This is a genomic window from uncultured Salinicola sp. (assembly GCF_937921195.1).
Taxonomy (GTDB): Bacteria; Pseudomonadota; Gammaproteobacteria; order Pseudomonadales; family Halomonadaceae; genus Salinicola.
On the sequence record NZ_CALFQK010000210.1, the window covers coordinates 1 to 55,655 of the forward strand.

Consider the following 55,655-nt stretch of genomic DNA (forward strand, 5'->3'; position numbering starts at 1 on the left):
GGGCCAGACCATCCGGTGAAGGCTGTTCGGCGTATTCGAACCGCACCCCGAACTGCGCGCCGTCGCCCAGCAGATATTGATACTGCGGCAGGTCGGAAGGCGTCGAGATGATCAATATCTCGCGGATCCCTGCCAGCATCAGCACCGAGATCGGGTAGTAGATCATCGGCTTGTCGTACACCGGCAGCAGCTGCTTGGAGATGCCCTGGGTGATCGGATGCAGCCGGGTGCCGGAACCGCCGGCCAGGATGATGCCTTTACGTGCCATGTGAAGCTCCTTTTCGATGCCAAGATCGAGTCAGACATTCAGGATAACGGTATAAAAGCGGCCTTTCCCCGCGGCTCGCTTCTACGAGAAGGCGCATCCGCGCCGTGAGCAGTCGTGCTATGCCGCCTCGAGCAGCTCCGCCAGCGTCAGCCGCAGCTGGGATTCCCAATCCGGCAGCGTGACGCCGAGCGCATGCTCGACTTTCTCCAGCGAGAGGCGTGAATTGAGCGGACGGCGGGCGGGCGTGGGATAGTCCGCGGTCGGGATCGACGCCACCCCGTCCGGCCCCACCCGCAGCGACTCCCCGAGCGCGGACGCGTGTCGGAATATCGCCTGGGCGAAACCGTGCCAGCTGGTCTCGCCTCGCGGCGCGAGGTGGTAGACACCGGGTGCCAGGCGCCCCTCGACTTGCCGTTTCACGGCCAGCAGGGTCATGTCGGCAATCAGCCGGGCCGGCGTCGGCGCACCGATCTGGTCGCCGACGACACTCAGGGCGTCGCGCTCCCGGGCCAGGCGCAGCATGGTCTTCATGAAATTGTTGCCGCGAGCGCTATAGACCCAACTGGTACGGAAGATCAGCGCATCCGCACCGCTGCCCAGCACCGCCTCGTCGCCGGCCAGCTTGCTCTCTCCGTAGGCCGAGAGCGGGCCGGTCCCGCTGGACTCCCGCCAGGCGGTGTCGCCGCCGCCGGGATAGACGTAGTCCGAGGAGTAGTGAACGAGCCTCGCCGAGCGCGCGGCGCAGTACTCGGCCAGCTGGGCCGGCAGCTCGGCGTTGAGCCGGAACGCTTCCCCACGCGCCGTCTCCGCGGCGTCGACCGCGGTCCAGGCAGCGGCATTGGCGATCAGGTCCGGTCGGCTCTCGTCGAGCAGGCGGGCGACGGCATCGGCATCCAGCAGATCGAGGGATCGGCGCCCCGGCGAGACGCACTCGCCAAGCGGCGACAGCGCGCGCTGCAACTCGAAGCCGACCTGGCCGTTGCCGCCCAGAACCAGCGTATTCATGCGGTCGCTCCCAGTCGCTCGCCCTGATAGCTGCCGTTCTGGACCCGACGCCACCAGGTGTCGTTGTCGAGAAACCACTGCACGGTCTTGCGCATGCCGCTCTCGAAGGTCTCGCGGGGGGTCCAGCCCAGTTCCCGCTGGATCTTGGAAGCGTCGATGGCATAGCGCTGGTCGTGTCCCGGTCGGTCGACCACGAAGGTGATCAGGTCACGATAGCGGGCGACTCCCTCCGGCTTGCTGGGGGCGAGCTCCTCGAGCAGCTCGCAGATCGTCTCGACGACCTGGATGTTCTGCTTCTCGTTGTGGCCGCCGATGTTGTAGGTTTCGCCGATCGCCCCTTCGCTGGCGACCTGCACCAGCGCCCGCGCGTGATCCTCGACGAACAGCCAGTCCCTGATCTGCCGGCCGTCGCCGTAGACCGGCAGCGTCTGCCCCGCCAGCGCATTGAGGATCGTCAGCGGGATCAGCTTCTCCGGGAAGTGGAACGGCCCGTAGTTGTTGGAGCAGTTGGTCACCACCGTCGGCAGGCCGAAGGTCCGGTGCCAGGCACGGACTAGGTGATCGGAGCTGGCCTTGCTGGCCGAATAGGGCGAGCTCGGCGCATAGGGCGTGGTCTCGGTGAACAGCTCGTCCACGCCGTGCAGGTCGCCATAGACCTCGTCGGTGGAGATATGATGGAACCGGAACGCCGCGGCCCTGGCCGGGTCGCTCTCCTGCAGCCCTTTCCAGTAGCCCCGCGCCGCCTCCAGCAGCACGTAGGTCCCCACGATGTTGGTCTCGATGAAGTCGGCCGGCCCGTCGATGGAGCGATCCACGTGGCTCTCCGCCGCCAGGTGCATCACCACGTCCGGCCGGTACTCGTTGAAGATCCGGGCCATGGCCGCGCTGTCGCAGATGTCGGCGAGGCGAAACTCGTAGCGTTCGTCGCTGTCGACCCGTGCCAGCGACTCCGGGTTGCCGGCATAGGTCAGCTTGTCGATGTTGATGACGCGATGCGGCGTGTGCTCGATCAGTTCGCGCACCACTGCCGAGCCGATGAAACCGGCGCCACCCGTTACCAGAAATGTCATGCTCATGGTGATTCCCCTCTCGAGCCTATTGCGCCCTGCCTGACGAATGCCGGTGCATCGCCGGTCGATGGTTCAGGCAGCGCTGGTGGGATCGGTCGTGCGATCCATGGTTGGTCGTTGTCTTTCCTTGGGCGGCGCTGGCCGGGGTCGCGGCGACAGCCGGCCCCGGCCACGCCGGTCCGGTCAGTCGCGGTGATCCTTCACGATCAGGATCAGCATGTTGAGGATCAACGTGATGAACAGCGCGATGACCGCGAACACCACCGAGTTGTAGAGGCGCTCGGGCTGTTCGGGGTATTCCGGCATCGTCGGCGTCTGGAGCACGGAGACCTGCTTCAGCTTGCGCGCCGCCTCGATCCGCGTGTTCTCGAGCGCGCCCAGCGCCCCGGAGTAGCTGTCCTGGGCGAACTGCGCCCGCAGCATCAGGGTCTGGTACTCCGAGGAGATGCTGTTGAGCGCGTTGCCGGACTGCCTGGCCAGTCGAGCCTGCTCCTGGGTGATCTGATCGGTCAGCGCCTTGATCTCGCTGTTGATGCGCACGATCTCCGGCGAACGCACGCTCTGGTAGCTGGCCAGTGCGCTCTTGCGCGCCTTGGCGATGGCGAGCTGGCCTTCCAGGCCGGACACCACCGAACTGAGGCTCTCCACCGTGCCCGTCGGCGAGACCAGTCCGTTGGCGTTCTGGTAGTCGAGCAGCGCGTCCCGCGTCTGCTGGAACTTCTCTTCCAGCAACGTCACCTGCTGCTCGAGAAAGCGCACCTGCTCCTCGGCCAGGCGCTGGCCCATCAGGTTCATGTGCCGCTCGCCCTCGTCCAGCAGCAGCTGCGCGATCTTGTTGGCTTCCTCGGGGGTGAAGGCTTCGACATCGACCCGCAGCACGCCGGCGTAGTCGTCCAGCTCCACCGAGATCCGCGACAGGAAGTAGTCGTGCAGCTCCTCCAGCGGTGCGTTCTCGTCGCCCAGCGCGCTGAAGACATCGGCGCCGGAGTTGGCGTAGTGATTGCGGAAATCCGCCTCCTCGATGAGCAGCTTCAACATGTCCACCGAGCGCATGTAGTCGCGCAGCAGCAGCATGTCCGCGAGATTGCTGGTGGCGCCGCCGCTCAGCAGCGAACTCACGCTCAGGGTCGGCGCCGCGAGCTGCGGGCTCTCGAGAACCACGTTGGCGTGGGAGACATAGCGATCGGTCGCCCACAGTGCCCAGTAGAGCGATACCATCACGATCGCGACCAGGCAGACGATCCAGTGAAGCGACTTGCGCAAGCGGGACTTCTTGTTGATAGACGATGAGTTGTTCATGGCCGACCTGTCTTTTTCGTAGTCTTTGTCGTTCGTTTACGAGGCTTGGCTTTCGCCTGCGACTGGAACTGCTGAACGTAACGGCGCGCCTCGTGCATCCGCTCGCGGGACTCCTCCATGCGCCAGCGCAGCGCATCGTCGGGGTTGTTGCGGGCGGGGTCGTCACTGGCTATCTGGTATTCGAGGCGAACCTGCTCGAACTCGAGATTCGCCTGCATCAACTGCTGCTTCGCTTCGGAGAGCGAGGTGGGGATCTTGGGTGGCTCGACCTTCCTGCCATCGGTCGCCTGGTGGTAGGCGCCGATGGCTTCCTCGATATCGTCGTACCACCGCGCCTGGCCCTTCTCCAGCACGATGCCGGCCTCGCAGAACTCGCGCAGGACACCCTCGCCGTGGGAGACCATGATCAGGCTGGCCTTGCCGACTCGCGCCTTGAACGCCTCCTTGGCCTTGGCCTTGAAAGCGCGATCGCCAACGGCGGTCGCCTCGTCGGACAGATAGACATCGAAGTCGAATGCCAGCGACAGGCCGAACGCCAGCCGCGAGCGCATCCCCGACGAGTAGGTCTTGACCGGTTCGTCGAAGGCGTCGCCGATCTCGGCGAAGGCCTCGACCTCCCGCACCACCCGTTCGATCTCCTCATCGGCGCCATGGATCCGGGCCACGAACTTGACGTTCTGGCGACCGGTCATGGAGCCCTGGAAGCCACCCGCCAGGCCGATCGGCCAGGAGACGCGGCTGTTGCGGACGATGTCGCCGCGATCCGGCGAATCCATGCCCCCGATCAGTCTCAGCAGGGTGGACTTCCCGGCACCGTTGCGACCCAGCAGACCGACACTGACCCCAGTGGGAATAGTCAGGTTGATGTCCTTGAGCACCCACTGGCTGCCATGGTGGTTGTGGTAGCGCTTGTAGAGATTGCGAATCTCGATCATGGGGTCCGTCCTCTCACGGTGTCTGAAAAATCAGTGCGCTTTCAGTTGATCGCGAAAGCGCGTGTGAAGGATCAGCCCCAGCGAGATCAGCGCCAGCGCCCAGAACCACAGGTAGGTCATGTCGATGCCGTCGATCGTGTGGTAGCCACTGAAGAAGTTCATCCGCATGCTCTCCAGGCCGTGCACGATCGGGTTCATCAGCAGGTATTCCCGGTACTGGTGCGGCACGTAGAGCACCGGGAAGATGACGCCAGAGAGCAGCAGCAGCGGCAGGTTGAGGATCCGGGCCACCTTGCCGATCTCCGGCACCAGATCGGCGAGCACCGATAGCGTCAGGCCGGTCCCCCAGCCCAGCGCCCACAGCGACATCCAGTCCATCATCGCGCCGAACGGGTAATCCGGCATCAGCTCGAACTTGAGCAGGCTGCCTATCGTGATGAACAGGATGAAGATCAGCGACTTGAGCATGCCTTCGAGAAAGCAGCGCACCAGCACCGGGTCCACCGGCTTGACCTGGCGGTAGGCGAACAGGCCACGATTGGCCTCGATCGCGCCGATGGAGCGCATCATGTTCTCGCGGAACAGCATGAAGCCCATCAGCCCCACCACCATCCAGGCGACGTAGTCGGCGCCGGCGATGTGCCGGCCGGACATGAACAGCCCGCGAACCGAGACCATCACGCCGATGATCGCCAGGGGTTCGAAGATCATCCAGAACCAGCCCATGCGGTCGGCCATGGTGCGGGAGATCGTCTCGCGCATGAACATGGCGAACCAGACGCTTCTGGCCACTCGCCACGAAGAGCGGGAGCCCCCTCGGGGCGACCTTGCAAAGTCAGGTTGGGAAAAGCCCGGTTGCGATGAATCCGGTCGTGAAACATCCATAGCCATGGCGGATTACCCTCGGGAGTACGCGCGCGGCGAGCGCATCAGGCCAACGAACCGGCGGTCGGGGGCGCTCACAGGTCGAGCGCCACGCGAGTCGCCACGGCGACCTGGAACAGGATCTGGGTGATCGCGGAAGCCAGCTCGATGTTGCTGGTCGGCGCGGCGGGCAGCACGATGATCTCGTCGCCGGCGCGCATCCGGGTCTGGTCGGCATGGAGGACCGCACCGTTGCGATGTACCACCAGCACCTGGTCTTCGTCGGCCCTGGGCGTGAAGCCGCCGGCCTGCTGGATGTAGTCCAGCGCGCTCATGCCCTGGGTGTAGACCATCGCCTGGGGGATGATGACCTCGCCGCTCAGCAGGATGGAGTCGGTGTTCTCGGGGATGGTGACGATATCGCCGTCCTGCAGCCGGATATCGGCGACGTTGCCGTCCCTCGCGACCACCAGGCGGCCGGTCGGCTTGACCTGGGAGGCCTTCTGCACGAACCGTTCGATCAACTCCGCCTGACGAACCTGGATCTCGCCCTCCTTGGCCGTGCGGGCCGGATAGCCGAGGTAGGTCGTCTCCAGCCGTCGCAGGCTGTCCTTCAACGACGACGCCTGCTGCTCGGCCACGCTGATCCGGCGGATGGAGACGTCCTGGTAGCTGGTCATGCCCTGGGGCACGCTGACCGCGTTGAGGAACTCGCCCAGTCGGGCATCCCGGGGCAAGGCGTAGCGCGAGGGCCCGTAGTAGCTGCCCTCGACCTGAACCACGATGGTCTCGTCGCGCTGGTCGGCGCTGAACAGCACCTCATCGCCGCGGCGTACCTCGGCGCCGCGGAACTCCGCCAGCGGCAGGTAGCGCGAGATCGGCCCCGACGGGCGGCTGCCGCGCAGCAGCACATGGGAGACGCCGGACTTGAGACGGGCCAGGTTGATCACGTCCTGCCCGGTCAGCGCCTCGCCGACCAGTTCGTAGCGGTAGTTCTTCTGGACGTCGCCGACGACGCTGATGGCGGGCCCGCGCTCCTCGACCACGATGGTGTCGCCATCCCGGAACTGCGGCCGGGCGATATCGCCGTCGATCAGGAAGTGGTAGAGATCGACGACATTGATCACCTGGTTGCCACGCTTGATCACCACCTGGCGATAGCTGCCGAGCGCCTGGTCGATGCCGCCCGCCTGGTCGAGGAAGTAGAGCACCGAGTCGTTGGGCGTCCCGGAGTAGCGCCCCGGATTCATGACGTAGCCGGTGACGAAGACGCCCACCGGCTGCACGCCCTGGAGATTGGTGTAGACGCTGACGTTCTCCGGATAGACCGACTGGATCGCGCCGCGTACCCGGGAATTGAGCTGGGCGTTGGAGATCCCCTGGACCTGCAGCGGCCCGATGCGCGGCAGGAAGATATTGCCCTGGGCATCCACGGCCAGCACGCGGTCGATCTCGACCCCGCCCCAGACCCGGATCGTGATCTGGTCGCCCGGCTTGATCAGGTACTCCGGGTTGAGACCGTCGGCCATCATGCCGCGGAAGCCACCCGTGAACAGGTTCTCGCCGAACGGCGGCAAGGTGTCGGGATCGACCATGGCCTGGGCCCGGGGATCCACCGGCCCGTAGGTGCCGCTATCCCAATCCGCCCGCGGCGGTGTATCGCTCGGATTGGCCTCGTCGGACTGCGACGTCATCGCCTGGGCCTGTTGATCGCTGCCCAGCAGGCCACCGCTGCTCAGTCCGATGTCCTGGGCGTGAGCAAAGTTGGCGTTCAGGCACGCTACCGCCACCAGGCACATGGCCCGGAAAATCACTGATAACCGCTTCATGATGGTTCCCTTCCCTCACGTATTTTTCAGGCCATCGAGTGCCGGGTTTCGCTCATGAGAGCACCGGCAAAATGCCTTTGAAGGCACTTCTCAATTCGGTGGCGACCAGGTCGTTCCGGCATGGGGAACGACGGGTTTAGACGGCTTCGTCGAGATGGCGTCCAGGGTTGACCCGGGCGCGGTTCAACGAATGATTTCCGTCACCAGACGCTGCGCGTACCAGCCTTTTCCCGGCACCAGGCAGCTCACTTCCCCCACCGGAACGCCCGCCGGCGCGACGTTGCGGGCCACATCGAGACGAATGCAGCGCCGCCCGCTGGCCGAGAAGTAACGCTCTCGGGCGTGAACGGAGACGTTCGCTCCCCAGGGCGTCGTCGCCAGCGTCGTGACGCTGCCGGTCGCGGCCCCATCGAGAAACGTCGCCAGCGGGCCGGTGATCGGCGTGGCATCGTTCATCGGCATCACGGCCGCATCGTCGAGGCGTTGTTGGGACGAGGTCGCACATCCCGACATGGCCGCCAGCATCAGCGCCAGCGCCAGCCACCGGGAGATGCCACTGCCCCCTCCGCATTTCCTGATTTCGTTTTTCATCGTGCCCACCCTTCCCTCGCTTTCCCGCGCGTTATCGCCGAGAGCCTTGCCTGTTTTTCGTTGCCGTTGGGTCCGCATGCGGCCCGACGACCCGATCCAAAAGTTGTCAGATGATCCGGTGACGCCGCAGGGCGGCGATGAGTTGGCCCACGGTCTCCTCGAGATCATGGGCGGACGTGTCGATCACGACCTCCGGCGATTCCGGGGCCTCGTACGGAGAGTTGATACCGGTGAACTGCTGGATTTCGCCGTTGCGAGCCTTGCGATAAAGGCCCTTGGGATCGCGCTTTTCGCATACCCAGAGCGGCGTGTTGACGTAGACCTCGATGAACTCGTCGGCCTCGACCATGTTGCGGACGATCTGGCGATCGTTGCGAAACGGCGAGATGAACGAGACCAGGGTGATCACGCCCACATCGACCATCAGCTTCGCCACCTCGCCGACCCGGCGGATGTTCTCCTGGCGATCCAGGTCGCTGAAGCCGAGATCGCGACACAGGCCATGGCGAACGTTGTCCCCGTCCAGCAGGTAGGTGTTGTAGCCCATGCCGAAGAGCTGTCGCTCGAGAGCATCCGCCACGGTGGACTTGCCTGCGCCGGAGAGCCCCGTGAACCAGATGATGCTCGGCTTCTGGCGATTGCGTTCGGCGCGACGGCGCTTGTCGACGGCCATGTCGTGCCAGACGACGTGGCCGACATTCAGCGCGTCGACGACCATGCCGGCGCCCACGGTCAGGTTGCTCAGCTTGTCGATGAAGATGAAACTGCCGGTTTCGGGAGAGCGCTGGTAACTGTCCAGCACCAGCGGCTGGGTCACCTCGATCTGGCACCGGGCGATGCCGTTGAGGGGCAGCGCGTCGGTGGCACTGCGCGCCAGGGTATTGACGTCGACCTGATAGACGATTCGCGTCACCCGGCCGGAGACGACCCGGGTACCGGCCTTGAACTCGTACTCCTGGCCCGGCGACAGCGGCGTCTCGTGCATCCACACCACGTCGGCGGTAAACACGGAACTGGGCTCGATGGCGCTGTTCGCCGCCACCAGCATGTCGCCACGGGAGATGTCGAGCTCGTCCCGGAGCGTGAGCGTCACCGACTGGCCGGAATAGGCAACGCTCAGGTCACCGTCGTTGGTGACGATACGCGCAACGGTCGAACGCTTGCCGGAGGGCTCCACCCGGATCTCGGTTCCCACCTCGACCGCCCCGGCGGCCAGCGTGCCGCTGTAGCCCCGGAAATTGAGATTGGGCCGGTTGACGTACTGCACCGGAAACCGCAGTTCATGGAGGCTCGGCGCCGACAGGATCTCGATCTGCTCGAGCTGCGCCAGCAACGGGGCGCCCTCGTACCAGCGCATGTCGTCGCCACCGGGGTTGACGACATTGGCGCCGTTCAACGCGGAGATGGGCAGGAAGCGTACGTCGCTGACGTTCAACCTGTCGGCGAAGTCGCGATAATCCGCGACGATCTCCTGGAACCGGGCTTCGGAATAGCCCACCAGGTCCATCTTGTTGATCGCGATCACGAAGTGACGGATCCCGAGCAGGTCGCAGATGAAGCTGTGCCGCCGGGTCTGCAGCTGCACCCCGTAGCGCGCGTCGATCAGGATGATCGCCAGATCCGCGGTGGAGGCGCCGGTGGCCATGTTGCGGGTGTACTGCTCGTGGCCCGGCGTGTCGGCGATGATGAACTTGCGCTTGTCGGTGGAGAAGAAGCGGTAGGCGACATCGATGGTGATGCCCTGCTCCCGCTCCGACTGCAGACCGTCGACCAGCAGTGCCAGGTCCACCTGGCTACCCTGGCTGCCGCTCAGCCTGGAGTCGCGCACCACCGCCGCCAGCTGATCCTCGTAGATCGTCCTGGCGTCATGCAGCAACCGGCCTATCAGGGTCGACTTGCCGTCGTCGACACTGCCACAGGTCAGCAGTCGCAGCAGGCCCTTCCCCTCGTGCGTGTTGAGATGACGTTCGACATCGTCGGCGATTCGCACTGTCTGAAGGGGCATCAGAAGTACCCCTCGCGCTTCTTCTTCTCCATCGAGCCGGCGCCATCGTGATCGATGGCACGTCCGAAGCGCTCGCTGGTGCGAGTCAGCAACATCTCCTGGATGATGGCGGGCAAGGTGGTGGCGCGGGACTCGATGGCGCCGGTCAGCGGGTAGCATCCCAGGGTGCGGAAGCGCACCCAGCGCTCCTGGGGCACTTCGCCGGCCGCCAGCGGCAGTCGCTCGTCGTCCACCATCAGCAGCAGGCCCGAACGGAGCACGGTCGGTCGCGGAGCCGCGTAGTAGAGCGGCACGATGGCGATCGACTCGAGATGGATGTACTGCCAGATGTCCAGCTCGGTCCAGTTGGAGAGCGGGAAGACGCGGATCGACTCGCCCTTGTTGACCTTGCCGTTGTAGAGACTCCACAGCTCCGGCCGTTGCCGCTTGGGGTCCCAGCGGTGATGCCGGTCCCGGAACGAGTAGACGCGCTCCTTGGCGCGGGAAGCCTCTTCATCCCGGCGTGCGCCACCGAACGCCGCGTCGAAGCCATGCTTGTCCAGCGCCTGCTTGAGCGCCTGGGTCTTCATGACGTCGGTGTACTTGGCGCTGCCGTGGTCGAAAGGGTTGGTGCCCGCAGCCCGCCCCTCCTCGTTGACGTGCTCGATCAGCTCCATGCCGACCTGGGCCGCGGTGCGATCGCGAAACGCGATCATCTCGCGAAACTTCCAGGTGGTGTTGACGTGCAACAGGGGGAATGGGGGCGTTCCGGGGTAGAACGCCTTCCGCGCCAGATGCAGCATCACCGAGGAGTCCTTGCCGATCGAGTAGAGCATCACCGGATTGCGGAACTCCGCGGCCACCTCCCGAATGATCTGAATCGACTCCGCCTCGAGCTGCTTGAGGTGAGTGTGAGCCGTGACTGTCAGTTCGCGCATAACGTTCCCGTGCACCCGATCGAGAGTAACGAAACAAAAGGTTTCAAACGGATGAAATCGACCGAAGGCCTCTTCAACGCCGTTCCCATTTATTGTTTTCGAGACTCTTTTTCGATCAACAACGGGCTCCGAGTCAAACCTTCAAAACTCGACAGGTAAAGTCGTGTAAAGGTCAGAACCGGGTTTTAGAAAGGCTGCTAAATAAAGTTACAAAACAGGAAGTCACACCAAAATGTGAGCCTCTAATACCAATGGCAAGATTTTGTTTTTAAATGGAATTAATCGAAAAACAGCGTCAATCAGACCGATTCCGATATTCATCATTTCATTCCCATTGCGAAAACTTTTTAAGTTCCTGAACTCGACAAAGATCGCCAGCCTCTTTTCCCGACGCAAAAAAATCTGAATTAAATACCTCGGACGAAAAACCGAAAGTCTGATTTTGTTAATACCTCATTCATCGAGTTTTCCCGCAGAAAAGTTTGTTTACATTTGCCATATTCGCCACCCTCCCCCGATTACGAAAAATCCCGGCGCTTAGCAATTCGACACAGCCGAAAAGCGCCCTCGCGCCGCGCTTTGCGTTACACTGCGCGTCAGATTGCCTCGCGCTCCGGACTCGGATCGGTTGCGTCGGGCAAGCGCCCAAGGCAGTGACACGACATTTCCCCGACGGACCGCACCCGCTTTCTGTGACCCATGCATAACGATTCGACAGTCCTGCGACCGTCCTCCCAGCGCGTGGCCGGCTATCTCTCCAAGGGCCTGGCCCGCTGGAACATCATCCGCTGTCTGCTGCCGGAGTACTCGCGCCAGGTTCGCCTCAAGCCCGGCAGCCGCCAGCCCGTCGACGCCATTCTCGGCTGGGGCCTGAAGCCGACGTCGAAACAGGCGCGTCGTCTGGCCACGCGCCGGGGCCTGCCCTACATCGCCATCGAGGATGGGTTCCTGCGTTCGCTGGGGTTGGGCGTCAACTACTCCCAGCCTCATAGCCTGGTCGTGGACTACAGCGGCATCTACTACGATGCGACCCGCCCTTCGGACCTGGAGACGCTGCTCGCCGAAGCGACCTTCGGCCCGGACGAGCTGGCACGCGCCGACCACGCCATGCAGCGCCTGCGTCGACTGCGGCTGTCGAAGTACAACCACGCCCCGGACCGGCCGCTGCCCGCCGCCGACCGCTCGCGCGTGCTGGTCATCGACCAGACCCGCGACGACGCCTCGATTACCCATGGCATGGCCGACGCCGGCTCGTTCCAGCGCATGCTGGAGAGCGCGATCGACGACCACCCCGATGCCGAGATCCTGATCAAGACCCATCCCGACGTCATCGCCGGGCGCAAGCAGGGCTACCTGACCCGGGCCTCGGCGCATCCGCGCTGCCGGCTGATCGGTGACGACATCAATCCGTGGGCGCTGATCGATGCCGCCGACGCGGTCTACGTGGTCACCAGCCAGCTGGGATTCGAGGCGTTGATGGCGGAGAAGCCGGTGCACTGCTTCGGCATGCCGTTCTATGCCGGCTGGGGTCTGACCCGGGACGCGCTGCGCTGCGAGCGCCGCCAGCGCCAACGCACGCTGCTGGAACTGTTCGCCGCGGCCTACCTGCGCTACTGCCGCTACGCCAATCCCTACACCGGGAAGGTCTCGACCCTCGAGGCGACCATCGACCTGATCGCCGACCAGAAGCGCCAGCGGGATCGCCTGGCGGGACGGTGGCTGGCCGTCGGATTCTCCAGCTGGAAGCGTGCCTTCATCACCGATTTCCTCGGCCCGGCCTCCAGCGTGCGCTTCATCCAGGACGACCACCCGCAACCCCACGAACTCGAAGATCGCGACAGCCTGGTGGTGTGGGGACAAAAGGCGACCGACTCGATCAAGGCGCTGTGCCGCCAGCACGGACTCGCGCTGTGGCGGATGGAGGATGGCTTCGTGCGCTCGGTCGGGCTGGGGGTCGATCTGATCCGGCCGCTGTCGCTGGCCTTCGACTCCCGCGGTCTCTATTACGACGCCGCCCGCGAAAGCGACCTGGAACGACTGCTCGCCGAGACGGAGTTCGAACCGGCTCTGCTGGCGCGTGCCGAGCGCCTGCGCCAGCGTCTCACCGAACTCAAACTCTCGAAGTACAACGTGCAGGGCAAGACGCGGCCCTCGCTGCCGGTGGACGCGATCGGTTCACGGCCGGTCGTGCTGGTGCCCGGCCAGGTCGAGAGCGACGCCTCGATCGCCTACGGCTCCCCCGAGATCAAGACCAACCAGGCGCTGCTCGAGGCCGTCAGGCACAACCGGCCCGACGCCTTCGTCATCTACAAGCCGCACCCCGACGTGGTCTCGGGCGCCCGGGTCGGTCTGCTCGACAAGACGGCGCGGGGGCTCTACGACCTCGAGCTGGTCGACTGCGACATCATCGACCTGATCGAGCTGGCCGACGAGATTCATACCATGTGCTCGCTGACCGGCTTCGAGGGCCTGATGCGCGGCGTGGAGGTGCATACCTACGGCCTGCCTTTCTATGCCGGTTGGGGACTGACCCGCGATCGGTTATCCTCCCCGCGGCGTCAGCGACAGCTAACCCTCGATGCCCTGATCGCAGGCGCCCTGCTGCTGTATCCGACCTACGTCGACCCGGTCACCGGCGAGTTCTGCAACGCCGACACCGCGGTCGAGTTGATGCAGCAGCAGCGTGACCGGCGATCGGGATTGCCGCTCCGAGTTCGCCTCTACCGGCTATACCGCAATCTGTTCTCCAAAAGGCAATGACTTGAGCACGACACGCAAACACTTTCTTCTGTTACAGGGTGTCTGCTCACCTTTTTTCGACCGGCTGGGCGCGCGGCTGCGCGAGGCCGGACACACGGTCATCAAGGTCAACTTCACCGTCGGCGACAGCGTCTACTGGCGGCAGAAAAGCACCTACGCCTACCGCGGCCAGGCCAAGGACATCCCCGAGTACCTCTCCGGCATCTGGGACCGCCACGAGATCACCGACCAGATCGTGTTCGGCGACCGCCGTCCGGTTCATCGGCGCGCCATTCTGGCAGCCCGTCGTCGCGGCATCCGCAACCACGTGTTCGAGGAGGGCTACTTTCGCCCCTTCTGGGTGACGCTGGAGCGCGAGGGCGTGAATGCCCACTCGCTGCTGCCCCGGGATCCCGACTGGTATCGCGCCGCCGGCGAGCGCCTGCCCAGCGCCGGTCGCCCCCAGGCCTTTCCCAACCAGTTCCACATGCGCGCGCGCCACGACGTGCTCTACCATCTGGCTGGCGTCGCCAACCCGTTCCTGCACCCCCACTATCGCAACCACGCCCTGGTCACCGCTCCCGTGGAGTACGCCGGCTTCGTGCTACGCAAGATTCGCATGCCCTACCTGAAACGCCGGGACAAGGAGCGCATCGAAGCGCTGATGGGTTCGGGGCGTCCGTTCTATCTGCTGCCGCTGCAACTGAAGAGCGATGCCCAGATCCGCTACCACTCGGACTACAAGAACATGCAGGAGGTGATCGGGAAGGTGGCCGCGTCCTTCGCCTACCACGCCCCGCGGGATGCGCTGCTGGTGATCAAGAACCACCCGCTCGACATGGGCCTGGCCCAGTACGCGCGGCTGATCAAGGTGCTGACCCACGAGTACGACCTGGGCGACCGCCTGGTCTATCTCGAAGGGGGGAGCCTCGAGGCGCTGCTCAAGCACGCCAGCGGCCTGGTCACGGTCAACAGCACCGCCGGCAACGTCTCGCTGGGCTTCGGCTGCCCGACCCACACGCTGGCCTCGCCGATCTACGACATGGCGGGCCTGACCCATCAAGGCACGCTGGACGATTTCTGGCACAATACGCCCGCCCCGGAAGCGGAACTGTTCCGGGCCTATCGACGAACCGTTGCCCAGACGGTCCAGATCAACGGCGGATTTTACTGCCGCCCCGGGATCGAGCTAGCCTCGGAAAACGCCCTTCAGGCGCTGCAGCGGGATCGCTCGCCGCTGCAACAACTCATGGATGAGATCGCGTCATGACCCGAATCGTCATTACCGGCGCCACCGGAGCCATCGGACAGGCACTGGCCGCCGTCTACGCCAGGCCCGGCAACCGGCTGGTGCTGCACGGCCGCCAGCGCGAGGTGCTCGAGTCGGTGACGGCCGCCTGTCGCGAATCCGGCGCCGACGTCGAATACAGCCAGGTCGACCTGGGCGACGACGACGCCCTGTTCGCGTGGCTGGATTCGCTGTGCACCCCCGCGCCGCCGGACATCGTCATCGTCAACGCCGGCATGAACATCGACATCGGCGAAGACGCCAGCGGCGAAGCGTGGGAGGACGCCAGCCGCCTGCTCGACATCAACCTGCGCGTACCGATGGCAATGGGCAACTTCCTCGGCAAGCGCATGCGCGCGGCGGGTCACGGCCAACTGGTACTGATGAGCTCGCTTGCCGCCTATCACGGCCTGCCGGTGACGCCCAGCTACAGCGCCAGCAAGGCCGGGGTCAAGGCCTACGGCGAAGCGCTGCGCGGCTGGCTGGCTTCCCGCGGCGTCGGCGTCACCGTGGTCATGCCGGGCTACGTCAGTTCGAAGATGTGCCACGAGATGCCCGGGCCCAAGCCATTCCTGTGGCAACCCGAGCGCGCCGCCCGGGTCATCGCCCGCGGCATCGAGCGCAACCGCGCCCGGATCAGCTTTCCCTTTCCGCTCGACTTCGGCTGCTGGTGGCTGGCGGTACTGCCGGCCGCGATATCGCAACGCCTGCTCAAAGGGTTCGGCTATGACCCCGGCCATGGCGACGGAGCGCAGCGATGACTCATGGATTCTGGAACGGGTTCTGGGCCACGCTGGTCTCGCTGGTCGTCACCAGCCTGTTCGAACTGCTGCTCAAGCCGCGTCCCCAGCCGCTATGGCAACGGCCGCCGGCGGCGATGGCCGTTCATCTGGCTTCCGCCACCCTCCATTTCGCGTTCTGGCTGCTGGTGGTGCAGCGCCCCTGGTTCGCGCTGGTGATCGCCGCCTCGCTGCAGATGGTGATCATCCAGGTCAACAACACCAAGTCGACCTCGCTGCGCGAGCCCTTCCTGTGCCAGGACTTCGAATACTTCGTCGACGCGGTTCGCCACCCCCGGCTCTATATCCCGTTCTTCGGCATCGGCCTGACCATCGCCGCCAGCCTGGCCGGCGCCATCGCCATCGCCATCGGCTTCTGGCTGGAGCCCTCGCTCTACGGCCATGCCGACGCGCCGTGGTCGCTGCTGGGCACGCTGGTGCTGGTCGCCGCCGCCACGGCGGTGCTGGCCTGGCAGTTGCCCCGGCTACCCGCCTGTACGCTGGAGCCCAACGACGACCTGGTCCGGCTCGGCCTCTACCCTTATCTATGGGCCTACGGCCGCCTGACCCGGCTGCCCATCGACCGCCAGGACAACGACGGCGCCTTCGCCCCGCCCGCCGGTCTCGAACCGGAGGAGATCGACCCCGCCACGCTGCCGAACGTGGTGCTGGTCCAGAGCGAGTCGTTCTTCGACCCCCGCGACTGGCATCCGGCCATTCGCCGCGAGCTGCTCGGCAGCTACGACGCGCTGGTGGCCGAAGCGCTGCAGGCCGGCCGTTTCGAGGTGCCTGCCTGGGGCGCCAACACCGTGCGCACGGAGTGCGCGGTACTGACCGGATTCACGCCGTCCCGTCTCGGCGTGCATCGCTTCAACCCCTACCACCAGCTGTCGACGCTGCCGGTCAACAACCTGGCCGGCGCACTCAAGCGCCTGGGCTACCGGACGGTCTGCATCCACCCCTATCCCGCCAGCTTCTACCTGCGCGACAGGGTCTACCCCAACCTGGGCTTCGATACCTTCGTGGACATCGCCGACTTCGACATCGCCGAGCGCGACGGCCAGTACACCGGCGATCTCGCGCTGGCGGAGCGGGTGCAAAAGCGGCTGGCGGCGGCCGACGAGAAACCGCTGTTCATTTTCGTGATCAGCATGGAGAATCACGGCCCGCTCCACCTGGAGACGGCGGACCCGAGCGTCGCCGAGCGCTGGGTCGAGGGCGGCGTTACCGACGGTTGCGAAGAGCTGACGGTTTACCTGAGGCATCTACGCAACACCGATAGTATGCTGGAACGACTCAGGGACTCTCTTGACCAGGGCGGACGGCCGGGCATTCTGGGCTTTTACGGAGATCACGTGCCGATCATGCCGAAAGTCTACGCACGGCACGGCGAGCCGGATGGTTTCACGAACTATTTCATCTGGCGGACCGCGCCCCGTTCGGGGGATAACGTGCGGATGACGCTCCCAGCCGATAAGCTGGGAACAACAATCTACGACAGGATTATCGACCACGCTGGAAAGCGCGGTGCGAATTGAGAAAGGCGTAGCCAGTGCTACGAAGCAAGGAGTCCCAATGACCAAACGCGTTGCCATCATCGGCGCGGCTCACCGGTTCCCGAGCGCTCCGACATCACAACGTTTCTGGCAAGCGCTCAAGACCGGCGAAGACCTCGTCACCACGGTCGCAGACGACCGTTGGGGCCTGGAAGCCTATCGCCACCCGGACAAGCAGCACCCCGGCACCAGCTACACCTTCGCCGCCGGCAGCCTCGGCGACATCTCCGGCTTCGACGCCGGTTTCTTCGGCATCTCGCCGCGGGAAGCCGCCCAGATGGATCCGCAGCAGCGGATCCTGCTGGAGATGACCTGGGAAGCCATGGAGGACGCCGGCATTCCCGCGCAGACACTGCGCGGCAGCCAGTGCGGCGTGTTCCTCGGCATCGCCAGCCTCGACTACTCCTACCGCATGGCCGACGACATGTCGGCGATCGACACCTCGACGGCGACCGGCAACACCTCGAGCATCGCCTCGAACCGCATCTCCTACGTGTTCGACCTGCACGGCCCGAGCATGTCGATGGATACCGCCTGCTCCTCCTCGCTGGTGGCCTTCCACCAGGCGTGCCAGTCGATCCGCAGCGGCGAGACCGAGATCGCGCTGGCCGGCGGCATCAGCCTGCACCTGCATCCGTTCGGCTTCATCATCTTCTCCAAGGCGAGCATGCTCTCGCCCACCGGACGCTGCCAGGTGTTCGACGAGTCCGGCGACGGCTACGTGCGCTCCGAGGGCGGCGGGGTCTTCCTGCTCAAGGATTACGACAAGGCGCTCGAGGATGGCGATCGCATTCTGGCCGTGGTCGCCGGCAGCGGCGTCAACACCGACGGTTTCAAGAAGGGCCTGACGGTCCCCAATCCCGACGCCCAGGTCGCGCTGATGACCCAGACCCTGGCGCGTGCCGGGCTGACGCCGGACGACCTCGACTATCTCGAGGCCCACGGCACCGGTACCGCCGTCGGTGACCCGCTGGAGACCCGCGCCATCGGCGCGGCGATCGGCCAGAAGCGCCGGACGCCGCTGCCGATCGGCTCGGTCAAGAGCAACCTCGGCCACCTGGAGACCGCCTCCGGCATCGCCGGTCTCGCCAAGGCGCTCTATGCGCTGCGCGAGCGCGAAGTCCCCGCCACCATCGGCATTCGCAAGGTCAATCCGCGCATCGACCTCAAGGGCTGGAACCTCGACATCGTCGACAAGCCGCGCAAGCTGAAGGCCGAGGGGCAACTCACCATCGGCATCAACTCGTTCGGCTTCGGTGGCGCCAATGCCCACGTCATCCTGCAGTCGCCGCCGGAAACGCCCCCGGCCGAGCGCGTCGAGGCACCGGCGCGGCGCCTGCCGCTGTGCCTGAGTGCCCGTAGCCCGGAAGCGCTGCGCGAGTTCGCCGCACGCCTCAGCGACAACCTCACGGCCGGCGACGTCTCGCTCTACGACACCGCCTACAGCCTCGCCTTCCGTCGCGAACGGCATCCCCACGCCGCGGTGCTGCTGAGCGACAACGCCGCCGACGCGATCACCCGCCTGGACGCGCTGGCCGCCGCCGAAAGCGTGCCCGGCGCCGCCCTCGGCGAGCGCGTCGATACCGGTTACGGCCCGGTGTTCGTCTACGACGGCAACGGTTGCCAGTGGACGGCGATGGGCCGCACGCTGCTGCAGGAGTCGCCGGTCTTCGCCGCTGCCGTCGACGAGGTCGACGCCCTGTTCGCGAAACACGCCGACTTCTCGCTGCGTGCCGAACTCGATGGCACCAACCAGCACGAGGCCGCGGAGGGGGTCGATCGCCTGGCCCTCACCGAGATCGCCCAGCCCGCGCTGTTCGCACTGCAGGTCGGCGTGACCCGGCTGCTCGAATCCGAAGGCGTGCGCCCCGCCGCCGTCACCGGCCACAGCGTGGGCGAAGTCGCCGCGGCCTGGGCCTGCGGCGCGCTCAGCCTGGCCGACGCCGTCAGCGTCATCTACTACCGCAGTGCCGGCCAGGGCCGCACCCGGGGCAGCGGCGAGATGACCGCCGTCGGCCTCGGCGCCGAAGCCATGCAGCGCTGGCTGGAAGACCCCGCTCACTCGGCGATCGTGATCGCCGGCATCAACGGCCCCAAGGGCGTCACCCTGGCCGGCCCCGCGGATGCGCTGGAACGCCTGGAAGCGGCGCTTTCCGCCGAGCGGATCTTCGCCAAGCGCCTGGCGCTGGACTACGCCTTCCACAGTCCGGCCATGGACCCGATCCGCCAGGAGGTCATCGACGCCCTCTCGCACCTGAAGCCCTCCGCTTCCCGGATACCGTTCATCTCGACCGTGGCCGGCAAGCCGCTGGACGGCCGTGAACTGGGCGCCGAGTACTGGTGGCTCAACATCCGCGAACCGGTGCAGTTCGCACCGGCGGTCGATTCGTTGATCGAAGCGGGGGCGCGCGCCTTCGTCGAGATCGGCGCCCAGCCGATCCTGCGCCGCTACCTGAGCGACGCCTTCTCCGCCCAGTCGGTCAACGGCAGCGTCATCGGCACGCTGAGTCGCGATCACGACGGCGCCACCGCCATGGAAGCCAGCCTCGCCGCGCTGCTGGTCAGCGGTGCCGTCTCCGCCGAGGCGTGGTTCCCGGTCAGCGGTCGTTTCGTCGACCTGCCGCGCTATCCGTGGCAGCGCGAGCGCTACTGGGTCAAGGCCACCGGTGACTCCCAGGGCCTGATGGGCCGCCACTACGAACACCCGCTGCTGGGGTATCGCCTGGCACGCCAGGGGATGGCGTGGGAGAGCCAGCTCGATACCCGCCGCCTGCCCTGGCTGGCCGATCACCGCGTCGGCGACGCCACCGTATTCCCGGGTGCTGGCTTTGCCGAACTGGCCCTTGCCGCGGCGGCCGCCGCCAAGGCATCGCCGGTGCTCGATATCGAGGCGCTGGAAATTCTCAGCCCGCTGCTGCTCGACGCCGCCCACGGCAAGAAGCTGCAACTGGAGATCCAGGATGCCGACGGCACCCTGACCATGAAGACCCGCGAGCCGGCCAGCGAGGATGCCTGGACGCTCAACGCCCGGGCCCGGATCACGGCCCAGACCCGCGGCCTGCTGCTGACCCGCCGCGGCACGCCGCTGCCCGACCGGCCGGCGGACGTCACCCGGGAGCAGCATCTGGCCATGGCCGCTCATGTCGGACTCGAGTACGGGCCGGGCTTCCAGGCGATCAGCGAAGTCTGGGTCGAGGGCGACCGGGCGCTGGGGCGCATCGATCTGCCCGCCGCCATCGCCGAGGACCAGCGCGACTGCCTGCTGGCGCCGGGCATCCTCGACAGCGCCTTCCAGCTGTTCATCCCGCTGCTGGCCGACGAGCTCGCCAAGGCAGGCGGACTGGCCTTCGTGCCCGTGCGCCTGGAACGGCTGCAACTGCAGGTCGATGCCGCGCCACCGGCCTGGATGGAAGTGCGCCTGACCAGCCGCGCACCGCACTCGCTGTGTGCCGACGTGGCGCTGTTCGATGCCACCGGCAATGCCGTGGCGGTGGTCGAAGGCGCCCGTTTCAAGGCCGCCCGCCTGCGTCACGCGGTGCAGCATCGACTCAGCTATCTCGACCATCGCCTGGTGCCGGCGCCGCGTGAAGCGGCCGCGCTGCCGCTGGACGACGCCACCGCCGAGCTGGCCCTGGCGCAACTGACCGACAACTACCGCAGCGTGACCGGCAGCCGCTACGGCGACGAGGTCGAACCGCTGCTGGAGACCCTGGTCTCGGCGCTCGTCGACGAGGCACTGCGCAGCCATGCCGACAGCGACGGACAACTGCTGGCGGGCCATTTCGATGCCGGCGCGAGCGAGGTCCGAAAGCGTCGCCAGGCGCTGGTCGAGCTGGCGCTGGCCATCGGCATCGTCACCGAGACGCCGGCCGGCTGGCAGCTGCAGGAAGCGCCGGAGATCGACGCGGCCACGGTCTGGAACCTGCTGATCCGGGACTACCCGGACTACGCCGCGCTGACCCACAGCATCGGCCGTTTCGGCCTGCATCTGGCCGACTGGCTCGAGGAGCGTCTCGACGTCGCCACGCTGGGCCTGGACGCCCCCCGCCTGACGCGCCTGGTACAGGCCGCCGTCGGCGAGCGCGGCTGGCACGCCCTGGCCGATACCTGGCTGGCCCAGTACGCCATGTCGCTCGAGCTGCTGCCGCCTCACCAGCGGCTGGTGATGCTCGAAGCCTCGGCGCTGCGCCCGCAGCTCGGCGAGCGGCTGATGGGCGGATTGCGCGGCGATCGCGCCGAGTACCGCTTCGTCGCCCTGCGCGACAGCGCCCTCAATGAAGCCGAATCCCTGGCGGAGCACGATCCCAGGGTCGACCTGCTGACGATCGACGCCGCCACTCCGGCGATCGGTGCCAATGTCGCGCTGGTCACGCTGGACGGGACCCAGGACGAGATCGACCGGCTGCTGCAGTGGTTGCCGGGACAACTGGCGGACGACGCCCAGATCGCGCTGCTGGCGCTGGGCGACACCGACTGGCAGTCGTTCCTGTCACTGGCGATGACGCACGATTCGCGCCCCGCCGATCTCGAGACGACCCGCCAGCGGCTGGAGACCCTCGGCTACCGCCAACTCGAACGTCACACGCTGGAGAACGACCAGGGCGGCCTGCAGTTGCTGACCGCCCAGGCACCGTTGACTTCCGCCACGGCGGAGACGGAACCCGACACCGCCCGTGACGACTCGGCCCATGATGCCGAGCAGTGGCTGGTGATCAGCGACGACAGCGCCCAATGGCTGGCCTCGAAGCTCGTCACCCGCTTCGAGACGCTGGGCCAGGCCGTCCACCATCTGGCCGGCAGCGAGCTGATGCCCGGCGAACTGCTGCCGCTGGCGCTGGAGTCCTTCCGCCCGAGCCAGATCGTCGACCTGCGCGGCCTGGCCAGCGCGGCCGAGGATCGCTGCGTACTGGCCGCCCAGTGGCTGCAGACGCTGGAGTCGATGGAGAGCGACGCCGCGCTGTGGTGGCTCACGCTCGGCGTGGGCGCGCATTTTTCTACCCTGCCCGAAGCCGCCTCGAACGGTTCTACGTCGGCTGATCTCTCCGGGCTGCCCGAAGACGCAGCGCAGCGGTCCAAGCTGCCCGAAGACGCAGCGCTTTGGGGCTTCGGCCGTTCGCTGCAGAACGAGGCCGGTAGCCGCCAGGTTCGGCTACTGGATCTGCCGCTGTCGAGCCGCGATTCGCTGTCCAGCGAACTGCTGGATGCGCTGCTGTTCGAGCTCAGCGTGCCGGATGCGGAGACCGAGATCGTGCTCGACGCCGACGGCCAGCGCTGGGTTCCCCGCCTCGGCCTGGCACCGGCGCCGGGCACCCGCTCCGGCGGCGAGCAGCCCGAACGCGATCGCGCCGTCAGCCTGGGCTTCGAGCTGCCGGGGCAACTGCGTCACCTGCGCTGGCAGCCCCACGATCTGCCCGCGCCGCAGCCCGGCCAGGTCGAGATCGCGGTCAAGGCCACCGGTCTCAACTTCCGCGATGTGATGTATGCGCTGGGCCTGCTCTCCGACGAGGCGATCGAGAACGGCTTCGCCGGACCGACGCTGGGCCTGGAGTTCGCCGGGGAAGTGGTCAGCGTCGGCGATCCGAACGGTTCGCTGCGCCCCGGCGATGCCGTGGTCGGCTTCGGCCCGGCGAGCTTCAGCGACCGGCTGATCGCCGACGTCAACGCGGTGGCGCCGATCCCCGCCGAGATCGGCTACGCCGCAGCGGCGACGATCCCGACGACCTTCTTCACCGTCTACTACTCACTCAAGCACCTGGCCCGGGTGCAGCCCGGCGAACGGCTGCTGATCCATGGCGCGGCCGGCGGCGTCGGCCTGGCCGCGATCCAGGTCGGACGCTGGCTGGGCGCGGAGATCTACGCCACCGTCGGCTCGCCGGAGAAAAAGGACTTCCTGCGCCTGATGGGCGTCGACCGCATCTACGACTCGCGCAGCCTGACCTTCGCCGAGGAGATCCTCCACGACAACGCGGCCGAACGCCAGGCGTCGGGAGACGACGGCAGCGGCCAGCGCCTCGGCATCGACGGTGTCGACGTGGTGCTCAATTCGCTGGCCGGCGAGGCGATCAACCAGAACCTGCGGGTCCTCAAGCCGTTCGGCCGCTTCGTCGAACTCGGCAAGCGCGACTTCTACGAGAACACCAAGGTCGGCCTGCGCCCGTTCCGCAACAACCTGAGCTACTTCGGGGTCGACTCCGACCAGCTGATGAGCGAACTGCCCGAGCTCACCGGCGAACTGTTCAGCGAGATGATGATCCTGTTCGCCGACGGCACGCTGGCGCCGCTGCCCTACATCGCCTTCGGCAGCGATCGCGTGGTCGAGGCCTTCCGCTACATGCAGCAGGCGCGCCAGATCGGCAAGGTCGTCGTCACCTACGAGCGACCGCCGACCATGGCACCTGCGCCGGCCAGGGACGTTCCGCTGACGCTGGATGCGGCGAGTACCTACGTGGTGACCGGCGGGCTCGGCGGCTTCGGCCTCGCCACCGCCGAATGGCTGGCCGCCAAGGGCGCGCGCCGGCTGCTGCTGCTGAGCCGCCGCGGCGCCGTCACCGAGGAAGCCGAGGCCGGCATCGAACGGCTGGAAGCGCTCGGCGCGACGGTCGCCGCCCGCGCCTGCGACGTGACCGATATCGCGGCGCTCGAGCGGGTCCTGGACGAAGCGCGTGAGGGCCTCGGTCCGATCCGCGGCATCGTGCATGCCGCCACCGTCATCGACGACGGCCTGATCCGCAATCTCGACGAATCACGCATCCGCCAGGCGATGGCGCCGAAGCTCGAGGGCGCCCGACACCTGGACTCGCTGACGGCGAACGACACGCTCGACTTCTTCGTCGTCTACTCCTCGGCCACCACCCTGTTCGGCAACCCCGGCCAGGCCAGCTACGTGGCCGCCAACCACTGGCTGGAAGCGTTCACCGCCAACCGTCGCGCCAACGGCCGCCCGGCCACGGTGGTGCGCTGGGGCGCGATCGAGGACGTCGGCTTCCTGGCGCGCAACACCCAGACCCGCGACAGCCTGCAGGAGCGTCTCGGCGGCCAGGCGTTGACCTCCAGCGACGCGCTGGCGGTACTCGAACGGATGCTGGTGGCCGATGTGGCCTCGCTCGGCGTGTTGGAGCTCGACTGGCGGGCGCTGGCTCGCTTCCTGCCCACGGCGGAGGCGCCGCGCTACCGGGAGATCGCCCGCACCGCCAAGGACGACGGCGGCCAGGAGGGAGACGATGACCTGCAGAAACTGCTGGCCAGCCTGTCACCGGAAGCGCTCCACACGACCCTGATAGAAGTCCTCAGCAAGGAGCTCGCCAAGATCCTGCTGATCGACGAGGAGAAGATCGATATCCACAAGTCCGTCTACGACATGGGCTTCGACTCGCTGATGGGTGTCGAGCTCGTCACCGCGCTGGAAGCCCGGCTCGGCATCCAGGTGCCGGTGATGGTGCTCAGCGAGGCCGGCACGCTGGCCAAGCTGTGCGACTACCTGATGCTCAAGCTGCGTGGCGACGACACCGAGACCGACAGCGACGAGGATGCGCTCAGCGGTCTCGCCGCCCAGCACGGCGTCGACGCCCTGCAGAACGGCGGCGGGACTCGGGACGACAGCGGGACTCGGGGGGGCCAGTCATGAGCCAGCCCCGCGACGCCCTCAAGCAGCGCCTGCTCCAGGAGGCGCGCCAGCGCCGCCAGCAGCGGCCGGAGGGAGACACCGCCCCCAAGCCCGCCGCCACCAGCGTCGACGAGCGCTTTACCCGCTTCGACCGCCATCCGGGCTACCAGCAGCTCAAGATGATGCGCGAGGGCGGCAAGCGGCTGGGTATCCCCGATCCGTTCTTCAAGGTCCACGAAAGCACCGCCGGCGCCACCACGGTGATCAAGGGGCGCTCGTGCATCAACTTCGCCAGCTACAACTACTTGGGGCTGGCGCATCATCCACGGGTGATCCAGGCCGGTATCGACGCCCTGGAGCGCTACGGCAGCTCGGTCTCCGCCAGCCGCCCGGTGTCCGGCGAACGTCCGATCCACCATGAACTGGAGCGGGCCATCGCCGACACCTACGAAGTCGAGGAGGCCGTGGTCTTCGTCAGCGGCCATGCCACCAACGTCTCGACGCTGGGCTACCTGCTCGGCCCCAAGGATCTCCTCCTCCACGACGAGTACATCCACAACAGCACCGTGGTCGGCGCGCAGCTTTCCGGCGCACGGCGCATGAGCTTCGCGCACAACGACCCGGTCGCGCTCGAGAACCTGCTGGCGCGACATCGTCGCCAGTTCGAGCGCGTGGTGGTGGTGATCGAAGGGCTCTACAGCATGGATGGCGACGCCCCGGACCTGAATCGCTTCGTCGAGATCAAGCGCCGCCACCAGGCCTGGCTGATGGTGGACGAGGCCCACTCATTCGCGGTGATGGGCGACCGGGGGCTGGGTCTGCGGGAGTACTGCGACGTGGCCTCCACCGACGTCGACATCTGGATGGGTACGCTGTCCAAGACGCTCTCCGGCTGCGGTGGCTACATCGCCGGCTGCCGGGAGCTGGTGGAGATGCTGCGCTACTTCGCACCGGGTTTCCTCTACAGCGTCGGCATGCCTGCCCAGGTCGCCGGGCCATCCCTCGCCGCACTCCAGGTGATGAAGGATGAACCCGAACGGTTGAAGCGGCTGCACGACATCTCGCGCTACTTCCTCGAGCAGGCCAGGCTCAAGGGCTTCGACATCGGCGAGAGCATCGGCGTCGCCGTGGTGCCGATCATCGTCGGCAGCTCCGTGCTCGCCGCCGGCCTGTCCGATGCCCTGCTCCACCACGACATCAACGTGCAGCCGATCCTGCACCCGGCGGTGCCCGAGAAGAGCGCGAGGCTACGGTTCTTCCTCAACTGCGACCATACCCGCGAACAGATCGACCAGACCCTCGACGTGCTGGCAACGGAGTGGAAGGCGCGGGCCAGCTAGCGTACGCCCCTCTCGAGGGCGATGAGACATGGCCTTGCCACCTGACGGGTGACAAGGCCGTTTTGCTGCCGAAGTGATCGATGACGGCAACGCACGAGTCGTGATCGCGATGCGCTGCCCTCCCATCACTGCCCTGCAAGAGCAATGAATCTCGCCTTGAAGTAACCTATAGGTTACCATCATGATATGAAGATCGAGCTTCGTGAATTCCTGCGCAAAGATGGAACGAGCCCCTACCACGAATGGTTTGCGGGGCTCGATGCCCAAGCAGCGGCAAAGGTAGCTACCGCCGAGTACCGCATGTCGATGGGCAACACCTCCAGCATAAAATGGTTCGAAGGAATCGGTGAATACCGGATCGACTGGGGGCCGGGATATCGGATCTATCTCGCTCGGGATGGCGAAGAGCTGATCATACTGTTTGGCGGGGGCACCAAGAAGCGCCAGCAGGCTGATATCGATAACGCCAAGGCACTGCGCGAGGAGTACAAACAGCGCAAGCGTCAAGCGAAGAAGGGAGAGAAATGATATGGCATTGACTCGTGACTTCAAAACGAAGATCGCTGCCCGCGTCGAGAACGACCCGGCATTCGCCAAGGCGATGCTGGACGAGGCGGTAACGCTCTTTCTCAATGGCGAGCCGGACTGCGCTCGCGTGATGCTGCGCGACCTAGTGAACGCCACCGTGGGATTCGAGGCGCTAGCCGAAGAGACCGGAAGACCCAGCAAGAGCCTGCATCGCATGTTGTCCTCCTCCGGTAATCCCGGCATGGACAACTTGGCGGCGATTTTGGGCGCCGTTCGCAAAGCATTGAAGGTCAACCTGGAAGTGCATGCCGTCAGCGCAGCTTGAGCAGCATGCTCGATCCGCGACGTGCTGGAAACGGCGTGGAAGGCGCGGGCCAGCTAGCGTACGCCCCTCTCGAGGGCGATGAGACACGGCCTTGCCACCCTGACGACTTGACGGGCGACAAGGCCGTTTTGCTGCCTAACAATGAAGGTCGCACAGGAACCTGTATTGACTATCGCCTTTCCGACAAACGGCACGCACCAGACTCGCAATATCTAGAAGCCAGCTTCCTTCTGGTGTCGAATGGCTAGCACCACGACAACATCACCATCGATACGGTAGCGGGCGACATAGCCGCTATCGCCATGATCGATCATCCAGTCCCGATACTCTGCAGGCAGATCCTCGACAAGGCGCCCGATATGGGGCAACCCCCGAGTGCCCGAACGCTTTGGATGATGGCTTTCGCAGCCCTTTCAGCCGCTGCCGGGTTCTTCGGTCGCAGAAAATCACGCGATGGCTCCAGATCCCGAACCGCTGCGGAGGCAAAAATTACTCGTGCCATGTTGGGCCTGGCACCTCGTTATCCTTGCCCCAACTGGTCAACCACTCTTCTACTTGGTCAGCGGTCACATGCATACCGGTGGCCTGGTAATGTTCCCAAGCCTTGAGCGTATCCCGTCTGAACGCTTCCTGCTTTTCTTCGCGGCCCACATATTGTTCGATAGCCTCGCGCATTAGCCAATGCGCCGAGCGCCTGCGAGCGTTAGCTAAATGCTGGATTCGATCTCTCAGGTCGTCGTCGAGCTTGATGGACGTCGGCTTCGCCATAGTGGCCTCCATAGTCAGAAGTAATACCTATAACCGCTATAAACTGGCCAAATCTGACTGTCGATGACGGCAGGCACCGATATTTCTTTACGACCGTGAGCGTTGCAACCCTGCTTACACTTCCATGCGCCTTTCGAGCCGCAGCTAGTGCAGAGGCGGCGATTACGGATCACTCATAATGGCTCCAGAGGCGAAGCACCTTCACGACCCGCGCTTCATCGAGCACCTGATAAACCAGACGGCGCTGGATATTGATTCGGCGCGAATAGGCACCCGCGAGATCGCCGACGAGCTTCTCGAACGGAGGCGGCTTCCGATACGGATCTTCCGACAGCAACGCCAGCAGCTCCTGGGTCTTGGGCTTCAGGCCGCTGGAGGCCAACTTCCGAGCATCTTTCTGGGCTTGCCTGGTATAGACCAGCTTCCACGTCACCAGTCGAGTTCCTCGGAGCACTCATCGACCGGGGTCTCCATCCCCTCACGAATGGACTCACGCATACCCGGCACAGAGAGTAGATAAAGCGTTTCCTGAATGGCGGCCCAGTCTTCCTCTGATACCAGAACCGCCCTGTTCCGCTTCCCCATGATGACGATGGGTTGGTGGGATTCGGCGGTTTCATCAATCAAACGATAGAGGTTGCCACGCGCCTCAGTTGCCGTAATTCCTGTCATGACACACTCCTTACACCTCGATATCCATAGCGTACGTTTTTCGGTACGTACGTCAAGACGCTCGTCGATGATCTGAAATGCCAAACGGATTCGACAGTCTTGGCCAGCCGGCCCGGCCATATTCGCAGGGGCAGGTTTGCGCGACCGAATCGAGACCTTCCCCCGCGCTACCGTTCAACCCTGCTGCTGCCCCGCCGCCTGTTGAATGCTGTCGATCAGCTCCTCGCCGTATTCATCGATGAAATCCTGCCAGACCGGCTGCACCGCTTCCTGGAAGGCGGCGGTGTCGACGTCGCGATTGACCTCCATGCCATCGTCCTCGAGCTGCGAGATCATCTGCTCGGTCTGGTCGATGTTCATCTGTCGCTGCATGGCGGTGGCGTCGTCGGCGGCCTTCTGCACGATCTGCTGCTGCTCGGGCGTCAGGCTGTCGAACCGGCTCTTGTTCATGGCCAGCAACAGCGCCGCGTAGGCGTGGTTGGTCATCGACAGGTACTTCTGCACCTCGTCGAAGTTGAACGACACCACGATACCCAGCGGGTGGTCCTGGGCGTTGACCACGCCGGTCTCCATGGCGGTGTAGAGCTCGTTGACCTGAATCTGCTGCGGATTGGCGCCCAGCAGCTCGAACATGTTGTTGAGCACGATGGAGTTGTTGACCCGCATGCGCAGCCCCTCGAGATCCCCGGGCTCGCGGATCGGCCCCCGGTTATTGGTCATCTCCCGGAAACCGTTCTCGGGAAACGCGAGGCCCTTGAGGCCGGCGCTCTCGAGTTCGCTCGTGACCCGATCCCCCGGCTCGCCATCGAGGGCGTTGAAGGCGGCCTGGTGGTCGGCGAACATGAATGGCAGCGTGAAGGCGGCGGCCTCGGGCACCAGCCCGGTAAAGTTGTTGAGCCCCGACAGGGTGATGTCGATGATCCCCGAGCGGGTGCCGTCGATCATCTGCGAGTCGTTGCCCAACTGGCCGTTGGGAAAGATCTGCACCTTCAGCTCGCCATGGCTGGCGCTCTCCACCTCCTCCTTGAACTTCTCCGCCAGGGTCTGCTGCAGATCGCTCTGCGGTGCCGGATGCGCGAAACGCAACGTCGTCGCGGCCATGGCGGAACTCGACACGAGCGCCAGCCCGAACAGCGTGGCGGTGGTTGCCTTGATGATCTTGTTCATGACACCTCTCCTTGCCTTGTTTTGCGCTTTCACGCCTTCAGGCGCTAGCCGATCAGCCAATGCATCGGCACCGTGATGATCTGAGGCACCAGCACGAACAGCGCCAGCAGACCGATGTACACCAGAACGAAGGGATAGACCCCGCGCACCGCGTTGGTCATGGTAGTGTTGCCGACGCCGCAGACCACGTTGAGTACCGTGCCCACGGGCGGCGTGATCAACCCGATGCAGCAGTTGATGACGAACATCAGGCCGAAGTAGATCGGATCGATGCCCGCCGCCTTCACCAGCGGCATGAACAGCGGCACCAGGATCAGGATGGCGGGCGCGAGATCCATCACCATCCCGACCAGCAGCACCACCACCATGATCGCCGCCATCAACAGCTTCGGATCGTCCGCCAGCGGCCCCAGCAGGCCGGCGAGCTGCTGCGGCAACTGGGCGATGGTGATCACCCAGGAAGCGACCATCGCCGCGCCGACCAGGAACATCACCAGGGCGGTGGAACGCCCGGCGCGGATCAGCACCGCCAGCAGCTTGCGCGCATCCAGCTCGCGATAGACCACGGCGGAGACGACGATGGCGTAGACCGCCGCCACCACCGCTGCCTCGGTGGGCGTGAAGACCCCGAAACGGATCCCGACGATGATGATCACCGGCAGCAGCAGCGCCCAGACGCTGTCGCGCAGCGCCTTCAGCCGCTCGCCGCGGGTGGCCTTCGGCTGCGGCTCGAGATCCGATTTACGCATCATGAAGCGCCAGGTGATCATCAGCGCCAGGCCCATGAAGAGCCCCGGCACGATCCCGCCGATGAACAGCTTGGCGATGGAGAGATTGCCCGCCACCCCGAGGATGATCAGCGGCAGCGAGGGCGGAATCACCGGCGCGATGATGCCGCCGGCGGCCAGCAGCCCCACCGAGCGGGAGGCGGGATAGCCGCTCTTGCGCATCATCGGATAGAGGATGCTGACCAGCGCCGCCGCGTCCGCCACCGCCGAGCCGGAAAGCCCGGCCAGCAGCAGCGAGGTGATGATGGCCACGTAGCCCAGCCCGCCGCGCCAGTGCCCCACCAGCGCCATCGCCAGGCGCACGATACGATCCGACAGGCCGCCCACGGCCATCACCTCGCCGGCCACCATGAAGAACGGGATGGCCAGCAGGGCAAAGTTGTCGACGCCGTTGATCAGCGACTGGGAAACGATGTCGGCGCTGAACATGCCCATCTGCAGCATCAGCGCCCCGGCCGCCGCCAGCAGGGCGAAGGCCACCGGCAGGCGCAGCAGGATGGCGCCGATCAGTACCGCCAGAAACAGCGCCAGGGTCATGGTCTGGTCTCCCGGTCATGCGCGCTGTCGACGCCGGGCGCTTCGACACCTGAAGCCCCGCTGCCAGCAGCCCCGACGCCGGGCGCTTCCGAATATCCCGGACGCAGTAGCCCGAGCGTCGCGGTCACGCTCATCAGCGCCCCGGAGACGACGCCGGCGAGATAGAAGAGCCCACTGGGCAGGCCGGTGAGCGGCGAGATGTTATGCCAGTTGGCCAGCGTCTGGCGCCAGCAGCCCACCAGCAGCATGAGCGCGGCAATCAGGATCACCAGCCACAGCAGCCGCCCCAGGACCAGGCGCACCGGTCGCGGCAGCCGATCGAACAGCTCGCCGACCGCCAGGTGCTCGCCCTCCTTCAGGCAGAGCGAAGCCCCCAGCATGACGATCCAGACGAATCCCAGCCGCGACAGCTCGATGCCGGGGCGCAGCCCGGAAGCGAACCCGTAGCGCAGCACCACGTTGACGAACACCAGGATCATCATCGCCGCCATCAGCGCGGCGATGGCCCACTCGATTCCACGCCAGAAAGTCCGAACCGCCGTCATCGTTGCCTCCCGCCCTCTCGGGTCAGCCTGTCATCGCTCGCGCCCGTCGCCGGGCAGACGATCGAGCTCGGCGATATAGCGCTGCGTCACGGTGAGGTCCTCGTCGCCGAAACCGCGCCGTCCCAGATCCTCGTAGAGCGCCGCCAGGGTGGTCAGCTGAGGTGCCACCACCCCGCCCCGCGCCGCCTCGTCGGTGGCGAAGCCGAGATCCTTGATCATGTAGCGGGCCAGGCCGGACGGGGTGTAATCCTTGTCGATCAGGCGCTGCCTGCGCGACGCTAGGAAACGCCCGCCGGCATAGCCGCCCCCGAGGCAGTCGAGCAGCCTGGCCAGATCGAGCCCGGCGCGCTCGGCAATCACCGTGGCCTCCGCCAGCGCCACCATGGTCGAAGCGACCACCATCTGGTTGCAGGCCTTGGCCACCTCCCCGGCCCCCAGCGGCCCCAGCAGCACCGGCGTGCCGAAGGTCTCCAGCAGCGGACGGGCAACGGCGAAGGCCGCCTCGTCGCCCCCGACCATGATCGAGAGCGTTCCCGCCTCGGCACCATCGGCGCCGCCGGAGAGCGGCGCGTCGAGCAGCCGGACCCGGCCGTCGGTACGCGACTCGAGTTCGGCGGCCAGCTCGCGGATGCCGGCCGGCGACGAGGTCGAACAGATCACCAACAGCAGCGACTGGGAGAGCCCCGCCAGCAAGCCCTCCTCGCCTTCGAGCAACTCCCGCAGCTGCGGCAGGTCGGGCAGGACGGTGATGATCACGTCACTGGCCGCGGCCAGCTCCCGGGGGCTGTCGCACCATTCGGCACCGGCATCCAGCGCCGGCCCGATCCGGTCCCGCGAGCGGCCGTGAACGCTGACCCGGGCAGCAACGCCCGACGCCAGCAGGTTGCGGGCCATCGGCATGCCCATGCTGCCAAGCCCGATCATGCCCACCCGTCGCCGGTCAGCGGCGCCAGGACCGATTCCAAAGGTCTCCTCGAACGTCGCCATGGCATCGTTCTCCTAGTCGCGACCGCCGCCATCGGCGGCGAGGTTCATGGGATTGGCGATGCGCGCGGCCATCGCCTGGAGCGCTTCCACCGCCCGCGTCTCGATCTCGTCGTCGCAGCGCTCCTGCATCAGCGACGTACCCAGGGCGTAGGCCTGCTCGCCGCTGTACTGGGGCGCGACGGTCACCGCCAGCCCGCGCACGCCCGGGAAGACCTCGCCCAGGTCGCGACCGTGGCCACGGCTGCGCACCGTGCCAATCTTCTCCACCAGGGCGTCGAGATCGGTCACCGAGCGATCGGTCCAGGCGGGGCGCGTGGCGGGGTCGGCAAAGCGGCGGCGAATCTCGTCGTCGTCGAGTCTCGCCAGCAGTGCGTTGCCCACCGCCGTGATCGAGGCGGGAAAGCGACTGCCGATACTGGCGGTCATGCGCAGCGGCATGCGCCCGGCGTGGGCGGCGAGATAAAGCACCTCGGTGCCGTCGAGCACCGCCAGCTGGCAGATCTCGTCATGCAGCAGCGGGGTCTCGTTGCAGGCCTGGTAGAACGCCTGTACCGGGTCGTCGGTGCGCAGATAGGCGCCGCCCAGCTCCACCAGCCGCCGCCCCAGCCGGTAGCCGTTGCCGCTGCGGGCAATCAGCCCATCGGCTTCCAGCGTCAGGCAGATGTTGAACAGCGACGAGCGGGCCACCGAGAGCTGGCGCGCCATCTCGCTGACGCCCTGGGGGGTGCCGCCAGCCTTCTCCAGCAGCGCCAGCACTCGAATCGCCCGGCTCACCGCCGGCGTTCGCTCGCCCTCGCCCGCCATCAGTAGAACTCCACGGTGTCGACGCGGTTGAGCAGCGGCTCGCCGTCGAGATAGCGGCGCGCGTTGTCGACGAACAGCTCGGCGATGAGGCGATCCTCCGCCTCGCTCAACGCCGCGGTATGCGGTGTCAGCAGCACATTGGGCAGATCCCACAGCGGCGATCCGGGGTCCAGCGGCTCCACGGCGGTGACGTCGAGCACCGCGAGCCCCACCTGGCCGCGCTCCAGCGCGCGGATCAGCGCCGGTTCGTCGATCACCGTGCCGCGCCCCACGTTGACGATGGTCGCGCCGGGCTTCATCGCCGCCAGCAGGGCGTCGTCCACCATGCCCTGCGTGGCGGCGGTGCCGGGCAGCGAACTCACCACCGCGTCGGCGCGACCCACCGCCTCATGCAAGCGATCGGGGGAGACGATCTCGTCGACATGCTCGACCGGGCGCTGGTGACGCGACACGCCCATCACATACGCACCCAGCAGCGACAGCTTGCGCGCCACTTCGCGACCGATGCCGCCCAGCCCCAGCAGCAGCACGCGCTGTTCGCTGACCTGCCCCATCATCCAGCGCCCGCTCCAGTGGTGAGCGCGCTGCTGGTCGAGAATCCGCGGCAGCTGCTTGGCACCGGCCAGCACGCCAAACACCGCGTACTCCGCCAGCGGGCCACCATGGACCCCGGCTGAAGTGGTGAAACGCACCCGCGCCAACTGCTCGGCGGAGAGGTTGGCCGCTTTCACCTGGCCGCCGCCGCCAGCCGCCATGATATGCACCCAGCGCAGCACCGGGTTGGCCTCGACGGCACGGGCCAACCGGGCGGGGTCGACATCGGGTATGCCGTAGAGCACCTCGGCTTCGGCGAGCAGCGCGTCGAAGCGGGCCTCCTGCTCCGGGGTACGCCGGAAAGCGGGATCGCCGCCAAAGTCCGCCGGGTGACGCATGGGCGGCAGCAGCGACTGATCCCGCATCAGCGCGAGGCGAGGCTCGCGGGCCTCGATCCATTCGCACAGTTCCTCGCTCAGCGGCGTCGCGACCGCCACGCGTAGCTTGCCCTCGTTCATGAACCGTCCGCCTCTCCAGAGTTCCACGCTTGAAATTCGAGCCCAGCTATCAAAACCAGAGCCCATTTATCAAAACTAGCGCCCCACTATTGTCCAATGAGCTGAACATCGTTCAGCAGAATGTACAGTGGTATTCTGGAATCGTAAGCACGCCTTTGGTCGCGAGTGCAGGCCGGGCAACTGGTATAAGGGTTTGTACGAAAAGTCATCGAGCGAAGGCAAGACAAGGCAAAAATCGGCGAAAACGCGGAGTTTACGGGGTGTAAATGAGCATTTTGAGCCGATTTTTAACGCGGTATTGCCGAGCGCAGGTAGTTTTCGTACAAAGCCATGGGTTTGAGGCATCGATCACAATCTTGGAGGTAGCGCCATGAAAGCCCTGGTCATCCATGGAAAGCAGGACCTGCGCAGTCAGGAGTGGGAAACGCCCCTGCCACGCCAGGGCGAGGTGCGGGTGCGCATCGCCTGGGGCGGGATCTGCGGGTCGGACCTGCACTACTACCATGACGGCGCCAACGGGGCTTTCGTGGTGCGCGAGCCGTTGATCCCCGGCCACGAACTGTCGGGCACCGTCGATCTCGACCCCTCTGGGGAGCTGGCGCCGGGCACACCGGTCACCTTCCACCCCGCCACCTTCGGCGAATGCCGGCCGGGCCTCGAGGGGCAACCGCACCTGTGGCCGAACGGCGGCTACCTGGGTTCCGCCTCCACCACGCCGCACACCCAGGGCGGCATGAGCGAATACCTGGTGATGAAACGGGAGATGATCCGACTACTGCCGGAGGGCCTGCCGCTCAGGCGCGCCGCGCTGGCCGAACCGCTGGCGGTGGCGCTGCACGGCATCAACGTGGCCGGCGGTGTCGAGGGCAAGCGCGTGCTGGTCTGCGGCGCGGGGCCGATCGGGCTGCTGGTCGCAGCCGCGGCGCTGGCCAAGGGGGCACGCGAGGTCACGGTCACCGACCTCCACGAGGGGCCGCTGGAGCGGGCGCGGGCGCTGGGGGTGCACCACACGCTGCGCGTCGGCGAGCAGACGCCGGAGCCGGAATCCTACGATGTCGCCCTGGAGTGCTCCGGGGCGCCGGCCTCGATCGACGCCGCCATCCGGGCGGTACGCCGCGCCGGAGTGATCGCGCAGATCGGCATGATGGGTGCCGGCCCACAACCGCTGGAACTGGCGCTGCTGATCTCCAAGGAGATCCAGTTGCGGGGCTGCTTCCGGTTCAACGACGAGGTGGACGACGCCATCGCCCTGCTCGCCAGCGACGCGCGCTTCGACCAGGTCATCACTCACGAGTTGGAAGCCGACGACGCCGTCGAGGCGTTCACCATCGCCAAGGACGCCCAGGCCTCCGGCAAGGTCCTGATCCGGCTCTGGCCACGGGAGTGACGATGTCGTTCTGAACGAGCGCGACCTTGCGACCAACGGTCGACTGCCAGGCTTTGTCTGAAAAGTCGACGAGCGAAGGCCAGACAAGGCAAAAATCGGCGAAAGAAGGACCGGGCTGGCGCTCCAGTTTACGGGGTGTAAATGAGCATCTTGACCGGGCTGGCGCACCAGCCGATTTTTAACGCCGTATGGGCAAGCGCAGTACTTTTCAGACATGGCCTAGGTTTCGGTCACGTTCAAAATCGTCACCTAACCAATACGCCACTCCGGCTGCAGCTCTCGCCAATGGCGGCGCAACTGGCCCTTCTGCTCGGGCAACATCGGGCTCTGCGCCAGCAGATCGGGCCAACGCTCGCGCGCACGACCCAGCGTGTCATCCAGCACCACACGGATGGCCGGCCAGGGTGTGCCAATCGCGCGCGCCCAGGCCTCGAAATCGGCCCAGCCGATGCGGTACCAGCGCTTGTTGCCATGGAGATTGAGCGCCATCTCCTGCTCATCCGCGATCCAGGCCCGGGTGAACACGATGTCATAGGCGGGAGACAGCACGGGGTTGATACGATCCGGATACAGCAAGCTCCAGTTCTTCAAATGCGCATCGCCATTGGCAAGCAACACGTTCACCAGCAGCCGCCGGGCGAACTGCTGCACCGCCACCAGCCCATCCTGGGTATAGTCGCGCAACAACTTGCCCACCTGCTCATAATTGGCACCGCTGTACTTTTCGTGCGGATACTGGAACAGCACCTGCGCCATGTCTTCCGCATGCACGCGTGCCTCGCCATCCCTGTCGTAGCGTCTGATGGCATAGGCCCAAGGTTCCTGTGGCAGCGCGATGTCGGGCAACCCCTCCAGGGCGGAGAGATTCACCATTCTGATTTCGGGAATATCGACGCCGGCCGCCTGGGCCAGCGTCATCGCGGTAAACTCGTTGGCGGGCACGCCCCGGTGGCGAGTCGATGGGGTCTTGACGATCCAGTTTCCCAGCGCATCTTCATGCCCGAAGTGAAACCTTCCCTCACGTTCACGCATGGAAAACTTCATCTGCACACCAGCCAGCGAAAATCCGCGCGCAGGCGCGAGAGACCTCACGACGGGCGTGATGCTCGTGCGATGCACCAGCACGTGTTCAGGAACCTCGTCAGGCTGGACGGGCTCGGCCTCGATGGCACCGGGGAGATCGTGACCCAACTGTGCAAGCAGGGGAAATTCATTATCGGGATGAACCTTCAAACCCTGTGCCAGCCACTCCCTGAGGGCGCCTTCCGGCAGGAGGTTCGACAGCCACGGGTGTAGTCGCTGCTGGCGTATCCAGGGCGAGCCCAGCACGTGGGGCGCTCTCGGAGAGGCAGGGTGAGATGACAGCGTCAACGTCGGTCGATCCGGATCGCCGCGGAACGATTCGTCGAAAACCATGACGTTGCGTCCCCCCCGGTATCCCGCCAGATAACCCACGGGCCTCGATGACAGGCTGACTCGCAACACTGAAACCGATTCGGACGCCATCATGACTCCTCGTCCAACAATCCATGCCAGGGGTTCTCGTCCGCCGGCGGGTTAGCCTCATGGTCGGCCTCTTTCAATAGGCGCTGCACGGCCAGGCGTTTCTCCCGCGGGATCAGCATCAGCTCGGCATTGAGACCCTCCGCGACCAGTGAGAGCGTGTCCAGACGCGGGTTGCCCTCGCGCTCCAGGCGCTGGTACTGCTGACGCGTCATGCCAATACGCGCCTGCATGTCCTCCTGGGTCAGTCGAAGCTGTCGCCGTCGCTGAAGGATCTGTTCCAACACGGGCTTTCGATTCATACCTCGACCCCCTATTACCTCACCTCGCAAAAAGCATCATATAAGCTGCTTAACAATAAAAAAGCAACATATTGATTGCATGCATCCTCATACTACTCTTGCGCTCCCCTCTCAGCAAAAGCACGTTTTCGCCGCCCGGCCCTGGGCTGAAATCCGGCATCAGAATCGCTTGAGCTCAGTGCGACATATCGGCGAGAGACGGCAAGGCAAGGCAACGACCAGCGAAAGGAGACCGGGGGCGAAATAGCCGCCACTATCCAGCCGGGGCCGGCCGGCCGATTCTGAACCGTGGCGACTGCGTGGCACTCACAGCAAGGCGCGTTGCTGCTCCCAGGCCCAGGCGTGCCTGACGATGGTGTCGAGATCCGCATAGCGGGGACGCCACCCCAACGTCGCCTTGGCCGCGCCGGCATCCGCCACCAGTCTTGCCGGATCGCCCGCCCGGCGCGGGGCATCGGTGAACGGCACGCGGCGGCCGGTCACCCGCTCGACGCTGTCGAGGACTTCCTGGACGCTGAACCCGCTGCCGCTGCCCAGGTTGAATCGTGCCGTCGGCTTGCCCTCGAACAGATACTCCAGCGCCAGCAAGTGGGCGTCGGCGAGATCGCAGACGTGGATGTAGTCCCGGATACAGGTGCCATCTTCGGTGGGATAGTCGCGGCCGAACACCTGCAGCGCCGGCCGCAAGCCCATGGCCGCCTGGAGCGCCAGCGGCACCAGGTGGGTCTCGGGATCGTGGCGCTCTCCGATAGCGCCATCCGGGCTCGCGCCCGCCGCGTTGAAGTAGCGCAACGACACCGAACGCAGGCCATAGGCCTGCTCGAAATCCGCCAGCATACGCTCGATCATCAGCTTGCTGGCGCCGTAGGGATTGAGCGGCTGGGTGGGATGGGACTCATCGATCAGCGGCCGGCAAGGCTCGCCAAAGACCGCCGCCGTCGACGAGAACACCAGCGACCCGACATCGTGCTCGATCATCGCCTCGAGCAGGGTCAACGTCTTGGCGACGTTGGTTCGGTAATAGATCGCCGGGTTCCTGACCGACTCGCCGACCTCGATCAGCGACGCGAAATGAAGCACGCCATCGAAGGCATGCCGGTGAAACAGGTCGTCCAGCAGCGTACGGTCGCCGATATCGCCGACGCAGACCGGTGCCCCGCCGCTACCCTCCCGCCGACCGCTGGAGAGATCGTCCAGCACCACGACATCGTGCCCGGCACTTTGCAGGCTGGCGACCATATGCGAGCCGATGTAACCACAACCGCCCGTCACGAGTAGCTTTTTCATCAATCACTTTCTTGCCGGAGGAAATTCGACGTATCGGCAGCCGGCCGGCCCACGTGGCCAGTACCGCCGCATCCACAAACGATCAATATTACAACACTTTGACACCGCCCGTTCTGGGGCCCAGAAACGCAGAAAGCAACCCGAAGGTTGCTTTCCGAATGACAGCGGTGTGGCGAATCGAGAACTACAGTCGCCGTTGCTCGATCACATGCCAGGACGATTGGCCACCCTTGGCGGCGGCCTTCGCGTCTTCCTGGCGCCGCATGCGCTGCAGCACGCGGTACTGAAGCCGATTGAGGTAATCGAACCCCAGCCCCGGTAGCGGCAGGAAGGGATTGGTCCGGCTCATGCCCCACAGTGCCAGGCGAGAACTCCCCGGCTCGGCACTGCCCCGTGCATGAACACCGAAGGTATTGGCGATGAGCAGCGTATTGGCCTTGACCCGGAACGGCCGCGGGCCGCCCTCGCCCAACCTTTCGGCCTCTTCCTGGCTTACCCGGAACGAGCCACGAGCCGTGTAGCGATCCGCGTGCTCCCGGGCCCGCAGGCTCATCTGATACTCCCACTTCAACCGCTCACGGTGCGGCCGATTGGAGCCCGGCACGAACACGAACGGACCATTCTCGTCGGTCACGTCCTCCAGGTAGAGCCAGAACTTCATGGTGGGCTGGAAGGTATCGACGTGCAGGTTCTTCTGCGGGTCGCGCTCGGTCGCGCTATCTCGGCTACCGTTGTGAACGTTCTCGATATGGCAGATCGGCAAGCGGGCGTGGCCGGCGCAGTAGCGGAACAGCCGCTTCAACTTGGAGTCTTCCAGTACCGCCCTGACCGTCGGCAGCTGCTCGACCACCTCCGGCGCCAGCAGAATCCGGTGCGTATTGGTGTCGCCCTGGCAGCACTCGCGGATCTCGCCTTCGTAGGCGCCGATTTCTTGAATCAGCGCCTGGAACTGCGAGTCGGAGAGATAGTTCTCCTTGAGCACGTAGCCGAAACGCTGGAACTGCTGGCGATCCGCCTTGGGAACACCCGGCGCCAGCATCGCCATGCGCAGCCGGGACATCCAGTACGCCGTCCAGACCCGAGCGGCGTGCAGGCCGTAGCGATTCAGCCGCTCGCTGCCCAGCAGCGGGTTGGCCTTGAACGACTTGGCGCCGGTGAACAGCTCACCCAGCCAGATTGGATACTGAAAAACCCGTTTCATGACGGCTCTCCCCGCTTCATACCGCTATCCCGGCAAACCATTGCCAAGGGCTTTGCTATTACCAAGGGCCTTGTTATCACCAACGACTTTACTGCGCCATCGAATGCATGACTCGACTATAGCCCTCTACCGACCGAAACACATCGCCGTTGCCTTGCGCCTCGAGAATCCGATCTCCCAGATGGCGCAGCGCCCCCGCCCCACCGGGGACCGGCAGTACACCGGTGACGGCGCTGGCGATATAGTCCGGTGCATCGCTCACCGTGAAACTCAACCCGCACGCGCCAAACGCGGGCAGATCTATCGAGTCATCCCCGAGACACGCGGTCTCCTCGCGGGAAACGCCGGTCTGCTCCTGGAGGGCACGACAGGCGGCTGCCTTGTCCTTGACCCCGAACAGCACGTGCTCAATTCCCAGGTCGGCGGCACGCTTCCTCAATGTCGGGGAATCACGACCGGACAGTATGGCCACCTGCACGCCACACGCCATCAGCATCTTGATGCCCAAGCCATCGCGAACATGGAACGTCTTCGTCGTTTCCCCCGCTTCGGTGTAGTGCAAGCGACCGTCGGTCAGGATGCCATCGACATCGGTAATGACCAGGCGGACCTTGGCCAGCGGGTCGACAGGAACGCACTCCTGGCCCAGAAAATGGGCACGCACGCGTTCGAGACACTCAGGCGTATCGACGCCGGGCCCCGTCGGCTCGACCTCGACGGCACGGATCGTCATGCCCGCGTACAACAGCCGCAACTGTTCCAGCACTTCGGATCGCTCCAGCATCGGTGAGGCCAGACGACCGTAGCGCTCCAGGACATCGCGACGATAAGCGTAGACGCCGACGTGCTTCAGGAAACTCGCCTCGGCCGGCTCTCGCGGAAACGGAATCGGCGAGCGGCTGAAATAGAGCGCATCGCCGTTCTCCTTGAGCACCACCTTGACGCTGTTGGGACTCTGCGCCTCTTCATGGGAGATCGGATGGCAGAGCGTGCCGACATGAACGCCCGGCCCGACGTCCTGCATGGTCGCAGCCAACCGTTCGAGATCGTCGGAGCGAATCAGGGGCTCATCACCCTGCACGTTGATGTAGAGATCGGCCTCGACGTGATCCATCACCTCGACCAGACGGTCGGTGCCGGAAACATGGTCGGGAGAGGTCATGACCGCATTCCCGCCGAAGCCGGCAACGCAGTCCATCACCCGCTGATCGTCGGTAGCTACCCATACCGCGTCCACATTGCCCACGGCGCTGGCGCGCTCGTAGACATGTTGGATCATCGGCTTGCCGACGATATCGGCGAGAGGCTTGCCCGGCAGACGGCTGGAGCCGTAACGAGCGGGAATCACAATGACTGTTTTCATGAAGGACAACCGGTTCAGTCGATCTGGAGTTTGGGCAGTGACTTCACCGCATCGTCTATCGTCTTGATATGGGTGAGGAACGGCTCGAGCAGATGCAGCGGCAGCGCGCTCGGTCCATCGCACTTGGCGTTATCGGGATCGGGGTGCGCTTCCAGGAACAGGCCGGCCAACCCTGTCGCCATGCCAGCGCTGGCCAACTCGACGACCTGCTGTCGACGACCGCCGGATGCGGCGCCGCCCGGATCGCGCTGTTGCAGCGCGTGGGTCACGTCGAAGATGATCGGCAGATCGCCGGAAACCTTCTTCATGACACCGAAGCCCAGCATATCGACCACGAGGTTGTCGTAACCGAAGCATGTCCCCCGGTCGCACAGCATCAACTGCGAGTTACCCGCCTCGTTGAACTTCTCGACGATGTTCAGCATCTGTGCCGGGCTCAGGAACTGCGGCTTCTTGATATTGACCGGCTTGCCGGTCTTGGCCATGGCGACGACCAGATCCGTCTGTCGCGCCAGGAAGGCGGGCAACTGGATGATATCCGCCACTTCTGCCACGGGCGCAGCCTGCCAGGTTTCATGGACATCGGTAATGACGGGAACGCCGAATTCGGACTTGATGGCCTCGAATATCTTCAGTCCCTCTTCCATCCCCGGACCACGATAGGAATGAATGGAAGAGCGATTGGCCTTGTCGAAGCTCGCCTTGAACACATAGGGGATGGAGAGCTTGTTGGTGACCTCGACGTAATGCTCACAGGCCTTCAGCGCCATATCGCGAGACTCAAGAACATTGATACCGCCGAACAGGGTGAAGGGTGAATGGTTGCTCAACCCTTTCATGTCGAAAATATTACTCACTGGAGATTCCTATAAAGAAGAATTGCGCCATCGCCGGCTCGAACCACGATCGATCTATGCGTCGAAGCTTTTCACCACGCCCAGCGGCTCTTGCCCTTCGGCGACAATCAGCGATGTCAGCTTTCGTTCCCGCATCAACTGTTCGCAGTCGTACAGATTGGCATCGGGAGAGATCGTGACCGGCATTCTCCCCATGATGTCATTGGCGGTCAGATGCTCGGTTTGGCCTTGCTTCTCTATCGCACGACGCAGATCGCCATCGGTGACAACACCGACCATCTGTCCAGCGTCATCGACCACACAGACGATCCCTCTATGGCCCTCGCTGATTTCATGCACGACCTGTGCGAATGAAGCTTCCCGCGACAGCGAAGGAACCCGATGCATGACATCTTTTGCCAGCGTGAGAAGCTTGCGTCCCAAAGAACCGCCTGGATGAAAACGGGCGAAGTCGAGTGGCATGAAGGCGCGTCTGTTCATCAACGCCACTGCCAACGCATCCCCCATTACCAGGGTCGCAGTAGTCGACGTCGTAGGGGCCAGATTGTTGGGGCAGGATTCCCGCTCGACAGAAACGTTGAGATGGACATCGGCACTGGTGCCCAATGTCGAACTCTCATTGCCCGTGATAGCGACGCTACGAGCCTCTATATGACGAAGATAAGGTAATAGCTTGATCACCTCATCGGTCTCACCGCTGTATGAGATCAAGATCACGAGATCGTCGCTGCCAATCATCCCCAGGTCACCGTGATAGGCCTCTCCAGGATGAACGAAGAAACTCGGCGTACCGGTCGAAGCCAGCGTCGCAGCGATCTTGCGGCCAATGATCCCGGACTTCCCCATACCCGAGACGATCACCTTACCGGTGCAGCCGTAGATCAATTCCACGGCAGCCAAGAATTCATCATTTAGAGAGTGCCCGATGTCGCTCAGTGCACGGGATTGGTCTTCAAAAACTAAACGAGCCAGCTCAAGCGTTTCACGATTAACTAAACATGACTGCGTTGAGGAAATCGGGGCTTTCTCCATATCCATTACTACTCTCTGGTAAATTTATCACAAGAGTTTCACCAAGACCCAACAAAAGTTACTTCGCAGCTACAATAGCAATAAACACTATCTTAAGCGATCATCAAAACACAACCGGAAGAAACGGTCCATGGAGACAATACTAAACGAGACTCAGCCTAAAGAATTTGCTTTAACAATACCAGCAATAGCCGCGTAATAAATTGGCTTGTAGTGCTGAACATGTTTCGTTCTATATTTATCTTTTACATCCAAAGCATCAATTATTTTGACTGTATCAAAAGGCAACAACTCTCTTTTTATTGCTTCATTATAGTCTAAAGAACGCTGCTTTCTGATTTCATCTTGATACACATTATAGGGAAAGTTCAAGAAGAAAATCTTGGCTTGGGGAGCATTTTTCTGAATATATGAAATTACTTTTGCCATATATTTCGCGCCAAGAATAGGATCAAGAAGGTCATCAAAAAAATGGTATTGCTTTTGATTTTCCTTCAACGTCCTCATGTTGATAAAGTAGCCACCAATCTCTGGACTCACTGATGAGTAAACAAGCCTTGCTGATAAATCAATATAATTGTCCAACAAAAATATATCAGGATGTGAGTCAAAAACTTTAAAAAAAGGAATACCTCTTTTAAGCCTGTGACAACCAATAGTGTCGTAAAGCTGATTTTTAATTATATTGGTTGGTTTAATATCAGCATCATCATCAACATCATCCACGATGTCAAGAGCTGAAGACAAATGCTGATAATCACACTGCCCCCACTCATCATCTAAAAACCTCTTAACGAAGGCATCGGATCGGTTATGATATACGCTACATATCACTTCACCACCAAAAAGGCCAACGTACTGATTTGCTGTATATCTTGACAAACACGAACCAAAAGTTGCAATTTTCACGCCCCCTCCCCTCTAGCACTCAGCATTATAAAAACTCTTTTATAAAGAGCTACTATTTAGAAAAACGACCCGAGAATCTATCTCAGCCAGTTCTTCAAGCCGAACCAACTCTTCGGCATATCGCGAACTCCAAAAAGAACGATGAATTTTATCAAGATGTACGCTCTTCGGAAACTCATATGATACCGAAAAAGTTTTGCTCAAAAAATTCCTGAGCACCTTTTTTTCTTCTTTTGACAAAATTTTATTCCCAACGATGGCAAGTTCTTCTGCCACATGGGAATATGTTAAGTTCTCCGCCTTCGGAAGCTCCTTATCGATCAATTCTATCCCTATATAAGAAAACACCTTATCCAAAAGGTCATATTGTTTTTCTTTATAAAACTCATAAGGCCAAATCATCAAAAAATCATTATCGCGGAGATTTTTTAAGGTTTTTCGATACAATTCAAGCCATGAAAAACTTGAAGAATCTATCTCTTCGTAGAACTCCTTAAAGGAATAGCTTTTTCCATTCTTTAGTCCTTGGGCATAAGCAGACTCCATCCAAGCTGAATAGTCGCGAGGACAGTGAAGCAAATATAAATTTACGTCAGGGGGGAGGATTTTTATCAAATTAGCAGTGTATTCGGGCATCAATGCATAAGGAGTTCCTTCCCGAATCTCATCATACATTCCAAATATATCTTCACAAGACATTAATACTGTATCATTTCCTCTAAAGATCTCCTCAAAGAAAAGTTTTCCTTTAGCTTCAAGGCCATCACCACCGTTTCTTAACAGCGGCTTCACTCTAGACTTAACCCCTCTATGCCCAACGTACTTAAAATTTGGATAATCGTTAAGTTTAAAGTTTTTATTAAATAACCTCTGCATAGAGGTGGTGCCGGTTTTATGAGCACCTGCGTGTAAAAAAAGATTTTTCATACCCCCCCCCCTGACGACTAAAAGACAAAACATTCAAAAGGCTATTATTTGCCATGACATCGAGAAAACAAAAACATATAAAGCAAGAACTATTATCAGATAACCTTGCAGCCAATTTTTTGGCTCTGCACTCCACTAGATGTTAACGCTGGTCACGGAGCTCATCACTCCAGTACACCGGGCATTTAATAGGTTTGGCAGGAGTGCCGACGCAAAGTGAATGCTTAGGTAGTCTTCCATATACTGTAGATCTCGCCCCAACAATAGAGCCGGCACCAACATGCGCGCCTTTGAATACAAAAGTATCCTCTGCCAACCACACATCATCTTCAACAGTGATGTTGGCTGGAAAGTTAGTACGATGACCAGCGTCATCAAAGATAGAGTGAGAATCGGATGTTCTAAACCTCGCGTCAGCTACTAAGCATCCCTGACCTAATACAATACGTGTATTGTCCTCACCACAGTGAAACCGCGCTTGATTACTATTTACCTTAGTGCCGTCGCCTAATGAAATAAGACAATTATTTCTTACTATAAAAATGCCATTTATCTTACAGTTGTCAGAAAACTGTATTGTCGACCCAGAACCTTCAAAACGTATCAAAGCTTTTTTGACGCTACAGTTATTACCAAACACCAACTTATTCCCATCCCCTCCAACCAAACCAACTAACTTTATACTTTTATGTGAATTAGTAAGCTTAGGAATCCCTTCGATAGATAGCTCCTGATGCTCACTATAGGCACTTCGCTTCCCGAGATGTTCATTGAATATATAATCTATCGATTTATAGCTTCTCAAAATAGCACCTCAGGATTGATTCAGTTTTAGAGCGACAAACTCATCGACTAAAGTTTCAAGCGAACACGGCGCTTTCTTTTCTTTAGAGTAATAGCGAGAAAGATACACATAAGAATAATAAAATATATCTTCCACCGACCGCTTTTTGGCTCTTCTTTCTACTTTTATTTTATCAGTAGTAACTCCCCAGCCAGAATAGAAAGGCGCCCCGTAGCAAAACACCTTCTTGCCTGCCATTAAAGCTTCAAAACCCATCCCAGAAGTTACAACATAAACGTCATCAACAATATCAAATAATGCGTGTGGGTTGATATCATAGTCAACCAAGAAGATGTTAGGCATATGCTTTGAGAATGCTAATTTATCATTATTGTAATAACTTTTCTTGCCACCTTTTATAGCATCGGGATGTTGCTTGATAATAATATCCGCATCGGGATTATCTTCCATGGCTTCTGCTAACATTTGGTCGAATGCATGTTGCCCTGCCAGCCCAGAGGTCACTGATTGATCACCATACCGTTGGTCAACAAGCAGTATTTTCTTCTTGTTTCTAGTACCAATGGTAATAGGCACATCTGGCGCATGGTTGTATTTCGATATCCTACCAGTTACAATCTTATTTATTATTTTTTTGCAATTTGCTATTTTTTCAGCATCTATCTCAGTATCGTTATTTAACAGCAACTCTAAACGCGACGGTTTTTCAGCGTTATAATAGGATGTCCTATCGTCTAGTATAATAGAAAGCGTTGGCTCACCTGACAGCCCGATATCCATAGATCGGATAAATCCATCTTCGATAATTAAGATGGACTTTCCTAAAGAGCTAGCAACCTCACGCTGTTTCCTCTTTTCAGGTTTAGGGGTAATTCCCCACTGAACGAACAGATCGACTGAAACCAAAGTATCAATTGATTTAAGTCCAGCGCTGCTATCTACACGCTGCCGAGCGTTCAACATTGGCTGAACATACTTCTGAACACCTCCCCAAGTTTCAGCTGAGCTAGGAATTGCCATAACATCGACGACTTCGCCCTTTATAGCTCTTTCAATTCCGGTACCAAAAGGAACGATATTGTTACCATAAACAGCGTTATCAGTCAGAAATTCTCTTATCCTACAGCTAGCATTGCCATCAAATTCTCCAACACCAAACATTTTAGAAGCCCAGTCCATGCCGGATTCTGAAACTGAATATTTAGAATTTAATATATCACCAACGTAGCTTCTTAGTTCACTTATATTAGTTATAGACTTGATGCCTACGTTGGTCCATATTTGGTCAAAGTCAACATATTTCATCGAAAATGTAGGACGATCACATAGAACCGCCTCAAACAACATCGTGCTATTCACAGAAGTGACAATGTCCGAATGAAATATAGCTTCTTCAGGTTGGACAAAATAGCAACGAGAGTCGTCAACGCTGAAAAATTCTAAATCTTGAGCCTTATTCCTCAGATCAGCGCCTAAAATATCATCTTTTGATGGTGGTAACCGAACTATTAACTGAAGATCTTTTTCTGAACATATAGTGATGAGGTCTGAAATTGCCGCTCTCTGCGATTCCCTCGCAGTTTTCATATCCAATTGGGAATCAAGTGGCTGAGAAGCAAACAATACAATCTTTTTGGTTGCTTCAAGCCCAAACAAACGGCAGTATTGCTCCCTTGTTAGACTAGGGCTATATTTATGATAGGCATCAAATTTTGGCGCACCAACTCTGATAAATCTATTCTGAGGATATCCCCTTGACGTAAATATATCCTCTTGTAATTTCCCCCACCCTAGAACCACATCAGAAATCGGCATGGAGGCGAACGATTTAGGACACCAATAATATTTATCTTTATCAACAAAGACTGACTCATGGGGAATTAATATTTTCTTTATACCTAGCTCATCGCAAACACTGGCGATGATTCTCATTACCGGCGCCCAATCAAAGGTAAAAATAAATGCTGCGATATTATTTTTAATGGGTATCAGTTTTCTGGCAACCATCCTCCTGTACAGGAAAGGGTTTTCTCTAGCAAATTTCAATATTTCCCTGCGAAGCTGATAAGGGTTATCTCCTTTAACCAAATCGAAAGGAACTAAATTATAGCTATCGCCATCTATTTTTTTTATCAATGCATTTCCATGCTCTGCAATCCATGGCATATAAAGATACGTAGGCAAGCCTTTATTTATAACAGCTTGTATTTTTTCACTTGTGTAAGGATTAAACCAATCAGGCAATTCATCTTTTTCAACCACTTTGCTTTGAGAAGTGGGAGGCTGCGTGCTCTTTTTCTTCGCGCTTTGAGACTTAGGCTGATGACGCTCAGGGTATAATTTTTTCCCTAGGGCATCATAAAAAAACAATCTCGGCTTTTTGATCAACTTCGTCAATTTAGACATTTATAACTTCTCTTAACAATTTCTCAGAAGCGCTTTCAACAAAAGCGGAGCATTGACAATCTAAAAACAAACTTGCTATAGGAAAGTCAATGAAGATAAAACTTTCTGTGCCCAGCCATTTCAATCACGATGATCCTTAATTATCAAAACCAGCATATTAACAATTAGTGCTATAAATAGGGATATGACACCAAATACGATAATATTATATAACCGTTCCGGCTGCTCAGGATACTGTGGCATCGTCGGAGACTGCAGCGTAGAGAGCTGCTTCAGCTTACGCGCCGCCTCGACCTGGGTGCTTTGCAGTGCAGATAGCGCCCCGGAATAGCTCTCTTCCGCGAACTTGGCCTGCAGTTGCAGGCGTTGGTACTCGGAAGAGACCGAGTTCAGCGCATTGCCGGACTGGGCCGCCAAGCGTTGCTTCTCCTTCTCGATCTGATCTTCCAGGGCTGCGATCTGACTGTTGATACGCACGATCTCTGGAGAACTGGCACTCTGGAAGCTGCTCAACGCTGTCTTCTGCGCCTTGTAGCTCGCCAATTGGCCTTCCAGCGTCGAAACGACACCACTCAGGCTTTCGACCGTACCCGTTGGAGATACCAACCCGTTCTCATTCTGGTACTCGACCAGCGCCTGGCGAGTCTGCTCGAAGGCCGATTGGAGCTGATCGACTTGCTGCTGTAAAAACTTGACCTGCTCTTCCGCCAAGCGCCGACCCATATCGTTCATGTGCTGCTCACCACGCTCGAGCAGCAAGTTGGCGATCAGGTGCGCTTCTTTCGGATTGAATGCCTCGACATCGATACGCAGTACGCCAGCATATTCGTCCAGCTCCACCGAGACGCGCTTGAGATAATAATCGTGTAGTTCCTCCAACGGAGCATCTTCATTGCTGAGCCGGGTGAAGAAGTCGCCGCCACCGTGAGCGTAATGTTCACGGAAATTGGCGTTCTCTACCAGATACTGGAGCATGTCTACCGAACGCAGGTAATCCCTGAGCAGCAGCATATCAGCGTTGTTGGCGCCCCCGCCGCCGGAGAGCAGGCTGCTGAAGCTCAATTCCGGAGAGGCGAGCTGAGGGCTCTCCAGCACCACATGCGCATGCGAGACGTAGCGATCGCTGGCCCAGACCGCCCAGTAAAAGCTGACGAGTACGATGGCCACCACGCAGATGATCCAATGAAGATGCCGCATTAATTTTTGACTGACTGAAGAATTCATCAAGCTCACTTCTTTCATTCCGCTCTCGGCGTCTGCGTAGTTAAGGTGGACACCTGCTTGTGCTGTTTCAATACTTTGAATCGCTTCCTGGCCTGCTGGTACCTGCGACGAAGATACTGTTTCTCTTCCTGCAAGCTAGCCATCTCCATTTCATCCGTCGTCGTTTCTAGGCGATAATTAGTAATAATCTGCTGTTTATGCAGTTCATTCATTTCACGTTTGAGGGAGCGAAGCTTAGCTTTAAGGCTATCGGTATCGAGTTGCTCTACCGGTACATCCTCTTCATCGTCCTCATCCGCGACATCGGTAATCACCTTAGTCGTTTGGTGATAAGCTTCGATCGCATCGCCAATATGATCGAACCAGTGCGCCTGTCCTTGATCAATGAAGATGCCTGCTTCGCACATTTGTTTTAGCGTACCCTCGCCGTGGGATACCATAATCAGGCTGGCGTGATCCACCCGCTGCTGGAACGCTTCCCTGGCCTTGGCCTTGAAAGCTCGGTCACCAACGGCAGTCGCCTCGTCCGAGATATAGATATCGAAATCGAACGCTAGCGAGAGACCGAAGGCGAGGCGCGCCCGCATGCCCGATGAGTAGGTATTGACCGGGTCATCGAAGGCTTTGCCGATCTCTGCGAAGTCCTGCACTTCCTGAATCAACTGGTGAAGGCTCTTCTTGATGCCATGCACGCGGGCCACGAACTTGACGTTCTGCCGGCCAGTCATGGTTCCTTTGAACCCACCGGCTAGGCCGATCGGCCAGGATACGCGTCCCTTGCGGATCACCCTGCCGCGATCCGGCGCATCCATACCCCCGATCAGGCGTAGCAAAGTCGACTTGCCCGCGCCATTGCGGCCGACAACACCGACACTGACACCATCAGGGATGGTAAGATTGATATCCTTTAATACCCAGCCGCCGCCATAAGGCCCGTGGTAGCGCTTGTATAGGTTCTGGATTTCGATCATATGGTCACCTTGCCTTCAAGCGCGAGGCAAAACGCACGTGCATGACCAGGCCCAAAGTCAAGGTCGACAGCGCCCAGAACCAAAGGTAAGTCATATCAATACCCGGTATCGAATGATAGTTATCAAAAAAACTTAATCTCATACTTTCTAACCCGTGAACGATTGGGTTCCACAGTAGATACTGTTGATATTGGGCGGGTACATAAGTGACCGGAAAAATAACGCCGGAGATAAGCAGAAGTGGCATTGTAATAATTTTCACTACCCGTCCGACTTCAGGTACAAGACCCGAAGCTACAGATAGTAAAACGCCAAGACCGACTCCCAGCATCCAAAGCGACGTCCAATCCATCATTACGCCGAACGCATGATCCGGTATTAGATTGATCTTCAGCAGTGAGCCAATGAGTATGAAAAGCAGGAAGATAAAGCTGCGAATCATCCCCTCGACGAAGCAGCGAATCAAAACGGGGTCTACAGGTAGTATCTGGCGATAGGTGAACAAGCCACGATTGGCTTCAACAGCCCCCATCGGTCGAGTCATCGCCTCCCGGAAAAGATAGAAGCCCATCAATCCCACAATCATCCAAGGAATAAACTCCGCGCCGGTAATGCTTCGGCCTCCGCGTATATAAGCCCTAAAAAAAATCATAACTGCGATGGTGGCAATGGGTTCGAAGACCATCCAGAACCAGGCCATGCGATCCGCCATGGTTCTGGCAATCATCTCGCGCAGGTACATCGCCGCCCAGACATCCCAGGTGACTCGCAGGGGATGACGAGTGGAATCCGGAATCTGTTCCGTATTGGTTGCCATTTAACGATCCTGCGCCCGCCGACATGTTGTCGCGCGGGCGCTCATGCAGTACTTGAAGAAAGGCTTAGAGGTCCAGCGCGACCTTGGTCGCCACGGCTACCTGATAAAGAATCTGCGTGATGCTGGTCGCCAGCTCGATGTTGCTGGTCGGCGCGGCCGGCAGCACCATGATCTCGTCACCGGCGCGAACGTCTGTGTCGCCGGCATGGATGACCGCGCCGTTGCGATGCACCACCAGCACCTGGTCGTCATCCGCGCGAGGCGTGAAGCCACCGGCCTGGCGAATGTAGTCCTCGGCGCTCATGCCGGGGGTGTAGACCATGGCCTGGGGAATCGTCACTTCGCCGCTCAGCAGCACGGAATCCGAGCTTTCCGGAATGGTGACCACGTCGCCATCCTGCAGGCGGATATCGGCGATGCTGTCGCCACGGGCAACGACCAACCGGCCGGTGGGTTCGGTCTGGCGTGCCTTCTGCACGAAGCGTTCGATCAGCTCGGCCTGGCGTACCTGGATCTCGCCTTCGCCGGTCGTCCGCGCCGGGTAGCCGAGGTAGGTCTGCTCGAGCCGGTCCAGGCTTTCGTTGAGCGACTCTTCCTGCTGTTCGGCGACGCTCTGACGGCGAATGGAGACATCCTGGTAACTGGTCATGCTCTTGGGCACGCTGATCGCGTTGAGGAACTCGCCCAAGTGGGCGTCACGCGGCAGCACGTAGCGCGAAGGGCCGTAGTAGCTGCCTTCGACCTGCACCACGATGTTCTCGCTGCGCTGGTCGGCGCTGAACAGCACTTCATCGCCGCGCCGTACGTTGGCGGTGCGGAACTCGTTGAGCGTCAGGTAGCGCGCCAGGGGGCCGTCGGGGCGGTCACCGCGCAGCAACACGTGGGTCACGCCGGAACGCAGGCGTGCCAGGTTGGTCACGTCGCCGCCGGTGAGGGTCTCCCCTGCCAGCTCGTAGCGGAATGGGCGCTCGACGTCGCCCACCACTGCCACGGCCGGGCCGCGCTCTTCGACCACGATGGTGTCGCCATCGCGGAACTGAGTCTGCGGCATGTTGCCGTTGATCAGGAAGTCGTAGAGATCGATGGTGTCGACGGTACGGCCGCCGCGCTTGATCGCGATCTGACGGTAGCTGCCCAGGGCCTGGTCGATGCCGCCGGCCTGGTCGAGGAAGTAGAGCATCGAATCGCTGGGCGTACCGGAGTAGCGGCCGGGGTTCTTGACATAGCCGGTCACGAAGACACCCACCGGCTGCACGCCTTGCAGGTTGGTATAGACCTGGACGTTTTCCGGGTAGACCGACTTGATCGCCGCGGTGACGCGGGCGTTGAGCTCGCTATTGGAGGTGCCCTGCACGTTGAGCGGTCCGATCCCCGGCAGGAAGATGTTGCCCTGGGAGTCCACCGTCAGCACGCTCTGCATCTCGGTGCCGCCCCAGACGCGCAGGTTGATCTGGTCGCCCGGCTTGATGGTATAGGCGGGGTTCAGGCCATCCGCCATCACCCCACGGAACCCGCCGGTGAATAGATTGGCCCCGAACGGCGGTAGCGTGTTGGGGTCGACCTTCTCCTGCTGGCTTGGGTCGACGGGGCCGTAGTTCGAGCTGTTCCAGTTGGCGCGGGGCTGATCGTCGACGGCTTGCTGCTGGGCCTGCTGCTGACCGTTGGCCCCGGGGGCCTGAGAGGTCATCGACTGGGCTTGCTGGTCCTGCGGCACGATACTGCCGGAACCGAAGGATTGCGCGTGCGCCATACCGACGTTCAGGCACGCTACCGCCACCAGGCACCCGGCCCGGAAAAACGACGCTGCATGTTTCATGCAAGACTTCCTGTTGTGTTCACACGGCTCGAGGCCTGCTTTCAAGCGGTTCGAAGTTCGATCCGGCGGTTCGAGGAACGACCCGGCTGATCGAAAAACGATACACGTGGAGGCAGGCACCAAAGCAGGGGATTTTTGTTACCGAGTGCTGGGGCCTGCCAACACCTGCGTGACCAGACGCTGGGTATACCAGCCGTTGTCCTTCACGAGACACGCCACTTGCGCGCGCTGGGCATTTTGGGGCGCGCCCTGCCTGGCGACGTCCAGATGCGCGCAGAGACGGCCGCTAGCGGCGAAGTAGCGTTCCTGGACGATAACGGAGACATTGGAGCCCCACGGGCTCTTGGGAAAAGCGGAGATGCTGCCAGGCGTGGCGTTGTCGAGAAAGCTGGAGATCTCGGGGCCCAGGGCCGCGGCGCCCTGCATGGTGCCGACATTGTTGCCGCCGTAGTGGCCCTGCGATGCGCAGCCCGCGAAGGTCACGGCCAGAGCCCCCACCGCTAACCACCTTCCGAAGCGGCTGCAGCCGGCGGAAACCCCGTTGAAAACGTTTGGCATGTTGTCTGTTTAACCTGATGGACGAAAACACTGAAAAACCGGCGAAGCAGCCACCCCCTCGGCAGTCACTTCCGGTGGATCGGCCTGCTGTCGCGGAACACGCCGGCGATCAGTGTGGTCTCAGGAAACTAACCTGCAGCACCATCCCTGATGCGGTCGTGAAGCGAACTGAAGCAGGCCCAATCCATAGCCTAATAACCCCACGATTGTATGGTGCCAGCAAGGGCTTGCCTACAACCAAAACGGTGCATCTCTAGGCTGGGGCGTATCGCGAGCGTTACGTTACGTAACCATTAGGGCATGAGAGTCTTCAGCCATCCATGGCAAAAGGCTTACACGTCAACGGTTAAGGCCCGCTCCAAACGAGTCGGAGGGGCCTGTTATCGAATGCAAGATGGCGTTGAAGGAATGGACGCTAGCCGATGACGTTCAGCCGCTTGAGATTGCTGATCAGCGTTTTCGCGACCTCTTCCATGGAGAGCTCGCCGGCGTCGATGACGATGTCCGGGTTCTTCGGCGGCTCGTAGGGCGAGCTGATACCGGTGAAGTCGTCGATCTCGCCGGCCCGCGCCTTGCGATAGAGCCCCTTGGGATCGCGCTCTTCGCACACATCCAGCGAGGTGTTGACGAAGACCTCGATGAACTCGCCGCTGTCGACCATGTCGCGCACCAGGTCCCGGTCGCGCTGGAACGGTGAGATGAACGAGACCAGCGTGATCATGCCGGCATCGACCATCAGCTTGGCCACCTCGCCCACCCGGCGAATGTTCTCCTGGCGGTGATCGTCGCTGAAGCCCAGGTCGCCGCACAGCCCGTGGCGCACGTTGTCGCCATCCAGCAGATAGGTGCTGTAGCCCATGCCGAACAGCTGGCGTTCGAGCGCGTTGGCGGAAGTCGATTTCCCCGCGCCGGAGAGCCCGGTGAACCAGATGATGCACGGCTTCTGGTGGTTGCGTTCGGCCCGGCGCTGCTTGGTCACCGCCATGTCGTGCCAGACGATGTTGCTGGCGCTGAGCGTGTCGACCACCATGCCGGCGCCGACGGTGACGTTGGTCATCCGGTCGATGATGATGAAGTTGCCGGAGTGCGGCGAGCGCACATAGGGGTCCAGCGCCAGCGGCTGCTTAACCTCGATCTGGCAGCGCGCGATGCCGTTGAGGGGGAGATTCTTCGCCGGATGGCGCTCCAGCGTGTTGACGTCGGTCTGGTGGATGATCCGCGCCACGCGGCCGCTGACCACGCTGGTGCCGGCCTTGAGCTCGTACTCGCGCCCGACTTCCAGCGGCGTGTCGTGCATCCAGACGATGTCCGCCGTGAACGCCGTGGTCGGCTCCAGCTTGCTATCCGCCGTCACCAGCATGTCGCCACGGGAGATATCGATCTCGTCCTTCAGCGTCACGGTGATCGCCTGGCCGGGGTAAGCGGCTTCCAGCTCGCCATCGTAGGTGATCAGGCTCTCCACGCTGGAAGTCTTGCCGGAGCCGAGCACGCGGATGGCGTCGCCCGGGCGGAGGATGCCGGCGGCCAGCGTGCCGCAGTAGCCACGGAAGTTGAGGTTGGGTCGGTTGACGTACTGCACCGGGAAGCGCAGGTCCTCGAGGTTGCTGTCGTGCTTGACGTCGATGCGCTCCAGCAGCTTGAGCAACGGCTCGCCGCCGCCGGTGTGTTTTTCATCACGTGCGTACCAGCCCATGTTCTCGCTGGGGTTGACGACGTTGTCGCCCTCCAGCGCCGAGATAGGCACGAAGTAGAGGTTGGCGTCGTTGAGGTTGCTCGAGAAGCGCTGATAGTCGGCGACGATCTCGTCGTACCGCGCCTGGGAGTAGTCGACCAGGTCCATCTTGTTGATGGCGACGATCAGGTGGCGAATGCCCAGCAGCGAACAGATATAGCTGTGGCGCCGGGTCTGGGTCTGGATGCCGTGACGGGCATCGATCAGGATGATCGCCAGGCTCGCCGTCGAGGCGCCGGTGGCCATGTTGCGGGTGTACTGCTCGTGGCCCGGGGTATCGGCGATGATGAACTTGCG

Annotated in this window: 46 protein-coding genes; 9 read left to right on the forward strand and 37 right to left on the reverse strand. The window is 61.9% G+C overall.

The annotated features are described in order from the left end of the window. The 10 genes from Q0602_RS24430 to cysD form a co-directional block, all read right to left on the reverse strand. Positions 1 to 268: sugar phosphate nucleotidyltransferase (locus tag Q0602_RS24430; protein WP_298848776.1), on the reverse strand; the 268-nt coding region annotated here is incomplete at its 3' end. 117 nt (positions 269 to 385) lie between these two features. Continuing rightward, on the reverse strand, positions 386 to 1,273 hold the full coding sequence (rfbD, locus tag Q0602_RS24435; RefSeq protein ID WP_298848778.1) for a dTDP-4-dehydrorhamnose reductase: 888 nt from the start codon (positions 1,271 to 1,273) through the stop codon (positions 386 to 388). Next, a complete protein-coding gene (gene rfbB, locus Q0602_RS24440; protein WP_298848848.1) occupies positions 1,270 to 2,343 on the reverse strand; it encodes a dTDP-glucose 4,6-dehydratase in 1,074 nt (357 codons plus the stop codon). The genes rfbD and rfbB overlap by 4 nt, the downstream gene beginning before the upstream one ends. A gap of 183 nt (positions 2,344 to 2,526) precedes the next feature. Beyond that, a complete protein-coding gene (locus Q0602_RS24445) occupies positions 2,527 to 3,642 on the reverse strand; it encodes a chain-length determining protein (RefSeq protein WP_298848780.1) in 1,116 nt (371 codons plus the stop codon). Continuing rightward, positions 3,639 to 4,577 carry an ABC transporter ATP-binding protein gene (locus Q0602_RS24450; RefSeq protein WP_298848782.1) on the reverse strand — a complete coding sequence of 313 codons (939 nt, stop codon included), beginning with the start codon at positions 4,575 to 4,577 and terminating at the stop codon, positions 3,639 to 3,641. The genes Q0602_RS24445 and Q0602_RS24450 overlap by 4 nt, the downstream gene beginning before the upstream one ends. Positions 4,578 to 4,607: 30 nt before the next feature. Next, the gene (locus Q0602_RS24455; RefSeq protein ID WP_298848784.1) at positions 4,608 to 5,369 is read right to left on the reverse strand and encodes an ABC transporter permease; all 762 of its coding nucleotides are present in this window, start codon (positions 5,367 to 5,369) and stop codon (positions 4,608 to 4,610) included. Positions 5,370 to 5,536: 167 nt separating this feature from the next. Next, positions 5,537 to 7,270: a polysaccharide biosynthesis/export family protein gene (locus tag Q0602_RS24460; RefSeq protein WP_298848786.1), complete on the reverse strand. Its 1,734-nt coding sequence runs from the start codon at positions 7,268 to 7,270 to the stop codon at positions 5,537 to 5,539. A 183-nt stretch (positions 7,271 to 7,453) separates the two neighbouring features. Further along, complete coding sequence (locus Q0602_RS24465; protein WP_298848788.1) at positions 7,454 to 7,861, reverse strand: DVU3141 family protein; 408 nt, start codon at positions 7,859 to 7,861, stop codon at positions 7,454 to 7,456. A 106-nt stretch (positions 7,862 to 7,967) separates the two neighbouring features. After that, a complete protein-coding gene (gene cysN / locus Q0602_RS24470; protein WP_298848790.1) occupies positions 7,968 to 9,866 on the reverse strand; it encodes a sulfate adenylyltransferase subunit CysN in 1,899 nt (632 codons plus the stop codon). Then, the gene (gene cysD, locus Q0602_RS24475) at positions 9,866 to 10,783 is read right to left on the reverse strand and encodes a sulfate adenylyltransferase subunit CysD (protein WP_298848792.1); all 918 of its coding nucleotides are present in this window, start codon (positions 10,781 to 10,783) and stop codon (positions 9,866 to 9,868) included. Before cysD ends, cysN begins: the two co-directional genes overlap by 1 nt. Positions 10,784 to 11,482: 699 nt before the next feature. Between cysD and Q0602_RS24480 the strand changes: the two genes are divergently transcribed. The 8 genes from Q0602_RS24480 to Q0602_RS24515 all read left to right on the forward strand — a co-directional run bounded on the left by Q0602_RS24480 (position 11,483) and on the right by Q0602_RS24515 (position 26,941). Then, positions 11,483 to 13,543, forward strand: a complete 2,061-nt coding sequence (locus Q0602_RS24480; RefSeq protein WP_298848793.1) for a capsular polysaccharide biosynthesis protein — start codon at positions 11,483 to 11,485, stop codon at positions 13,541 to 13,543. Position 13,544: 1 nt separating this feature from the next. After that, positions 13,545 to 14,792 carry a capsular biosynthesis protein gene (locus tag Q0602_RS24485; protein ID WP_298848795.1) on the forward strand — a complete coding sequence of 416 codons (1,248 nt, stop codon included), beginning with the start codon at positions 13,545 to 13,547 and terminating at the stop codon, positions 14,790 to 14,792. Then, the gene (locus tag Q0602_RS24490) at positions 14,789 to 15,571 is read left to right on the forward strand and encodes an SDR family oxidoreductase (RefSeq protein WP_298848797.1); all 783 of its coding nucleotides are present in this window, start codon (positions 14,789 to 14,791) and stop codon (positions 15,569 to 15,571) included. The genes Q0602_RS24485 and Q0602_RS24490 overlap by 4 nt, the downstream gene beginning before the upstream one ends. Continuing rightward, complete coding sequence (locus tag Q0602_RS24495; RefSeq protein ID WP_298848800.1) at positions 15,568 to 17,127, forward strand: LTA synthase family protein; 1,560 nt, start codon at positions 15,568 to 15,570, stop codon at positions 17,125 to 17,127. The genes Q0602_RS24490 and Q0602_RS24495 overlap by 4 nt, the downstream gene beginning before the upstream one ends. A gap of 37 nt (positions 17,128 to 17,164) precedes the next feature. Further along, positions 17,165 to 24,769: a type I polyketide synthase gene (locus Q0602_RS24500; RefSeq protein ID WP_298848802.1), complete on the forward strand. Its 7,605-nt coding sequence runs from the start codon at positions 17,165 to 17,167 to the stop codon at positions 24,767 to 24,769. After that, positions 24,766 to 26,088 (forward strand): aminotransferase class I/II-fold pyridoxal phosphate-dependent enzyme, encoded by a 1,323-nt coding sequence (locus tag Q0602_RS24505; protein WP_298848804.1) that lies wholly within the window; start codon positions 24,766 to 24,768, stop codon positions 26,086 to 26,088. The genes Q0602_RS24500 and Q0602_RS24505 overlap by 4 nt, the downstream gene beginning before the upstream one ends. A 186-nt stretch (positions 26,089 to 26,274) precedes the next feature. After that, entirely contained in the window at positions 26,275 to 26,616 is a 342-nt protein-coding gene (locus tag Q0602_RS24510; protein ID WP_298848807.1) for a type II toxin-antitoxin system RelE/ParE family toxin, read from the forward strand. Between the two features lies 1 nt (position 26,617). Continuing rightward, complete coding sequence (locus Q0602_RS24515; protein ID WP_295038236.1) at positions 26,618 to 26,941, forward strand: transcriptional regulator; 324 nt, start codon at positions 26,618 to 26,620, stop codon at positions 26,939 to 26,941. Positions 26,942 to 27,153: 212 nt separating this feature from the next. Here Q0602_RS24515 and Q0602_RS24520 read toward each other — a convergent pair whose 3' ends face one another. The 10 genes from Q0602_RS24520 to Q0602_RS24565 form a co-directional block, all read right to left on the reverse strand. Continuing rightward, complete coding sequence (locus Q0602_RS24520) at positions 27,154 to 27,255, reverse strand: type II toxin-antitoxin system RelE/ParE family toxin (RefSeq protein WP_298848850.1); 102 nt, start codon at positions 27,253 to 27,255, stop codon at positions 27,154 to 27,156. Positions 27,256 to 27,430: 175 nt separating this feature from the next. Next, the gene (locus tag Q0602_RS24525) at positions 27,431 to 27,709 is read right to left on the reverse strand and encodes a CopG family ribbon-helix-helix protein (RefSeq protein ID WP_298848810.1); all 279 of its coding nucleotides are present in this window, start codon (positions 27,707 to 27,709) and stop codon (positions 27,431 to 27,433) included. Between the two features lie 169 nt (positions 27,710 to 27,878). Then, positions 27,879 to 28,142: a Txe/YoeB family addiction module toxin gene (locus Q0602_RS24530; RefSeq protein WP_298848812.1), complete on the reverse strand. Its 264-nt coding sequence runs from the start codon at positions 28,140 to 28,142 to the stop codon at positions 27,879 to 27,881. Beyond that, the gene (locus Q0602_RS24535) at positions 28,139 to 28,381 is read right to left on the reverse strand and encodes a type II toxin-antitoxin system Phd/YefM family antitoxin (protein ID WP_295038248.1); all 243 of its coding nucleotides are present in this window, start codon (positions 28,379 to 28,381) and stop codon (positions 28,139 to 28,141) included. The genes Q0602_RS24530 and Q0602_RS24535 overlap by 4 nt, the downstream gene beginning before the upstream one ends. 174 nt (positions 28,382 to 28,555) lie before the next feature. Further along, a complete protein-coding gene (locus Q0602_RS24540; RefSeq protein WP_298848813.1) occupies positions 28,556 to 29,548 on the reverse strand; it encodes a DctP family TRAP transporter solute-binding subunit in 993 nt (330 codons plus the stop codon). A gap of 44 nt (positions 29,549 to 29,592) precedes the next feature. Then, positions 29,593 to 30,873 carry a TRAP transporter large permease subunit gene (locus Q0602_RS24545; RefSeq protein WP_295038254.1) on the reverse strand — a complete coding sequence of 427 codons (1,281 nt, stop codon included), beginning with the start codon at positions 30,871 to 30,873 and terminating at the stop codon, positions 29,593 to 29,595. Further along, positions 30,870 to 31,418, reverse strand: coding sequence for a TRAP transporter small permease (locus tag Q0602_RS24550; RefSeq protein ID WP_298848814.1), 549 nt, complete (start codon positions 31,416 to 31,418; stop codon positions 30,870 to 30,872). Before Q0602_RS24550 ends, Q0602_RS24545 begins: the two co-directional genes overlap by 4 nt. Before the next feature lie 30 nt (positions 31,419 to 31,448). Then, positions 31,449 to 32,405: an NAD(P)-dependent oxidoreductase gene (locus Q0602_RS24555; RefSeq protein WP_298848815.1), complete on the reverse strand. Its 957-nt coding sequence runs from the start codon at positions 32,403 to 32,405 to the stop codon at positions 31,449 to 31,451. Between the two features lie 12 nt (positions 32,406 to 32,417). Further along, complete coding sequence (locus Q0602_RS24560) at positions 32,418 to 33,209, reverse strand: IclR family transcriptional regulator (RefSeq protein WP_298848816.1); 792 nt, start codon at positions 33,207 to 33,209, stop codon at positions 32,418 to 32,420. Next, the gene (locus Q0602_RS24565) at positions 33,209 to 34,261 is read right to left on the reverse strand and encodes a D-2-hydroxyacid dehydrogenase (protein WP_298848818.1); all 1,053 of its coding nucleotides are present in this window, start codon (positions 34,259 to 34,261) and stop codon (positions 33,209 to 33,211) included. Before Q0602_RS24565 ends, Q0602_RS24560 begins: the two co-directional genes overlap by 1 nt. A gap of 370 nt (positions 34,262 to 34,631) precedes the next feature. Between Q0602_RS24565 and Q0602_RS24570 the strand changes: the two genes are divergently transcribed. Further along, positions 34,632 to 35,648: an L-idonate 5-dehydrogenase gene (locus Q0602_RS24570; RefSeq protein WP_298848820.1), complete on the forward strand. Its 1,017-nt coding sequence runs from the start codon at positions 34,632 to 34,634 to the stop codon at positions 35,646 to 35,648. A 249-nt stretch (positions 35,649 to 35,897) separates the two neighbouring features. On the opposite strand, the gene Q0602_RS24575 is transcribed toward Q0602_RS24570, so the two are convergent. The 17 genes from Q0602_RS24575 to cysC form a co-directional block, all read right to left on the reverse strand. Further along, the gene (locus tag Q0602_RS24575) at positions 35,898 to 37,157 is read right to left on the reverse strand and encodes a type II toxin-antitoxin system HipA family toxin (protein WP_298848822.1); all 1,260 of its coding nucleotides are present in this window, start codon (positions 37,155 to 37,157) and stop codon (positions 35,898 to 35,900) included. Beyond that, positions 37,154 to 37,438, reverse strand: coding sequence for a helix-turn-helix transcriptional regulator (locus tag Q0602_RS24580; RefSeq protein ID WP_298848824.1), 285 nt, complete (start codon positions 37,436 to 37,438; stop codon positions 37,154 to 37,156). Before Q0602_RS24580 ends, Q0602_RS24575 begins: the two co-directional genes overlap by 4 nt. Positions 37,439 to 37,759: 321 nt before the next feature. Continuing rightward, on the reverse strand, positions 37,760 to 38,740 hold the full coding sequence (gene galE / locus Q0602_RS24585) for a UDP-glucose 4-epimerase GalE (protein WP_295038279.1): 981 nt from the start codon (positions 38,738 to 38,740) through the stop codon (positions 37,760 to 37,762). A gap of 184 nt (positions 38,741 to 38,924) precedes the next feature. Then, on the reverse strand, positions 38,925 to 39,941 hold the full coding sequence (locus tag Q0602_RS24590) for a phytanoyl-CoA dioxygenase family protein (RefSeq protein ID WP_298848826.1): 1,017 nt from the start codon (positions 39,939 to 39,941) through the stop codon (positions 38,925 to 38,927). An 88-nt stretch (positions 39,942 to 40,029) separates the two neighbouring features. Beyond that, positions 40,030 to 41,304: a 3-deoxy-manno-octulosonate cytidylyltransferase gene (gene kdsB / locus Q0602_RS24595; RefSeq protein WP_298848828.1), complete on the reverse strand. Its 1,275-nt coding sequence runs from the start codon at positions 41,302 to 41,304 to the stop codon at positions 40,030 to 40,032. Between the two features lie 14 nt (positions 41,305 to 41,318). Beyond that, positions 41,319 to 42,143 carry a 3-deoxy-8-phosphooctulonate synthase gene (gene kdsA / locus Q0602_RS24600; protein ID WP_298848852.1) on the reverse strand — a complete coding sequence of 275 codons (825 nt, stop codon included), beginning with the start codon at positions 42,141 to 42,143 and terminating at the stop codon, positions 41,319 to 41,321. 72 nt (positions 42,144 to 42,215) lie between these two features. Continuing rightward, a complete protein-coding gene (locus Q0602_RS24605) occupies positions 42,216 to 43,199 on the reverse strand; it encodes an SIS domain-containing protein (protein WP_298848829.1) in 984 nt (327 codons plus the stop codon). A 147-nt stretch (positions 43,200 to 43,346) separates the two neighbouring features. Then, positions 43,347 to 44,102 (reverse strand): hypothetical protein, encoded by a 756-nt coding sequence (locus Q0602_RS24610; protein WP_298848831.1) that lies wholly within the window; start codon positions 44,100 to 44,102, stop codon positions 43,347 to 43,349. Between the two features lie 39 nt (positions 44,103 to 44,141). Further along, positions 44,142 to 45,029 (reverse strand): hypothetical protein, encoded by an 888-nt coding sequence (locus Q0602_RS24615; protein WP_298848833.1) that lies wholly within the window; start codon positions 45,027 to 45,029, stop codon positions 44,142 to 44,144. Positions 45,030 to 45,171: 142 nt separating this feature from the next. Beyond that, positions 45,172 to 45,834 carry a hypothetical protein gene (locus Q0602_RS24620; protein WP_298848835.1) on the reverse strand — a complete coding sequence of 221 codons (663 nt, stop codon included), beginning with the start codon at positions 45,832 to 45,834 and terminating at the stop codon, positions 45,172 to 45,174. 9 nt (positions 45,835 to 45,843) lie between these two features. Then, positions 45,844 to 48,240 carry a hypothetical protein gene (locus tag Q0602_RS24625; RefSeq protein ID WP_298848837.1) on the reverse strand — a complete coding sequence of 799 codons (2,397 nt, stop codon included), beginning with the start codon at positions 48,238 to 48,240 and terminating at the stop codon, positions 45,844 to 45,846. A 120-nt stretch (positions 48,241 to 48,360) separates the two neighbouring features. Next, on the reverse strand, positions 48,361 to 49,482 hold the full coding sequence (locus tag Q0602_RS24630) for a chain-length determining protein (RefSeq protein ID WP_298848839.1): 1,122 nt from the start codon (positions 49,480 to 49,482) through the stop codon (positions 48,361 to 48,363). After that, entirely contained in the window at positions 49,479 to 50,435 is a 957-nt protein-coding gene (locus Q0602_RS24635) for an ABC transporter ATP-binding protein (RefSeq protein WP_298848841.1), read from the reverse strand. Before Q0602_RS24635 ends, Q0602_RS24630 begins: the two co-directional genes overlap by 4 nt. 4 nt (positions 50,436 to 50,439) lie before the next feature. Further along, positions 50,440 to 51,252, reverse strand: a complete 813-nt coding sequence (locus Q0602_RS24640; protein ID WP_298848842.1) for an ABC transporter permease — start codon at positions 51,250 to 51,252, stop codon at positions 50,440 to 50,442. A gap of 64 nt (positions 51,253 to 51,316) precedes the next feature. After that, positions 51,317 to 53,068 (reverse strand): polysaccharide biosynthesis/export family protein, encoded by a 1,752-nt coding sequence (locus Q0602_RS24645; protein WP_298848844.1) that lies wholly within the window; start codon positions 53,066 to 53,068, stop codon positions 51,317 to 51,319. Between the two features lie 138 nt (positions 53,069 to 53,206). After that, positions 53,207 to 53,626, reverse strand: coding sequence for a DVU3141 family protein (locus Q0602_RS24650; RefSeq protein ID WP_298848845.1), 420 nt, complete (start codon positions 53,624 to 53,626; stop codon positions 53,207 to 53,209). Between the two features lie 415 nt (positions 53,627 to 54,041). Further along, on the reverse strand, positions 54,042 to 55,655 hold a 1,614-nt coding region (gene cysC, locus Q0602_RS24655; RefSeq protein ID WP_298848847.1), incomplete at its 5' end, for an adenylyl-sulfate kinase.

Bases quoted from the DNA above. Each gene is read 5' to 3' on its own strand.
- Q0602_RS24545 (WP_295038254.1), bottom strand. From the start codon at position 30,873: ATGACCCTGGCGCTGTTTCTGGCGGTACTGATCGGCGCCATCCTGCTG.
- Q0602_RS24640 (WP_298848842.1), bottom strand. From the start codon at position 51,252: ATGGCAACCAATACGGAACAGATTCCGGATTCCACTCGTCATCCCCTG.
- kdsA (WP_298848852.1), bottom strand. From the start codon at position 42,143: ATGAAAGGGTTGAGCAACCATTCACCCTTCACCCTGTTCGGCGGTATC.
- Q0602_RS24445 (WP_298848780.1), bottom strand. From the start codon at position 3,642: ATGAACAACTCATCGTCTATCAACAAGAAGTCCCGCTTGCGCAAGTCG.
- Q0602_RS24625 (WP_298848837.1), bottom strand. From the start codon at position 48,240: ATGTCTAAATTGACGAAGTTGATCAAAAAGCCGAGATTGTTTTTTTAT.
- Q0602_RS24565 (WP_298848818.1), bottom strand. From the start codon at position 34,261: ATGAACGAGGGCAAGCTACGCGTGGCGGTCGCGACGCCGCTGAGCGAG.
- kdsB (WP_298848828.1), bottom strand. From the start codon at position 41,304: ATGAAAACAGTCATTGTGATTCCCGCTCGTTACGGCTCCAGCCGTCTG.
- Q0602_RS24480 (WP_298848793.1), top strand. From the start codon at position 11,483: ATGCATAACGATTCGACAGTCCTGCGACCGTCCTCCCAGCGCGTGGCC.
- Q0602_RS24575 (WP_298848822.1), bottom strand. From the start codon at position 37,157: ATGATGGCGTCCGAATCGGTTTCAGTGTTGCGAGTCAGCCTGTCATCG.
- Q0602_RS24500 (WP_298848802.1), top strand. From the start codon at position 17,165: ATGACCAAACGCGTTGCCATCATCGGCGCGGCTCACCGGTTCCCGAGC.
- Q0602_RS24570 (WP_298848820.1), top strand. From the start codon at position 34,632: ATGAAAGCCCTGGTCATCCATGGAAAGCAGGACCTGCGCAGTCAGGAG.
- Q0602_RS24605 (WP_298848829.1), bottom strand. From the start codon at position 43,199: ATGGATATGGAGAAAGCCCCGATTTCCTCAACGCAGTCATGTTTAGTT.
- rfbD (WP_298848778.1), bottom strand. From the start codon at position 1,273: ATGAATACGCTGGTTCTGGGCGGCAACGGCCAGGTCGGCTTCGAGTTG.
- Q0602_RS24550 (WP_298848814.1), bottom strand. From the start codon at position 31,418: ATGACGGCGGTTCGGACTTTCTGGCGTGGAATCGAGTGGGCCATCGCC.
- Q0602_RS24540 (WP_298848813.1), bottom strand. From the start codon at position 29,548: ATGAACAAGATCATCAAGGCAACCACCGCCACGCTGTTCGGGCTGGCG.
- rfbB (WP_298848848.1), bottom strand. From the start codon at position 2,343: ATGACATTTCTGGTAACGGGTGGCGCCGGTTTCATCGGCTCGGCAGTG.
- Q0602_RS24495 (WP_298848800.1), top strand. From the start codon at position 15,568: ATGACTCATGGATTCTGGAACGGGTTCTGGGCCACGCTGGTCTCGCTG.
- Q0602_RS24630 (WP_298848839.1), bottom strand. From the start codon at position 49,482: ATGAAAGAAGTGAGCTTGATGAATTCTTCAGTCAGTCAAAAATTAATG.
- Q0602_RS24490 (WP_298848797.1), top strand. From the start codon at position 14,789: ATGACCCGAATCGTCATTACCGGCGCCACCGGAGCCATCGGACAGGCA.
- Q0602_RS24515 (WP_295038236.1), top strand. From the start codon at position 26,618: ATGGCATTGACTCGTGACTTCAAAACGAAGATCGCTGCCCGCGTCGAG.
- galE (WP_295038279.1), bottom strand. From the start codon at position 38,740: ATGAAAAAGCTACTCGTGACGGGCGGTTGTGGTTACATCGGCTCGCAT.
- Q0602_RS24560 (WP_298848816.1), bottom strand. From the start codon at position 33,209: ATGGCGGGCGAGGGCGAGCGAACGCCGGCGGTGAGCCGGGCGATTCGA.
- Q0602_RS24450 (WP_298848782.1), bottom strand. From the start codon at position 4,577: ATGATCGAGATTCGCAATCTCTACAAGCGCTACCACAACCACCATGGC.
- Q0602_RS24635 (WP_298848841.1), bottom strand. From the start codon at position 50,435: ATGATCGAAATCCAGAACCTATACAAGCGCTACCACGGGCCTTATGGC.
- cysN (WP_298848790.1), bottom strand. From the start codon at position 9,866: ATGCCCCTTCAGACAGTGCGAATCGCCGACGATGTCGAACGTCATCTC.
- Q0602_RS24555 (WP_298848815.1), bottom strand. From the start codon at position 32,405: ATGGCGACGTTCGAGGAGACCTTTGGAATCGGTCCTGGCGCCGCTGAC.
- Q0602_RS24650 (WP_298848845.1), bottom strand. From the start codon at position 53,626: ATGCCAAACGTTTTCAACGGGGTTTCCGCCGGCTGCAGCCGCTTCGGA.
- Q0602_RS24460 (WP_298848786.1), bottom strand. From the start codon at position 7,270: ATGAAGCGGTTATCAGTGATTTTCCGGGCCATGTGCCTGGTGGCGGTA.
- Q0602_RS24505 (WP_298848804.1), top strand. From the start codon at position 24,766: ATGAGCCAGCCCCGCGACGCCCTCAAGCAGCGCCTGCTCCAGGAGGCG.
- Q0602_RS24535 (WP_295038248.1), bottom strand. From the start codon at position 28,381: ATGACAGGAATTACGGCAACTGAGGCGCGTGGCAACCTCTATCGTTTG.
- Q0602_RS24510 (WP_298848807.1), top strand. From the start codon at position 26,275: ATGAAGATCGAGCTTCGTGAATTCCTGCGCAAAGATGGAACGAGCCCC.
- Q0602_RS24590 (WP_298848826.1), bottom strand. From the start codon at position 39,941: ATGAAACGGGTTTTTCAGTATCCAATCTGGCTGGGTGAGCTGTTCACC.
- Q0602_RS24465 (WP_298848788.1), bottom strand. From the start codon at position 7,861: ATGAAAAACGAAATCAGGAAATGCGGAGGGGGCAGTGGCATCTCCCGG.
- cysD (WP_298848792.1), bottom strand. From the start codon at position 10,783: ATGCGCGAACTGACAGTCACGGCTCACACTCACCTCAAGCAGCTCGAG.
- Q0602_RS24645 (WP_298848844.1), bottom strand. From the start codon at position 53,068: ATGAAACATGCAGCGTCGTTTTTCCGGGCCGGGTGCCTGGTGGCGGTA.
- Q0602_RS24520 (WP_298848850.1), bottom strand. From the start codon at position 27,255: ATGATCGATCATGGCGATAGCGGCTATGTCGCCCGCTACCGTATCGAT.
- Q0602_RS24615 (WP_298848833.1), bottom strand. From the start codon at position 45,029: ATGAAAAATCTTTTTTTACACGCAGGTGCTCATAAAACCGGCACCACC.
- Q0602_RS24525 (WP_298848810.1), bottom strand. From the start codon at position 27,709: ATGGCGAAGCCGACGTCCATCAAGCTCGACGACGACCTGAGAGATCGA.